This is a genomic window from Variimorphobacter sp. HTMS_6 (assembly GCF_059717775.1).
Map to the genome: position 1 here is coordinate 2,648,015 of NZ_AP046094.1, position 57,671 is coordinate 2,705,685.

53 protein-coding genes and 1 tRNA gene (1 of these 54 cut by a window edge) are annotated in these 57,671 nt (G+C 37.3%); 12 read left to right on the top strand and 42 right to left on the bottom strand.

Going from position 1 to position 57,671, the window contains the following annotated elements; all coding sequences use genetic code 11:
- Positions 1–5 precede the first annotated feature (5 nt).
- The 11 genes from AC6IWN_RS11995 to AC6IWN_RS12045 form a co-directional block, all read right to left on the bottom strand.
- Positions 6–191 carry a PspC domain-containing protein gene (locus AC6IWN_RS11995; RefSeq protein WP_497987649.1) on the bottom strand — a complete coding sequence of 62 codons (186 nt, stop codon included), beginning with the start codon at positions 189–191 and terminating at the stop codon, positions 6–8.
- Positions 192–218: 27 nt separating this feature from the next.
- On the bottom strand, positions 219–1,058 hold the full coding sequence (locus tag AC6IWN_RS12000; RefSeq protein WP_497987650.1) for a DUF4097 family beta strand repeat-containing protein: 840 nt from the start codon (positions 1,056–1,058) through the stop codon (positions 219–221).
- Complete coding sequence (locus tag AC6IWN_RS12005; RefSeq protein WP_497987651.1) at positions 1,055–1,816, bottom strand: DUF1700 domain-containing protein; 762 nt, start codon at positions 1,814–1,816, stop codon at positions 1,055–1,057. The genes AC6IWN_RS12000 and AC6IWN_RS12005 overlap by 4 nt, the downstream gene beginning before the upstream one ends.
- Entirely contained in the window at positions 1,817–2,134 is a 318-nt protein-coding gene (locus tag AC6IWN_RS12010) for a PadR family transcriptional regulator (RefSeq protein WP_497987652.1), read from the bottom strand.
- A 347-nt stretch (positions 2,135–2,481) separates the two neighbouring features.
- On the bottom strand, positions 2,482–4,350 hold the full coding sequence (locus AC6IWN_RS12015) for an APC family permease (protein ID WP_497987653.1): 1,869 nt from the start codon (positions 4,348–4,350) through the stop codon (positions 2,482–2,484).
- A 208-nt stretch (positions 4,351–4,558) separates the two neighbouring features.
- The gene (locus tag AC6IWN_RS12020) at positions 4,559–5,956 is read right to left on the bottom strand and encodes a sensor histidine kinase (RefSeq protein WP_497987654.1); all 1,398 of its coding nucleotides are present in this window, start codon (positions 5,954–5,956) and stop codon (positions 4,559–4,561) included.
- A 33-nt stretch (positions 5,957–5,989) separates the two neighbouring features.
- Complete coding sequence (locus tag AC6IWN_RS12025; protein WP_497987655.1) at positions 5,990–6,727, bottom strand: response regulator transcription factor; 738 nt, start codon at positions 6,725–6,727, stop codon at positions 5,990–5,992.
- A gap of 63 nt (positions 6,728–6,790) precedes the next feature.
- Positions 6,791–7,468 (bottom strand): hypothetical protein, encoded by a 678-nt coding sequence (locus tag AC6IWN_RS12030; RefSeq protein ID WP_497987656.1) that lies wholly within the window; start codon positions 7,466–7,468, stop codon positions 6,791–6,793.
- A 70-nt stretch (positions 7,469–7,538) separates the two neighbouring features.
- The gene (locus AC6IWN_RS12035) at positions 7,539–10,001 is read right to left on the bottom strand and encodes a heavy metal translocating P-type ATPase (protein ID WP_497987657.1); all 2,463 of its coding nucleotides are present in this window, start codon (positions 9,999–10,001) and stop codon (positions 7,539–7,541) included.
- Between the two features lie 125 nt (positions 10,002–10,126).
- The gene (locus AC6IWN_RS12040) at positions 10,127–10,630 is read right to left on the bottom strand and encodes a DUF2318 domain-containing protein (protein ID WP_497987658.1); all 504 of its coding nucleotides are present in this window, start codon (positions 10,628–10,630) and stop codon (positions 10,127–10,129) included.
- A 50-nt stretch (positions 10,631–10,680) separates the two neighbouring features.
- Positions 10,681–12,366: an urease accessory protein UreH domain-containing protein gene (locus tag AC6IWN_RS12045; RefSeq protein ID WP_497987659.1), complete on the bottom strand. Its 1,686-nt coding sequence runs from the start codon at positions 12,364–12,366 to the stop codon at positions 10,681–10,683.
- Between the two features lie 257 nt (positions 12,367–12,623).
- Here AC6IWN_RS12045 and AC6IWN_RS12050 point away from each other — a divergent pair, with 257 nt between their 5' ends.
- Positions 12,624–14,396, top strand: coding sequence for an Rqc2 family fibronectin-binding protein (locus AC6IWN_RS12050; RefSeq protein WP_497987660.1), 1,773 nt, complete (start codon positions 12,624–12,626; stop codon positions 14,394–14,396).
- Positions 14,397–14,503: 107 nt separating this feature from the next.
- Positions 14,504–15,325 carry a histidinol-phosphatase HisJ family protein gene (locus AC6IWN_RS12055; RefSeq protein WP_497987661.1) on the top strand — a complete coding sequence of 274 codons (822 nt, stop codon included), beginning with the start codon at positions 14,504–14,506 and terminating at the stop codon, positions 15,323–15,325.
- A 246-nt stretch (positions 15,326–15,571) separates the two neighbouring features.
- Here AC6IWN_RS12055 and mnmA read toward each other — a convergent pair whose 3' ends face one another.
- Genes mnmA through AC6IWN_RS12075 form a run of 4 tightly spaced genes read right to left on the bottom strand, consistent with a single transcriptional unit; the run spans position 15,572 to position 18,900 of the window.
- On the bottom strand, positions 15,572–16,699 hold the full coding sequence (mnmA, locus tag AC6IWN_RS12060; protein ID WP_497987662.1) for a tRNA 2-thiouridine(34) synthase MnmA: 1,128 nt from the start codon (positions 16,697–16,699) through the stop codon (positions 15,572–15,574).
- Positions 16,700–16,743: 44 nt separating this feature from the next.
- On the bottom strand, positions 16,744–17,181 hold the full coding sequence (nifU, locus tag AC6IWN_RS12065; RefSeq protein WP_497987663.1) for a Fe-S cluster assembly scaffold protein NifU: 438 nt from the start codon (positions 17,179–17,181) through the stop codon (positions 16,744–16,746).
- A 43-nt stretch (positions 17,182–17,224) separates the two neighbouring features.
- Positions 17,225–18,403: a cysteine desulfurase NifS gene (gene nifS / locus AC6IWN_RS12070; protein ID WP_497987664.1), complete on the bottom strand. Its 1,179-nt coding sequence runs from the start codon at positions 18,401–18,403 to the stop codon at positions 17,225–17,227.
- A gap of 26 nt (positions 18,404–18,429) precedes the next feature.
- Positions 18,430–18,900: an RrF2 family transcriptional regulator gene (locus AC6IWN_RS12075; protein WP_497987665.1), complete on the bottom strand. Its 471-nt coding sequence runs from the start codon at positions 18,898–18,900 to the stop codon at positions 18,430–18,432.
- A gap of 301 nt (positions 18,901–19,201) precedes the next feature.
- Here AC6IWN_RS12075 and AC6IWN_RS12080 point away from each other — a divergent pair, with 301 nt between their 5' ends.
- The gene (locus AC6IWN_RS12080) at positions 19,202–20,779 is read left to right on the top strand and encodes a putative polysaccharide biosynthesis protein (RefSeq protein ID WP_497987666.1); all 1,578 of its coding nucleotides are present in this window, start codon (positions 19,202–19,204) and stop codon (positions 20,777–20,779) included.
- On the opposite strand, the gene AC6IWN_RS12085 is transcribed toward AC6IWN_RS12080, so the two are convergent.
- The 5 genes from AC6IWN_RS12085 to AC6IWN_RS12105 all read right to left on the bottom strand — a co-directional run bounded on the left by AC6IWN_RS12085 (position 20,772) and on the right by AC6IWN_RS12105 (position 27,259).
- Entirely contained in the window at positions 20,772–22,178 is a 1,407-nt protein-coding gene (locus tag AC6IWN_RS12085) for a sensor domain-containing diguanylate cyclase (protein ID WP_497987667.1), read from the bottom strand. The genes AC6IWN_RS12080 and AC6IWN_RS12085 overlap by 8 nt on opposite strands.
- Positions 22,179–22,270: 92 nt before the next feature.
- A complete protein-coding gene (metA, locus tag AC6IWN_RS12090; RefSeq protein WP_497987668.1) occupies positions 22,271–23,176 on the bottom strand; it encodes a homoserine O-acetyltransferase MetA in 906 nt (301 codons plus the stop codon).
- Between the two features lie 198 nt (positions 23,177–23,374).
- On the bottom strand, positions 23,375–25,351 hold the full coding sequence (gene ligA, locus AC6IWN_RS12095; RefSeq protein WP_497987669.1) for an NAD-dependent DNA ligase LigA: 1,977 nt from the start codon (positions 25,349–25,351) through the stop codon (positions 23,375–23,377).
- 82 nt (positions 25,352–25,433) lie between these two features.
- Positions 25,434–26,192: a 23S rRNA pseudouridine(2604) synthase RluF gene (rluF, locus tag AC6IWN_RS12100; RefSeq protein WP_497987670.1), complete on the bottom strand. Its 759-nt coding sequence runs from the start codon at positions 26,190–26,192 to the stop codon at positions 25,434–25,436.
- Between the two features lie 269 nt (positions 26,193–26,461).
- Entirely contained in the window at positions 26,462–27,259 is a 798-nt protein-coding gene (locus AC6IWN_RS12105; protein WP_497987671.1) for a hypothetical protein, read from the bottom strand.
- A gap of 213 nt (positions 27,260–27,472) precedes the next feature.
- Here AC6IWN_RS12105 and AC6IWN_RS12110 point away from each other — a divergent pair.
- Together AC6IWN_RS12110 and AC6IWN_RS12115 are read left to right on the top strand one after the other, a co-directional pair.
- Positions 27,473–27,545 (top strand) — tRNA-Arg (locus AC6IWN_RS12110).
- Between the two features lie 320 nt (positions 27,546–27,865).
- On the top strand, positions 27,866–28,093 hold the full coding sequence (locus AC6IWN_RS12115; RefSeq protein ID WP_497987672.1) for a hypothetical protein: 228 nt from the start codon (positions 27,866–27,868) through the stop codon (positions 28,091–28,093).
- A 128-nt stretch (positions 28,094–28,221) separates the two neighbouring features.
- Here AC6IWN_RS12115 and nifJ read toward each other — a convergent pair whose 3' ends face one another.
- The 10 genes from nifJ to AC6IWN_RS12165 form a co-directional block, all read right to left on the bottom strand.
- Complete coding sequence (gene nifJ, locus AC6IWN_RS12120) at positions 28,222–31,752, bottom strand: pyruvate:ferredoxin (flavodoxin) oxidoreductase (RefSeq protein ID WP_497987673.1); 3,531 nt, start codon at positions 31,750–31,752, stop codon at positions 28,222–28,224.
- Between the two features lie 529 nt (positions 31,753–32,281).
- Positions 32,282–33,244, bottom strand: a complete 963-nt coding sequence (locus AC6IWN_RS12125) for a DUF5688 family protein (protein WP_497987674.1) — start codon at positions 33,242–33,244, stop codon at positions 32,282–32,284.
- Between the two features lie 400 nt (positions 33,245–33,644).
- The gene (locus AC6IWN_RS12130; protein ID WP_497987675.1) at positions 33,645–34,433 is read right to left on the bottom strand and encodes a hypothetical protein; all 789 of its coding nucleotides are present in this window, start codon (positions 34,431–34,433) and stop codon (positions 33,645–33,647) included.
- Positions 34,434–34,516: 83 nt separating this feature from the next.
- Positions 34,517–36,049, bottom strand: a complete 1,533-nt coding sequence (locus AC6IWN_RS12135) for a putative bifunctional diguanylate cyclase/phosphodiesterase (RefSeq protein WP_497987676.1) — start codon at positions 36,047–36,049, stop codon at positions 34,517–34,519.
- Between the two features lie 36 nt (positions 36,050–36,085).
- Complete coding sequence (gltA, locus tag AC6IWN_RS12140) at positions 36,086–37,471, bottom strand: NADPH-dependent glutamate synthase (RefSeq protein ID WP_497987677.1); 1,386 nt, start codon at positions 37,469–37,471, stop codon at positions 36,086–36,088.
- Positions 37,472–37,514: 43 nt separating this feature from the next.
- Positions 37,515–38,411 carry a sulfide/dihydroorotate dehydrogenase-like FAD/NAD-binding protein gene (locus AC6IWN_RS12145; RefSeq protein ID WP_497987678.1) on the bottom strand — a complete coding sequence of 299 codons (897 nt, stop codon included), beginning with the start codon at positions 38,409–38,411 and terminating at the stop codon, positions 37,515–37,517.
- A gap of 282 nt (positions 38,412–38,693) precedes the next feature.
- Entirely contained in the window at positions 38,694–39,326 is a 633-nt protein-coding gene (locus tag AC6IWN_RS12150; RefSeq protein WP_497987679.1) for an HDIG domain-containing metalloprotein, read from the bottom strand.
- Between the two features lie 2 nt (positions 39,327–39,328).
- On the bottom strand, positions 39,329–39,508 hold the full coding sequence (locus AC6IWN_RS12155) for a hypothetical protein (RefSeq protein WP_497987680.1): 180 nt from the start codon (positions 39,506–39,508) through the stop codon (positions 39,329–39,331).
- A gap of 14 nt (positions 39,509–39,522) precedes the next feature.
- Positions 39,523–39,657 (bottom strand): hypothetical protein, encoded by a 135-nt coding sequence (locus AC6IWN_RS12160; RefSeq protein ID WP_497987681.1) that lies wholly within the window; start codon positions 39,655–39,657, stop codon positions 39,523–39,525.
- An 87-nt stretch (positions 39,658–39,744) separates the two neighbouring features.
- Entirely contained in the window at positions 39,745–40,233 is a 489-nt protein-coding gene (locus tag AC6IWN_RS12165; protein WP_497987682.1) for a CYTH domain-containing protein, read from the bottom strand.
- Positions 40,234–40,412: 179 nt separating this feature from the next.
- Between AC6IWN_RS12165 and AC6IWN_RS12170 the strand changes: the two genes are divergently transcribed.
- The 3 genes from AC6IWN_RS12170 to AC6IWN_RS12180 all read left to right on the top strand — a co-directional run bounded on the left by AC6IWN_RS12170 (position 40,413) and on the right by AC6IWN_RS12180 (position 42,634).
- A complete protein-coding gene (locus AC6IWN_RS12170) occupies positions 40,413–40,811 on the top strand; it encodes a putative ABC transporter permease (RefSeq protein WP_497987683.1) in 399 nt (132 codons plus the stop codon).
- A 179-nt stretch (positions 40,812–40,990) separates the two neighbouring features.
- Positions 40,991–42,178, top strand: coding sequence for a GNAT family N-acetyltransferase (locus AC6IWN_RS12175; RefSeq protein ID WP_497987684.1), 1,188 nt, complete (start codon positions 40,991–40,993; stop codon positions 42,176–42,178).
- Positions 42,179–42,211: 33 nt separating this feature from the next.
- Entirely contained in the window at positions 42,212–42,634 is a 423-nt protein-coding gene (locus AC6IWN_RS12180; protein ID WP_497987685.1) for a Fur family transcriptional regulator, read from the top strand.
- 43 nt (positions 42,635–42,677) lie between these two features.
- Here AC6IWN_RS12180 and AC6IWN_RS12185 read toward each other — a convergent pair whose 3' ends face one another.
- The 9 genes from AC6IWN_RS12185 to AC6IWN_RS12225 all read right to left on the bottom strand — a co-directional run bounded on the left by AC6IWN_RS12185 (position 42,678) and on the right by AC6IWN_RS12225 (position 50,582).
- On the bottom strand, positions 42,678–42,992 hold the full coding sequence (locus AC6IWN_RS12185; protein WP_497987686.1) for a hypothetical protein: 315 nt from the start codon (positions 42,990–42,992) through the stop codon (positions 42,678–42,680).
- A 96-nt stretch (positions 42,993–43,088) separates the two neighbouring features.
- Positions 43,089–43,868: a TIGR03915 family putative DNA repair protein gene (locus tag AC6IWN_RS12190; protein ID WP_497987687.1), complete on the bottom strand. Its 780-nt coding sequence runs from the start codon at positions 43,866–43,868 to the stop codon at positions 43,089–43,091.
- A 19-nt stretch (positions 43,869–43,887) separates the two neighbouring features.
- Positions 43,888–45,333: a putative DNA modification/repair radical SAM protein gene (locus AC6IWN_RS12195; protein WP_497987688.1), complete on the bottom strand. Its 1,446-nt coding sequence runs from the start codon at positions 45,331–45,333 to the stop codon at positions 43,888–43,890.
- Positions 45,334–45,688: 355 nt separating this feature from the next.
- Positions 45,689–46,861, bottom strand: coding sequence for an ABC transporter permease (locus AC6IWN_RS12200; protein WP_497987689.1), 1,173 nt, complete (start codon positions 46,859–46,861; stop codon positions 45,689–45,691).
- The gene (locus tag AC6IWN_RS12205) at positions 46,848–47,975 is read right to left on the bottom strand and encodes an ABC transporter permease (RefSeq protein WP_497987690.1); all 1,128 of its coding nucleotides are present in this window, start codon (positions 47,973–47,975) and stop codon (positions 46,848–46,850) included. Before AC6IWN_RS12205 ends, AC6IWN_RS12200 begins: the two co-directional genes overlap by 14 nt.
- A 13-nt stretch (positions 47,976–47,988) precedes the next feature.
- Positions 47,989–48,921 (bottom strand): ABC transporter ATP-binding protein, encoded by a 933-nt coding sequence (locus tag AC6IWN_RS12210; RefSeq protein ID WP_497987691.1) that lies wholly within the window; start codon positions 48,919–48,921, stop codon positions 47,989–47,991.
- Between the two features lie 533 nt (positions 48,922–49,454).
- Entirely contained in the window at positions 49,455–50,000 is a 546-nt protein-coding gene (locus AC6IWN_RS12215) for a hydrolase (RefSeq protein ID WP_497987692.1), read from the bottom strand.
- A 48-nt stretch (positions 50,001–50,048) separates the two neighbouring features.
- Positions 50,049–50,294: a GNAT family N-acetyltransferase gene (locus tag AC6IWN_RS12220; protein WP_497987693.1), complete on the bottom strand. Its 246-nt coding sequence runs from the start codon at positions 50,292–50,294 to the stop codon at positions 50,049–50,051.
- A 21-nt stretch (positions 50,295–50,315) separates the two neighbouring features.
- The gene (locus AC6IWN_RS12225; protein WP_497987694.1) at positions 50,316–50,582 is read right to left on the bottom strand and encodes a GNAT family N-acetyltransferase; all 267 of its coding nucleotides are present in this window, start codon (positions 50,580–50,582) and stop codon (positions 50,316–50,318) included.
- Positions 50,583–50,925: 343 nt separating this feature from the next.
- Here AC6IWN_RS12225 and AC6IWN_RS12230 point away from each other — a divergent pair, with 343 nt between their 5' ends.
- The 4 genes from AC6IWN_RS12230 (at position 50,926) to AC6IWN_RS12245 (ending at position 54,359) form a co-directional block, all read left to right on the top strand.
- Entirely contained in the window at positions 50,926–52,068 is a 1,143-nt protein-coding gene (locus AC6IWN_RS12230; protein ID WP_497987695.1) for a sensor histidine kinase, read from the top strand.
- On the top strand, positions 52,065–52,697 hold the full coding sequence (locus tag AC6IWN_RS12235) for a response regulator (RefSeq protein ID WP_497987696.1): 633 nt from the start codon (positions 52,065–52,067) through the stop codon (positions 52,695–52,697). Before AC6IWN_RS12230 ends, AC6IWN_RS12235 begins: the two co-directional genes overlap by 4 nt.
- Before the next feature lie 77 nt (positions 52,698–52,774).
- On the top strand, positions 52,775–53,560 hold the full coding sequence (locus AC6IWN_RS12240; protein ID WP_497987697.1) for an ABC transporter ATP-binding protein: 786 nt from the start codon (positions 52,775–52,777) through the stop codon (positions 53,558–53,560).
- The gene (locus tag AC6IWN_RS12245; protein ID WP_497987698.1) at positions 53,535–54,359 is read left to right on the top strand and encodes an ABC transporter permease; all 825 of its coding nucleotides are present in this window, start codon (positions 53,535–53,537) and stop codon (positions 54,357–54,359) included. Before AC6IWN_RS12240 ends, AC6IWN_RS12245 begins: the two co-directional genes overlap by 26 nt.
- 356 nt (positions 54,360–54,715) lie before the next feature.
- Here the strand turns inward: AC6IWN_RS12245 and ilvD are convergent, their stop codons facing one another.
- The 3 genes from ilvD to AC6IWN_RS12260 all read right to left on the bottom strand — a co-directional run.
- Positions 54,716–56,371 carry a dihydroxy-acid dehydratase gene (gene ilvD / locus AC6IWN_RS12250; protein WP_497987699.1) on the bottom strand — a complete coding sequence of 552 codons (1,656 nt, stop codon included), beginning with the start codon at positions 56,369–56,371 and terminating at the stop codon, positions 54,716–54,718.
- A 319-nt stretch (positions 56,372–56,690) separates the two neighbouring features.
- Positions 56,691–57,374 (bottom strand): Ig-like domain-containing protein, encoded by a 684-nt coding sequence (locus AC6IWN_RS12255; protein WP_497987700.1) that lies wholly within the window; start codon positions 57,372–57,374, stop codon positions 56,691–56,693.
- 109 nt (positions 57,375–57,483) lie between these two features.
- Positions 57,484–57,671, bottom strand: partial view of a FadR/GntR family transcriptional regulator gene (locus AC6IWN_RS12260; RefSeq protein WP_497987701.1) — the 3' portion only. The gene runs 484 nt beyond the window's last position; the window shows 188 of its 672 coding nt (coding positions 485–672); its start codon lies beyond the right edge, outside the window — the gene reads right to left on this strand; the stop codon is at positions 57,484–57,486.

The following is a 57,671-nucleotide window of genomic DNA, read 5'->3' on the forward strand; positions in this document are numbered from 1 at the left end:
TATCTTTATACCTGATATGGCATAATAACGGCTGCTACAATATAAGCGAATACACCGAGTCCTGTAAAGCCGAATATTACCCACAACAAACGAATTATAGTTGGATCAACATTCAAATAATCAGCTACTCCTCCGCATACTCCGCATATCATTTTGTTCGTACTTGATTTATAAAGTCTTTTTGGTTCCATAGTTTTAATCTCCTTTCAGATATGTTATTAGTTAAATTTTACATTTATTTGCCCAACATCGCAATCTAATTTTATATTATTCTTTGCATCTTTTTGATTGATTATTTTATTGTTTATATTATGATAGCTTGAATCTCCTACCGTTACTTCTCCGACGTCACAGCTGACATCATAGGAATAATCTGATTCTTTTCCGTCTAATTTCAGACCCACATTACCTACATTGTTTTTGATTACATTTTCTCCCGTAATATCACCAGATACATTAATATTTCCAACCTCACAGGACATATCAATATTTTTCGCTTTTATCTGGTCGATTTTTATCTCACCGGCTCCAACATGATACCTAGAGGATTCTTTCACCGTCAGGTTCTTTACATAGAGTCTGCCGGATTGTACATCCAAGTCACAGGTACCCGCATTCAACTCCTCAGCATCCAATGCCCCTGCTTTAATGCTAATTTGGATGTTATCTGCCACGAATTCCTTTGGAATGGTAACCTTAATCTTATTTGAATTATCCCAGTCGAAGATGCGGTTTGCGGGAAACTTCCAGCCGAATATATTTACCTGATCTTTATTATTCTCTTTGATATACCAAGTGCCATCTTCTACATAGGATTCTATTTCACTCTTTGTAACATTATCTGCAGTGATCTCAAATTTATCACCTGTAACTACTTTTACAGCACGATAATCAATATCCATATCTATGCTTTTTACACCCTCAAAGCTTTGATGCAGCGATGAAGTAGGTTCTACTTTATGAAACCCGGACGTGGCAAACGCGATTATCACTAATACTATACCAAATCCAATCGCCATCAGAGCTATTCCCAGCCATACTTTCATAAATGATTTCATGCTATCACACTCCTATTCTGAAAAGGCATTTTACATATATATACCACGCCTTTGAACATTGCAGGAATTACTGTTTTGCATAGGAATGTAGTTACCATTAAGAACAATACTCCTAATCCGAATACAATCATCCCTGAACCACATAAGGCTAATCCAATAAATGGAACCGTAATTTCTGCTAAACCGGCGATAAATAATACAATTCCTGTTATGAAAAGTGCGACACCGGTTGCGCCAAATCCCACTATAACACCCAGGACTGCAGCTACAATTCCGATGAATACTCCAAATGCGGACATGATGAGCGGAAATCCAAAGATACATAACACTATAATTAGCACTACCTTCACTCCATTATTATCCGCCTGGTTCTGTGCTTTATAACCCTGCGATGTATTCTGGTTGTTCTCAGAATTATTACTACCTGTTTCGGCTTTTGCACCCTGATTTTGTCCATTGGCATTGGACTTTTTGCCACCCATTAATTCGAATTTTTCATCTGCATAGGTGGTATCTTGATAGCCCTTCTCTGTAAACAATCCACTTCTTTCACGATCTACTTCATTCAAATTCAAATCTGCCTTAATAATTCCTGCCACCTTAGCAGGCGAACCCAATTCTTTTAATATATCCTCTTCATGCTCTTCTCCGGCATCTTCTATATATCCGTTATAATAATTCAGAGCTTCTTCTCTTTCTTCTAAAGGGATATCGGACAATAAGCTTTCGAGTTCCTTCATGAATTCTAGCTTTGTCATCTATTTCACTCCTTCAAAAATATTATTAATCTTTTTATAATAGCTTTCCCACTCATCAACATAAAGTTTTAATTGAGCCAAGCCTGCGTCCGTTATCTTGTAATACCTACGGTTTCTTCCTCCAAATTCCAAATCATACACTTCCAAACATGCTTCCTTCTGGAGTCTTCTAAGAACCGGATATAGAGTAGATTCCGATATTTCGATCGCCAATCGAACATCCTGTGTTATCTTATATCCGTACGTACCTTCCGGTTCTTTGGAAACAACAGCAAGCACAATTGCATCAAGCAAAGCTGAACCGGTATTAAATACCATACCAACAACTCCTTCCATCACTTCATTATATCTAATTTAATATTATTGATTTAACAATACTATACATCATATAATATTATATGTCAATATTGTTATTTAAAATATTTACATTATTTGAATCCCTCTTAGCGACTATAACATCTATTGTTTATATTTCACACATCCTTCTTTTCATTTTCAAAAGTACTAATTCAAAGCTTTTACTTCAATATAAAAAACCATGTATGAAAAACCCTTAAATCAAAAAGAAAGGCTACACTAACCTCAATTACTTCCGGATATACAAGTATCCGATAGGAATTGATGGTTTAGCGTAGCCTTTCCTTATCTATTCAGTAAAGTCCAATCTATGAGTTTTTCTCACAATTGAATTTATCACTAAGCATATAGTGAAACGGTAGAACTACAGTGGAGACATTCTTATGTTTACTTAAATGCTGTGTGAAGAAATACGTGGTCTGATTATGTAAAATACTATCATACCAATGAGCTGTTACAAACTTAATTACTATAACAGAGATATTTTCTCCATGTTTAAGCTGTTTCTCTCTTTCCCACAAATAGTTGTCCATAGGTTTAATTATATCACGATAAGGGGTTTCGATAATTTCTAATTTGTAAGGAATCTTAAGTCTATCCCAATCTGCTCTCAGCTTCTCGGCATGTTCCGGATGACGGCACACATGAAGCGCTGTGATATCGTTTGAGATTGAATTCGCATAGTTAATTGCCTTTAGGAATGGTTTGTTAATATCATGCACCAGCAGAATACACTGTGTTGAGGCAACTCCCCCCTTATCATAATAAGGACAATATTCTTCTAGATACAACTCATTGCCAACTGCAGAGTAATGTTTTTTAATTACATACATCAACAGCATCAATGCAGGAATCGCGATACTTAATATCCACGCACCATCGGTGAATTTTGTACTAAATACAATAATCGATACGACCAAGGTTACGATTGCGCCGAAACCGTTGATCCAGCATTTGTACTGCCATCCCTTCTCCTTGATTGTTCTCCACTTTTTGAACATACCATACTGTGCTATCGTAAAGGAGACAAATACCCCCACAGAGTAAAGCGGAATTAATAAATGGGTGTCACTCTTAAATCCGATGATGAGCAAGGATGCAGCAATAAAGATAAAGATAATACCATTGGAAAAGCTTAATTTTGTTCCTCTTGAGGAAAACTGTCTTGGCACATATCCGTCATGCGCCAGGATATACAGTAACTGAGGCAGACCGTTATATGCGGTGTTAGCAGCCAAAATCAATATAAATGAAGTAAATAACTGAATCGTATAATACATAAATGTATGACCAAATACCGCGGAGGACATCTGGGATAATACGGTATGACCTTCCACATACTGAACCTGAAGATTACAAGCGAGAATGGAAGTACCACCCACGATAACTAAAATGATGGCACCAAGCATATATAGTACATGCTTTGCATTACGACGTGACGGGGTCGCAAAGCTTGGCACTGCATTACTTACTGCCTCAACACCGGACATTGCAGTACATCCTGATGAGAATGCCTTTAAAACAATCAGCATTCCGAGTCCATTAATCGTTTCTGTCGGTACAATGGGAGTCGAATAACTGATTGGATGTAATGTACCGGTAAACAACTTGAAGAACCCGGTTATAATCAATGCTACCATAGAAAAGATAAATATATAGGTAGGCAAACCAAATATTTTTGACGCTTCTTTAACACCACGTAGATTAATTAAGGTAATAATCGCAACACAAAGCAAAGAGATTTCTACCTTGTAGGTATGAAGTGCCGGAAATGCAGAAGACAAGGCTGCTGTTGATGATGAGATACTAACGGCAACCGTCAATATATAATCAATTGTTAATGCTGCCGCAGATAACATCGCTGCAGTATGACCTATGTTTTCCTGAGCGACAGCATAAGATCCACCACCATTTGGATAATGATCAATAATCTGCGAATATGATATGACCAGAATAATCAATAACAATAATATAGGCAGTACAATAAATGGCAGGGTATGAAATGCCAATAAGCCCATAGCAGGTATTAAAATAAGTAAAATTTCTTCGATTGCGTAAGCCACCGATGATACAGCATCACTCGCCATAATCGGAAGTCCCCACACTCTCGATAGTTTTTCGTGAGCAATTTCACTATTCTTAAGCGGCTTTCCCAAAAGAATATTTTTAATGTTCATTTACTTTCTCTCCTCTTATACACATAACTTTTCAAATTCTGATTTCCCAAATTCCGTTTCCTCGGCAAATCGGATGCTAATATCAGTATCTACTTATTATATAGATTCATGTGTTAAGATAGTGTAAATATTTTTTGATTCATCTAAAGATAATGTTATAAATTTAATAAAAATTTCATATTTCTTAAGAAAGTATCACAATATTTTATTACGCTTGATTCTTTGGTATTGTTATGATAAATTTACTTCCTTTATTAACTTCACTTTCCGCTAATACAGTTCCACCATGTGCCTCAATAATAGACTTTACGATAGTTAATCCAATTCCAGAACCACCTGTAGAACGATTCCGTGATTTATCGGCACGATAAAAGCGTTCAAAGATATACGGAAGTTCTTCTGTGGGGATTCCCATGCCTGAATCTATCACTCTCAATCCTGCCATATCCTTGGTTTCAAATATCTCAATCGATATCTTACTATTATCCCCTGAGTACTTGATGGCATTGGATATGAGATTGACTACTACCTGCCTGATTCTATCCTGATCCGCATATAGACCGACCCTTGTTCCTGATACCGTCAGTTTAATATCTCTGCTTTCCAGTTCTGATCCAAAGTTTAACACGGTTTTGTCAACAAGCTCATTCAAATAGATCTGCTGCTTGTTCAGCTTTAGGTTATCGCTTTCAATTCTCGCAAGCTTTTCCAGGTCACCTACTAGGATACCAATTCGCTGTGCTTCGTCATAACAACTCTCCAGCTTCTCCGGGGAAGCCTCCCACACGCCTTCCATCATAGCTTCCAGATGGGACTGAAGGATTGTGATTGGCGTACGTAACTCATGTGCAACATCTTCCGTAAGTTGTTTTCTTAGTTTTTCGAGTGTCTGTAAGGACTGTGCTAAATGATTGATGGATTCCATCAACAATGTGATTTCTGCTGTGTTACTTTCATCCTTCAATCTTACACCATAGTTTCCATCTGCTATCTGCTTCGTAACTTCTACCGTCTTTAAAATCGGCTGACTGATTCTTTTGGCAAGAAGATGTCCGACTACCGCTGAGAGCAGTAAAGAAAACAAACCAATTCCAACCAACACTCGGTTCAATGAGTGCAAGAACTTGAATTCATTTTCATTGAGAAAAAATGGTCCGAAATATCCGACACTCACTCTACCGATTACCTTATTGTCTAAGTACATCGAACTGCTCTCTGCTTTAAATTCACCATTCATCTGTGGATATTGAATCTTCATTCGATTCGATATGTCACTCATAATTTGATTACATAAATTCATATCATGGGACTGAGCATCCCATAATACTCGGTTTTTATCATCATAAACCTTTACAATATAGCCTTCATATAATGAATTCATGCCAATCGCATGGATAAAACTCACATCCCACTTTTTCGTTGAAGGTGTATATTGTTTACTGATACTCGATATGATAATCTGCTTTTTTAATTCTTGTTGGCGTGTGATATAATCCGTAAACTGTTTATTAATAAAATAATTTGAAAGCACACTAACTAAAGCGATTGTTGCCAAAACAATCGCTAATATCGTAAGTGATAGCTGGGTTCTTAAAGCTCTTTTCATCCCTATACCCTTTCTTTATCATATTATTCCATCTTATGTGAATTCACCGCCGAATTTATATCCCACACCATGTATTGTCCTAACGTAAATAGGTTTCTTCGGATCAGTTTCAATCTTCTGACGAAGATTTTTAATGTGACTGTCAATGGTTCTGTCATACCCTTCAAATTCATCTCCAAAAGCAGATGCAATCAGCTCATCTCGGGTAAATACTTTATTGGGATATTTGACTAGAGTAATCAGCAGTTTATATTCATTTGGTGTAAGTTTAACTTCCTTGGACTGCTTCATGACAGTTCGACTTACAAAATCAACCTCAAGATCCCCTTCATTATAAGCACTTTTATTTACTAGTGCCTCCAGGTCATTTGAAGCTCTACGCAGCACTGCCTCTATTCTCGCATATAATGCCTTTAAACTAAAGGGCTTTGTAATATAATCATCCGCACCGATACCCAGACCGACTAACATATCCTCTTCATCGGCTTTTGCAGTCAGCATAATAATTGGTACTCTAGACTTTTTGCGGATTATCCGACATACCTCTTCTCCTGAGATCTCCGGAAGCATGAGATCAAGCAATATCATCGTAATCGATTCCTTGTCAAATATCTCAATTGCTTTTTTACCATTATCCGCCCAAACTACAGCAAATCCTTTGCTTTCTAGAAATGAAATCACTACACTTGCAATCTTGTGTTCATCCTCCACCACTAAGATTTTCCTACCCTGACCAGTCATAAAAGTTACCTTACCTTTCAACAAAACCATTATATTTTAACTGCCGGCAAAAATGAAATAACCCATTATTTTGCCGGCATTACTTTTACATTATTATGGTTGTTTATCCAAATTAAATGGTTTTAGGAACTTATCCACTTGAATCTTTTTGCCTTTGGAGTCCATCGTATCAACCTTTGCAAATACCCATCCGTCCACTTTCTTCGGATCAACACCGGCATCAATAAGCACCTTGGGGTTGAGCACAAATACAATATCTTTGTCATTTGTTTTGGTATTCTTTGCCCATTCAAATACATTACCGTTTGCAAGATCAATTCCAAAATGGTCTAGATTGGAATGATACTTCAAATGGCTACGATAGGGGAATACAATGTTTTCATAAGCTTTAAGAGCACTGCTGTCCTTATCGGATCCAACTTTTTTATCGCCCAGATCTGTTCCAACAACAATTTTATCACCTTGAATCATACCATTCGGTAATTTTGCTGGATCCAAACCAGCCTTTAGGAACGGTTTCACATCTGTTTCAAGCTTAACATCAAGTGCTGTTTTACTCGTATCCTTACTCCATAGGAATTTCGCTGTTTCATCCGGAGCGGTAAGTGACCAATTTTCAGCTGTTTCATCCAATTGAATTTGGTCACCTGACAATGTAAGTATTTTGTCGTAGGAATCAACCGAGTGATCACGGATGACATCCAACTTACCACATGCACTTAGACCAACTGCGGAGACGAGGAATATTGTCATAATTAAAAACTTCTTCATATTTATTACCATACCTTTCATCAAAACCTACAGACTCAATCCGCAGGTTGAAATTTGAGTGTGTATATTTTTAATGATAGGGTTTAAATCTTTTTAAACGCAAAGCATTGGACACAACGGAAACTGAGCTGAAGGCCATTGCAGCTGCTGCAAAAATCGGGTTTAATAACGGTCCTCCGAACAGATGCAAGATTCCTGCTGCGATCGGGATTCCCGCTACATTATAACCAAATGCCCAGAAAAGGTTCTGCTTAATATTACGTATCGTGCTTTTACTTAAGTGTATCGCTGTCGGCACATCCATTAAATCACTCTTCATTAAAACGATATCTGCTGATTCCATCGCAACATCCGTACCGGATCCTATCGCAATACCTACATCAGCCTGAACAAGTGCTGGCGCATCGTTGATACCATCGCCCACCATACATACCTTTAATCCTTCTGCCTGAAGTTTTTTCACTTCATTGGATTTATCCTGAGGAAGAACTTCAGCTAGTACTCGGTCAATACCAACCTGTTTTGCGATTGCCTGAGCAGTCTTAAGATTATCACCGGTGATCATCGCTACTTCAATTCCCATTGACTGGAGCTTTTTAATTGCCTTTGCACTATTTTCCTTAACCACATCGGCTACTGCTATGATACCTCCAAATTTTAGATCTGTCGCAATGTACATTGGGGTCTTGCCTTCACCAGCAAGTTTATCGGATTGAATGATAAAATCTTTTAGATCAATTCCTCTGTCATCCATTAGTTTTTTGTTGCCGATTAATATATTAATTCCATCAATTACAACTTCAATACCATGTCCGGGAATTGCATTAAATTGATCCACTGGAATTATATCAATCGATTCTTTTTGTGCTCCTCTTACTATTGCCTCTCCAAGTGGATGCTCGGAACCCTTCTCTGCGGAAGCTGCGAGCTGTAATAATCGTTCACTGGAGATTTCTGAAGTTGTAATAATATCCGTCACCTCAGGTTTTCCTTCCGTAATAGTTCCGGTTTTATCAAATACAATTGTATTAATCTTATGAGTAGTTTCCAGTGCTTCTCCACCTTTGATTAATATGCCATTCTCTGCACCCTTACCGGTACCAACCATAATCGCGGTAGGAGTAGCAAGTCCTAATGCACATGGGCAAGCAATAACTAATACCGAGATAAAGATTGTAATTGCAAAGGAGAATGGTTCTCCAGTTAAAAACCATGCCAAAAACGCTAATAATGCTAAGCTACAAACAATCGGAACAAAATATCCGGATACGATATCCGCCATCTGAGCGATTGGCGCTTTTGAGCTTTGTGCATCCTCTACCAATTTAATAATCTGTGCTAAGGCAGTATCACTGCCTACTTTTGTAACTTTAAACTTAATCATACCATTTTTATTAATGCTTGCCGCGTAGACCTTGTCACCAATCTTCTTATCAACCGGCATGCTCTCGCCGGTTAGCATCGCTTCATCAATGGAAGTACTTCCTTCAATTACAATACCATCTACCGGTATCTTCTCTCCTGGCTTTACTAAGATGATTTGATCAATCTCAACTTCATCAATAAGAACTTCGATTTCTTTTCCATCCTCGATCACCGTAGCCGTCTTCGGCGCAAGCCCCATCAACTTCTTAATTGCTTCGGAAGTCTTGCCCTTAGATACAGCCTCAAGGGATTTACCAAGTAAAATCAATGCAATAATAACACCAGCCGTCTCAAAGTAAAGGCTGTCTACCGCATGAAAATTACCATTAATAATCTCAAATGTATTATAGATGCTGAATAAAACCGCAGCAGTGGTACCAATTGCAACCAGCGAATCCATATTCGGGCTCCTCTGTATCAGCGCTTTAAAGCCGACCGTATAAAACTTATATCCCGCAATTATAATCGGTATAACAAGCGTGATCTGAAGCAATGCATAACGAAGCGGATAATTCATCGGTTGGATCGCATCCGGTATCGGTAAAAACAACCAAGAAATCATAGGTACCATTGCAAAATATAATAGCGGAAGACCAAATACCGCTGCTACGGTAAACTTAGTCCAAAGAGTTCTTATCTCCTTCTCCTTACGAAGTCTGTCTTCATCCACAGTAGTTTTATCCATCTCAAGAACCTGATAACCGATATTTTCAACGCAGGCCTTTATCGCTGATAGCTTAATCTGATGAGGGTCATATTCCACTGTAGCCTTTTCCGTTGCCAGATTAACAGATACCTTACTTACTCCTTCTAGCTTGCTAATTGCCTTTTCCACTCTCTGAGAGCATGCCGCACAGGTCATACCACCAATCGGGAGAATCACCTGATTACTGGTACTCTCTTCAATCACTCCGTAGCCTGCCTTTATTACTGCATCCTTTATCACATCAATTGATATGTCCTGGTTATCATATTCTACAGATAACTTTTCAGTTGCTAAATTAACATTCGCATCGTTGACACCTTCTAATTTGACAACTGCTTTCTGTACTCTCTGTGCACATGCAGCACAGGTCATACCACTTATTTTAACCGTTTCTTTATTCATATTAACCTCCAAGCCGCCAACACCCGCGAATTTGAGCATAGGCACAAATTTCCACACTAACCTTAGCATACCAAAACTTCGTAGTGTGAATTATGTTTTTCAATAATTCACACTACCTCCGTTTCTTACTTCCAAGTTTGAAACAACACAGTTGCCTGCTTTAATACATCCTTAGAAATAGTAATTGTATCATTACTAACACTCTTATATTCATCCGTTATCGGTACAGGATTACATCCACCCTTTGTCACCTCAACGTCATCCATTCCAAAACGATTGCCACAGTTTTGGCATACCAGCTGATTTCCTTCTTCTTTATAATAGCCCTTACCGGAATTATTGCAGACCTGACAGGTATTGAAAGCGGTTCGTATGGTACCATCAGAAGCTTTTACAGCGATCACTTCCATATCGGTTCCGCCAATCTTAACAGGGTAAAACCCAGCTTTTTCTGTTACATTTTTTGTTTGGATTACCAAATCATTATCAACCACTGCCTTAGTGGATGAATTCTTACCTGCTTTTGAACCGAAATTCTGTCCTACTAATAATCCACCACCGACTACTAATAATGCTATCGCAATTAACACTACAATTGCAAGCTTTTTTCCTCTAAACTTCATCATCATATATTTCTTAACCTTTCTTTTTTTAATATTAATCACTAATTTAGAAATAATTAATTACAACATCCTCCACCCAAATCTGATAAATCATCCTGAGTATTATAATTATCTGCTGGATTTTGCTGATTTTCTTGTGAATCACTATTATCAAATACTGATTGAGGATCGTTATTCTGCACGTTACCGCTCTCGTCAGACGATGGTTGCAGATTAAGATCACTTTGATTAGTATCTGGTTCACCTTCTACTGAGTTACCGGAATCCTGAACATCATTACCCGTGGTTGCACAGCAACCTCCTGAGCTTTGAATGCTATTGTCTTCCGGAAGAGAATTAGTATTAATATTCTTAATATCATCCACAACAGTGATACTGCTACGTATCATACCCATCCAACAGCTATATCGAATAACTCCGTCCGAATCAGGTGTAAATTCAATTACATTATCCCCTAACTTCAGTTTTTTTGTAATACCAAACTTCGAGATTACAATCGCATTATTACAACCATTGATATCTCCTTGTTCTGCCTGAATTGTCCACCTTACCGGAATTCCCTTTTGAACTACAATTGGCTCATATCTTCCCGAGGAAAGTCCTGTTGTAACTGTCTGGATGCCGTCTTCCACTTTAGCAATATTTTCTTTTTTTATTGTAGCAGTTGAATTTGATACACCAGGTAATGTGATTCCTGACAAGTTTGTTCCGTAGCTGAACATGAATAGACCTAAGATAATAACAAGTACCGCGCTAACCGTCATCATTTTATTCGTAAATTTCTTACTTAAAAAGGAACTGATTGCGCCAAAAGCAAATAACAGTGGTACAGTACCAACACTAAAGATCAGCATTGATAATGCTCCTTTGATAGGGCTTGCGGTTGATAAAGCATATAGCTGCATTGCCTGCAATGGTCCGCAGGGCATTAATCCATTTAATAACCCAATGTAGAGAGGGCTTCTACTCTGCTTCTGCTCATAGATTTTTCTTGCAAATATCTTTGGCATCCTCGGATTGAATTTACGTAATGAAGGGAATATTCCAAGCATATTAATTCCCATAATTACCATAAATACACCGGCTAAAATCTGAACAATTCCTTTCATAGTTCCTGAGAAGCTGATGACGGAACCAAGTGCTCCAACGATACCACCAATTACGGTGTAGGATACCACTCTTCCTAAATTATATAAAAGACTTGGTCGTAAAGATTTCCATTTGTTCATGGGTTTATTAGTGCTATCCGTCGATACACATTGGGATAAACAAATTCCACCACACATGGCAACACAGTGGATTGAAGTGAGCAAGCCAATCAGAAATAGCATGCCATACCCCATACCTTCCTTTGCTACCGGAAACTGATAGATGATATTAAACAATCCAAAATGCTTCGCAAGTATATATAACGCGAAGATGATCACACCGATTGCAATAATATCAGAGTAATCACGGCTTTGTTTCATTTCCGTTTTACTTGGTGATTTTACTGTAGAAGCATTCCCAGTTTGCTTTTTTTCACTTTCCACATGATATCCGGTATCTTCAATCACTTCAATTATCTTTGAGATCAAAATCACATTCTCATCGTATACTATGTCAACTTTACCGGAGGAATATTTTGCATTCACACTGAGGATTCCCTCATATTTTGATAATTCGTTCTCAATTGCACTTTCACAATGGGCACAAGTCATATTGGTGACCTTCAATGTGCTATTTCTAATAGTTGTAGACATGCTAATCTCCCTTCAATATCTACTCTGATTTGTTATCATCAATGATACAACTTTCTTTTTCATGCTCTTATCATATCAACAATATGTGGAGATAATATGGAGAAGCGAATCATAAATCACGGGTATCCATTTGGGAAAGATTATGCTATAATTCTTGAATAATTAAATGTACAAAGCACCTTCTATTTTTAAGTGCTTTTTTATTGACATAACATTGATACAATTGAAGTTTATATAGATAAGGAGATTAATGAACTATGGCATTTGATGGTGTCGTTATTGCTAATGTAATTGATGAACTGCGTAAAACCTTATTAGGTGGCAGAATTAATAAAATCGCTCAACCGGAAAAAGATGAGCTTATCCTAACAATTAAAGGTCAGGGCAGAGAACAATACAAACTTCTCTTGTCAGCAGGGGCCGGGCTCCCTCTGATCTATCTCACTCAAAATTCAAAGCCCAGTCCGCTTACTGCGCCAAATTTTTGTATGCTGCTTCGTAAGCATTTAAACAGCGCTAAGATTTTAGATATCAGCCAGCCGGGTCTTGAACGAATCATTCATTTTAAAGTTGAGCATCTGGATGAAATGGGTGATGAGAAGGTTAAATATCTTATTTTCGAACTAATGGGTAAGCACAGCAATATCATATTTTGCGATGAAGATATGACGATAATTGATAGCATTAAAAGAATCAATCAATTTGTAAGTTCTGTTCGAGAGGTATTACCCGGACGTCCTTATTTTGTGCCCGTTACCATAGAAAAATATAATCCGTTATCCATCACCTATAAGGAATTTGGGGATTATATTCTATCCAAACCTCACCCCATCGCCAAAGCCATCTATACCGGCTTAACTGGTATCAGCCCTCTACTTGCCAATGAGATCTGCTACCGCGCTTCTATAGACGGGGAAGAGCCAACCCAGGCCTTAACTGAAGATGTTGGATTGCATCTTTATAATGTTTTATCCAGATTAATGGAGGAGGTAAAGATTGCGTCTTTTTCTCCAAATATCGTATACTCCGACGGAGCTCCGATTGAATTTTCCAGCGTACCACTGAATTCTTACACCAACCATGAGGTAAAAAGCTTTGCTTCTATCTCTGATTTATTAGAAACCTTTTACTCGGCGAAAAACGCCCTTACAAGAATCCGTCAAAAATCTGTTGATCTTCGTAAAATCGTAACAACTGCAATTGAACGTACCGGCAAAAAATATGATCTGCAGATAAAACAGCTCAAGGATACTGAAAAACGAGATAAATACAAAGTATACGGAGAGCTAATCACCGCATATGGTTACGGTCTTGAACCAGGAGCAAAGGTTTTATCCACAATCAATTATTATGACGATAAAGAAATCAACATACCACTCGATCCGACACTGTCAGCAATAGATAACGCAAAGCATTATTTTGAAAAATATAATAAATTAAAACGTACCTATGACGCCTTATCCACTCAGATCAAGGAAACCTCTGATGAGATGGAGCATCTGGAATCCATCAAGTCCTCTTTAGAGATTGCTACAGAGGAAAATGATCTTGCTGCAATCAAGCGTGAGCTATCCGATTTCGGTTATATCCGACGTAAATTTGTGAACGGTTCAAACAGACAGAGCAAGAAGGGCTATGTACAAAAAGTTAACAGTAAGAGCAAACCCTTTCACTATCTATCCTCTGACGGGTATCACATCTATGTCGGCAAGAATAATTACCAGAATGATGAGCTTACCTTCCAGTTCGCAGAAGGTGGTGATTGGTGGTTTCATGCAAAGAAAATAGGTGGTTCCCACGTCATCGTTAAGGCAGATAATAAAGAACTGCCCGATCGTACTTACGAGGAAGCAGCACGTCTTGCCGCACATTATTCAAGTGGAAGAGATTCCGATAAGGTAGAGATTGATTACACCTTAAAGAAAAATGTAAAAAAACCTTCCGGTTCTAAGCCTGGGTTTGTGGTGTATTATACGAATTATTCCATGGTTTCACCAACCGATATCTCCGGAATCCAACAGATTCCTTAGTATTTTTATGGAGCAAGATTATGATGAAAGATGGAGAATGGATGTTACAATGCAATTCGTGCCGACATACTATCCAACCTCTTTCAAGATATTAGGAGGATATTCTTATGATTATAGCTGACAGCCATGTTCACTCAGAATTCTCAAGTGATTCCCAATCTCCTATGGAGCAAATGATTGACCGAGCTATTGAACTTGGTCTTAAAAAGCTCTACTTCACCGATCATATGGATTATGATTATCCACCCGTCAGTGATTTGGACTTTGTTTTTAATGAACATGATTATTTTAAAAAGCTAGAGCACTTAAAAGAAAAGTATGCTACACAAATCAAGCTTTTGTTTGGAATAGAATTGGGGCTGCAGCCACATCTATCCGACCGCTTAACCTCCCTCGTTAAAAGCCATCCCTTTGATTTTATTATCGGCTCCACCCATGTTGTTGATCACGAGGATCCTTACTTCCCACAATACTGGGAGGGAAAATCAAAGCAAGAAGGAATCCACCGTTATTTTGAAACGATCATCGAAAACTGTAAATCCTTCCAGGGCTTTCATATCTATGGGCATATCGATTACATCATCCGTTATGTACCGGGACAGTCAAAAGCACTTGTAAAGGAAGATTATCAATACTCTGATTATGCAGATATTCTGGATGAAGTGTTAAAGACCATCATATCCTATGGCAAAGGTATTGAGATTAATACCGCAGGCTATAAATATGGTCTTGGATATCCTCACCCAAAGCTTGAAATCATCAAGCGTTACCGGGAACTGGGAGGTGAACTGATCACGATCGGTTCCGACGCTCATAAGCCGGAACATCTATGTTATGATTTCCACCGTGTACCCGATCTTTTGAAAAGCGCGGGCTTTCGCTATTATGCGACCTTTGAAGGCGGGGAAGCTATTTATGAAAAATTATAGGTAGTGTAATCAAGAAATGTGATACATAGTTCAATCGCAACACGCTCCCGCTTGGATGAAGTTCGTAGTGGTGCATAAGGCCATAAAACACATGGCCCAAGCACCAACGACTTCATACAGTTGCTTTTTGAATCTATGTATCACATTTCTTTCGATACACGTATAGTATATATATTTTTCACAGATCACTTGCAACATGTTCCGCTTGGATAAAGTTGTTGCTTTTTGATGACTATCAATTCTATATTACTTCATGATTGTGCCGCCGCCAACCACATAATCTCCCTGGTAGAATACTACAGCTTGTCCGGGTGTGATGGCACGCTGAGACTCGTCAAAGATACATAGTACCTCATCTTCTCCGGTCTTTCTGATTACGCATTTCGCACCCTTATGAGAGTAACGGATTTTTGCATCCACTTCCATTTCTCCATCAAGATCTTCAATTGCCATAAAGTTTAAGCGGTTTGCACGTAATCGATCTGAGAATACTTCATCTCCGTTACCAATCACAACTTCATTGCTTTCCGGCCTCAACTCTAGTACAAATACCGGGCGACCCATAGCTAGATTTAACCCTTTACGTTGCCCTACGGTATAATGGATAAGTCCTTTATGCTTGCCGATAACCTCACCTGCCGTATTTACAAAGTTACCCGGTGTCAAACCTTTATATTCCTTAGCGATAGAATTATTATTGGAGTTTTCGTTTGATGCTTTCTCCTCTTCCAAATAATTCTGTATAAATCCGGCGTAATCATTATCCGATACAAAGCATATCTCCTGACTGTCCGGCTTATTCGCTACAGGAAGATTCAACTCCTGAGCCATGGTTCTAATCTCATCCTTTGCAAAATCTCCAACCGGCATCAGTGTATGTGCTAATTGGTGCTGCGTTAAATTATATAAAGCGTAAGTCTGATCTTTTGCTGGGGTAACAGATTTTTTTATCGTATATCTTCCATTAGGAAGCTTTGTGATACTAGCATAATGTCCCGTTGCAATATAGGTAGCCCCGATATCCAACGAACGTTTTAATAAGGATTCCCATTTTACATATCGATTACAAGCAATACAGGGATTCGGTGTTCTGGCCTGCAGATACTCCTCAACAAAATAATCAATGACATTTTCTTTGAATTCTTTTTTAAAATTCATAACGTAATACGGAATGTCCAGTGCGGATGCCACTCTTCTTGCATCTTCTACAGCACTCAAACCACAGCAACCGCCATTCTCTTCCATGGAACAGACGTCTTCATCCTGCCATATCTGCATCGTAACGCCGATTACCTCGTAGCCCTGCTTCTTTAGCAGATGTGCTGCGACAGAGGAATCCACACCGCCAGACATTCCAACTACTACCTTTTCCATTCATACCTCCATGCCGGTTTCTGTTATGAACATACCGGATCTAATTAGTATACTACTTCTTCTTCGTCTTCATGGATATCTGATTTCGGTTTTTCGAGTCCTTCGATCTTAATGCCTTTCTTTTCTGCGTAATCCCAAAGTGCAGCATGAATCGCTTCTTCTGCAAGTAAGGAACAATGTACTTTAACCGGAGGCAATCCGTCAAGTGCTTCCATAACAGCCTTATTGGTTACTTCAAGTGCATCTTGAACAGTCTTGCCTTTCACAAGTTCAGTTGCCATGCTGCTGGTAGCTACCGCTGCACCACATCCGAAGGTTTTAAACTTTACATCATTAATGATGCCGCTTTCATCAATATCAAGATAAATTCTCATGATATCTCCACATTTCGCATTTCCTACAGTACCTACACCGCTTGCATTCTCTATCTCCCCAACATTTCTTGGGTTTGTAAAATGATCCATAACTTTTTCTGTATACATACTATTTCCTCCTATAATGAAAGTAATTTGTTAGTTAAGTGTGTTATTTTTTCTTCATGAAATCCTCATATAGAGGAGACATTTTGCGTAATTTATCTACGATTTCTACGATTTGATCCACGGTATAGTTAATCTCGGCGTCTGTATTCTCATGACTGACAGTTAGTCTTAAGGAACCATGTGCAATTTCATGTGGAAGACCGATAGCGAGAAGTACATGGGATGGATCTAATGAACCTGATGTACAGGCTGAACCACTGGATGCACAGATATTCTTCATATCTAACATAATCAATAAAGATTCACCTTCAATGAACTGGAAGCTGAAATTCGCGTTATTCGGAAGTCGTCTTGATTTATCACCATTTACTCTTACAAATGGAACCTCTTCGAGGACTCTCTTCATAAGAAGATTTCTAAGCTTTGTTTCCTTATCGCATCTTTCCTTCATTGTATCCATTGCGATTTGAACTGCTTTACCAAATCCAACGATACCGGGTACATTTTCGGTTCCGGCTCTTCTTTGTCTCTCCTGCGCACCACCATGAACATAAGAACGTAATTTCAATCCCTTTTTGATATATAAGAAGCCAATTCCTTTTGGACCATTGATCTTATGTCCGCTCGCACTTAACATATCAATATTTAAGTCGTTTACATCAATCGGAACATGGCCAAATGCTTGTACTGCGTCGGTATGAAAGATTACATTGTGCTTTCTTGCTATTTCACCGATTTCTTTGATAGGCTGCATGGTACCAATTTCGTTATTTGCAAACATAACAGAAATTAATATTGTTGTCGGTTTGATTGCTTTCTCCAGCTCATCTAACTTAATAACACCATTCTCATCTACGTCTACATAAGTAACTTCCACGCCATGTTTTTCAAGATATTCGCAGGTATGAAGAATCGCATGATGCTCAATCTTTGAAGTAATAATATGATTGCCTTTATCTGCATAAGCATCTACCGCCGCTTTTATAGCCCAGTTATCGGACTCCGTTCCACCGGCTGTAAAGTAGATTTCAGCATTCTCTCCACCAAGGGCTTTTGCAATGGTACCTCTCGCTTCATCAACTGCCTTCTTATTCTGAGCAGCAAATTCATATACACTGGAAGGGTTGCCATATAATTCAGTAAAGTAAGGAAGCATTGCTTCTACAACTTCCTGTCTAGTTTTTGTTGTTGCTGCATTATCAAGATATATTTTCTTATCCATACGCCATCTCCTAATCCACATCTAAATTAACCACATGTTTGTTTTGCTTTTGTATCCGTATGTGCCGAATTAGTTTGTATTCTCTTACTCTCATCTACTAACTCAGATAATTTTATCGAATCAACTGCCTCATTAATACTATCACTAATTCTCTTCCATACATATTTTGTTACACAAGAATCCGAGCTAGTACAGATACTGTCTCCTTGGACGACCTCAGAGCAATCAACCGGACTGAGATCTCCTTCCAAAGCTCTAAGGATTGCTCCTACCGATATATCCTTTGCGGGTACAGCTAGCATATATCCACCTTGTGCCCCTCTAATTCCTTTTACTATACCGGCCTTTTTAAGCTTTGCTATCAACTGTTCCAGATAGCTAATTGATATTCCTTGCCTCTCAGCAATTTGACTTAATGCTACCGTATCTTCATCTGCATGTACAGCCAAATCGAGAACTGCTCTTAATCCATATCTACCCTTCGTAGATAGCAACATAATCTCACCTCTTTTATCTATATTAATATCGAATTACTCTTGCTTTAATTTATGCAGAAATACAATACCAGTTCCATTAATTCCTACTAATTTATTTCCTAGTATTTTATTTCCTATTAATTTACTCGGTTATAATATAGCACCCTTCCAACTTTCTGTCAATATTATTTCATAGTATTTGCTAAAATATTTATTTAATTTCTTTCTTAGCCATCTAAACATAAGTTTTTAAACTTGGAAATATATTTACTATGAATAGATGAGCATGGATCAAATGCTAGCGTTGTATTGGAGATGTTCTATGGACAAAAAAGCTCTCTCAGCACAAGAGATTAGTAAAATGAAACGAAGTAATATTGTAAAGGGAACTTTGGTTCTTACTTTAGCCGGATTTGTAACAAGATTTATCGGATTCTTTTATCGTATATTCTTATCAAATACAATGGGAGCAGAGCTGTTAGGTATCTATCAGCTTATCTTTCCGGTATTTGGAATATGTTATACAATTTTTGCTGCAGGTATTCAGACATCAATATCAAGACTCGTTGCAGGAGAAATCGGCAAACGCAACCCCAAAAATGTGAGTAAAATTCTTCGAATCAGTATTTTTCTCTCGATATTCTTAGCAATCGGTTTATCATTTTTAATTTATAATTACGCTGATCTTATCGCTTGGCGTTTTCTTATGGAACGACGAAGCGCTGATTCTTTAAGAATCCTTGCGTTAGCATTCCCATTCTGTGGTATCACTGCCTGTATTAACGGTTACTATTATGGACTCAAGAAAGCTGGCGTGCCAGCAATCACACAATTAATAGAACAGTTTGCTCGAGTTATAATCGTGTACATAGTAGCTTTTTATCTCGGGAACGGTGACGGTAAAGTGACCTGTGAGCTTGCAGTCATCGGTGTGGTAATTGGTGAAATCGCATCCTGTTTTTACAATGTCATGTCCCTATACGTTACGAAATCCCCAACTAAAATTATCGTATCGGGACCGGATCCTAACGCAGTGGAAAGTAGAAGAAGGGTTATATTAAAAGACCTGTTACAATTAAGCGTTCCACTATCCGCGAACCGCCTGCTCCTAAGCATTTTACATAGTATTGAAGCCATCCTGATACCAGCAATGCTGCGTCGTTATGGACTATCCACTCAGGAGGCATTGATCATATACGGTGTTTTAAATGGAATGTCCCTTCCATTTATCCTATTTCCAACCGCAGTGATTAACGCCTTGGCTGTATTAGTATTACCTACCGTATCAGAGGCTCAGGCGGTTAATAACGATCGACTGATTGGAAAAACTACTGAAATATCTATTAAGTACAGCTTAATTATCGGAATCATTAGTACCGGGCTGTTTATTATATACGGCAACGATTTAGGAACTACCGTATTTCACAACGCATCCTCCGGTGCCTACCTTGTTATACTAGCCTGGCTTTGTCCTTTTATCTATTTAACAACAACACTGGGTAGTATAATAAATGGTCTTGGCAAGACTCACGTTACCTTCATTAACTCCGTAATTGGAACCGTGTTTAAAATCATACTAATTGTAATTTTAATACCATCAAAAGGAATTAATGGCTACTTGATCGCGCTCCTAGTCGGTCAGTTGATAATCACTGGGCTGGATGCGATTGCAGTGATCCGATATGTCCATTTTACTCTGGATAGTATGAACTCTATTGTTAAGCCTACACTTGTTACAGTTTTTTGCAGTTTCTTATTCAATACGGGTTATGAATACGTAAAAAAAATGACACATACCAATGAAGTGGCCTTATTATTGACCTTTTGCTTCCTGTTATGCGTCATCTGCATGATCTTATTAACAATCGTTGGTTCTGTATCAAAAAAAGATTTTAGGTAACGGCGGAGTAGAGTAAATAATTATTCTTCCCCTGTTCCTTGACACGATAAAGAGCTTGATCCGCCCTATCGATTAATTGCTCATAGCACAAACCGTCTTCCGGGTACATCGCCATGCCGATACTTGCTGAAATCGGAATGGAATCACCACCGCAGACCAATGTGGTATCAAGCTCTTTTTTCAATTTGGAAGCCTTATATAAGCCCTCTTCCACATCATTAATATTTCCTGAAAATACTACAAATTCATCTCCACCGATACGTCCGATAATTTCACCTTCCGTGAAGATTTCTTTAATGCGATTAATCACAAAGATTAAAACCTTATCACCCTGTAAATGACCGAAATTATCATTAATGCTCTTAAAGTCATCAAAATCAATGAACATTAACATATGTTGTCCCACTTTGTGACCTGTTATATATTTATCAATCTTCTTGATCGTAACTTCTTTATTATATACACCCGTTAATGGATCTCGAGTTGCTTTATATTCTAATGCTTCCAGCTCTCTCTTTTGCATATCAATGTTTACGATTTTACCGATAATACGAATTGGTTTCTTATTATCATCATAAATCGTCTTACCCATGATCTGGCACCAGATATATTCGCCAAGGCGATCCTTGATACGGTACTCGGACTCAATAATGCTTTTTCCTTCAATCAAGTGCTGACAAAATTCTAGATAAACACCCCAATCATCAGGATGAATCGAATCTCTTCGTTGATCACATGTCATAATAAATGACTGTACCTTTGGTTGCTTATCAAATAATTCTGTGTATTTATTTGTGTATACCATATAATCAGTAGGAACATCATATTCGAAAATGACATCCTGCGAGAGCTCCGTAGCAATACGATAGCGTTCGCTCTCAATCAGTATCTTCTCTTGCATTTTCTTTTGCTCTGTCATATCGACAAATACCACAGAACAGGTATGCTTCCCATCCTTACCAATTGAACTGTTTCCGGTCATTAACATATTAACTAAGGCTCCGTCTCGATTGACCAACCTTACATCACAATGAATCGTCTCCTCACTAATCTGTTTCCAGATTTCTGAAACAAACGATTTATCTTCCGGATCTATAAAGTCCAACAAGGAAGTTTTATTAACATCCTTTACTTCCGTCTTGTCATAACCTAAAATATTGTAAAACCCCATACTCGTGTAAAGTATCCTTAAATCATCCTCTAACAAGAAATGAACTAATCCTGCATGAAAACTATTCGTAATATTTCTAAGTTCAACAGCTGCTTTCGTAATTCTTTTCTCATTTTCCAAACGATAAAGTAATATAATTGCTACCACGATGATACATATGCTTATGATTAACAATATAAGTGTAAACAATATAGCTGGATCTTGAAATGCACTCATTAATCTTTCCATAATATCCTCCAATGCCGAAAGGCATTTCCCCCAAGTAAAAAACCAAATGATTAACAAATCATATGGAGTTACTCTGTTCCTTATCAGAGCTCCTATAAATCATAAGGAGTAACCTGATAAACGTAGTAGTTTAACCAATTTGTGTACATTGCATTAGCATGTGCTCTCCAAACTAAGTTTGGACGTTGTTCCGGTTGGTTCTCCGGATAATAATTCTTAGGTAATGCGATCTCTAATCCTTTTAATACATCTCTTTTATATTCTTTGTCCAGAGATATGCGGTCATATTCCGGATGTCCCATTACAAATATCTGTTTTCCATCTTTCGCTATTACGATAAATACCCCGGCCTCTTCCGACTCAGCAAGAATCTCCAATTCGCTGTTGGCAAGAATCGCATCCCTGGATACCGTGGTGTATCTTGAGTGAGGTGCATAAAATACATCATCAAAGCCTCTGACAAACGGAACTTTTCTTCTTAAAACTTTATGTTTAAAGATACCAAACACCTTATCATTCAGTGTCTCCTTATTAATACCGTAATGATAATATAACCCCGCTTGAGCTCCCCAACAGATATGTAATGTTGAAGTTACATTCGTTTTAGACCATTCCATGATTTTCACCAACTCATCCCAGTACGTTACATCTTCAAACTCCATCAGTTCAACCGGCGCACCGGTAATAATCAATCCATCAAATCTCTTATCCTTAATATCGTCGATCGTAAGATAGAATTGATCCAAATGACTGGTTGGAGTATGGGATCCCGTATAGGAACTTGTTGTCAAAAAAGTAACATCTACTTGAAGCGGTGTATTCGAAAGACTTCGAAGTAATTGTACCTCTGTATCTTCTTTTATTGGCATTAAATTTAGGATTGCGATCTTCAAAGGTCTGATATCCTGATGAGTCGCTCTACTCTCATCCATAATGAAAATATTTTCATCTTCTAATATTTTTTTTGCAGGTAAATCACTTTGAATTCTTATAGGCATAGGCAATCCCCATTTTCTTGTAATTTTATTCAGAATTAATCTAATAATAGCATGCTTTTTTTCATAAATCAACCAATATTCGTCAATTCCAATCATATGTGATAGATTGATGAATATTGTATTCGTTTTATAAAAGAAACTCCCCAAAAGATACCATGATAAAATAGTTTCTTCGGAAAGTTTCAAAGGTACTTAAATTTATATTCCTATGATAGATCTAAATTCTTCCTCTGTTAAAATGGTGATACCCAAAGATTTTGCCTTCTCCAATTTCGATCCAGCATCCTCTCCTACAATTAGATAATCTAGTTTCTTCGATACTCCGGCTATTCGGCCTCCATTTTTTTCAATTATCGCTTCCGCATCTTTTCTGCCCATGGTAGAAAGTGTACCTGTAACACAAAAGCTCTTGTCGTTTAACTTATCTGTTGCATTTGAATCGTTCTTCACTTCCATATTCACGCCGCTTGCCGTTAAATCCTCAATTATCTCTTTGTTGGTAGGATTATCAAAGAATTCCACGATGCTTTTTGCAGTAATCTCCCCGATATCCTGAACTCCTCTGAGTTCTTCTATCGTAGCTTTTGTAAGAGCAGGTATTCCCGAATAGTTTCTCATTATCTCCTTAGCAGTAGATTTGCCAACATTATTAATCCCTAGCCCAATTAATAATTTCACTGGATCATTATTCTTAGAATCTTCAATCGCCTGTAAGATTTTATCCGTATTCTTCTCTTTCCCGATCAATCCCTTATGCACTAATTCATCACGATGCTCTTTCAGATGATAAATATCTGCATAACTATGAAGATATCCTTCATCCACTAAGGTTTGAACATAGGTTTCTCCGAATGCCTTAATATCCATCGCGTCTCTGCATGTAAAAAACGAGATTGAACGAACCAAAGTGGCCGGACAAGATGGATTAACACATTTGATATCTGACATACCAAGTTCTCTTACTACTTGCTGTCCACATACAGGGCACTCTTGTGGAATTTTATAAATCTCTTCTGGTTGTTTCACCATTTGTTTTAACGCCGGAATGATTTCCCCTGATTTATAGATTAGGTAAGTTCCTCCGATTCCTACTTGCTTCTCATTAATGAAATCCTGATTATGGAGTGTTACTCTTTGTACCGTTGTTCCACACAGTCTTACCGGTTTTAATACTCCGGTTACCGTAATCTTGCCGGTTCGACCGACCGCCAAATCAACTCCAATCAACTTTGTTTCCTTTTCTTCCGGGGGGTATTTGTACGCTATATGACCAGCTGAATACTTACTTCCCGAGGTGAATTCCTTGCGGTATGTGATTTGTTCCAGCTTAATAACTGCACCATCGATATCATAATCATAATTCCCTCTGGAATCCCCGATCTTATCAATCTCTTGCAAAATCTCCTCTTCTGTAGTACATAACTTATGTGGTACGACCTTTATCCCCAACTTATCAAGTAAATCTAAGCCCTTCGTATGATTTGCCATTAATGCTTCAGAACCATCTTGGATATTGAATATAAACATACGTAAACCACGTTCTTTCGTTATCTCCGGATCCAATTGTCTTAACGTACCAGCTGCAAGATTTCTTGGATTCGCAGCTAATGGTTTACCAAGCTCTTCTTGTCTTTCATTATAGCGATCAAAATCCTCATGGCTCATATACACTTCGCCTCTGACTTCTAGATACTCCGGAAGTTCAATTTCTTTCACTACATCTTGTACCGTAAGAATATTCAATGTCACATCTTCGCCAACAAAACCATCACCACGCGTCTCCGCAATTGTCAGTTTTCCATTCTCATAACGCAGTGTTACTGATAACCCATCTATCTTGTGCTCAACAGAAAAAAGTGCATCCGGATGAATTCTTTTTACATCCCTAACCCAATCCATCACTTCTTGATGACTGAATACATCTTCTATGGAAAGCATAGGTACTCTATGAGTAACAGTAACGCCAAATTCACGTTTTACTTTACCTCCGACCTTTTTCGTCGGAGTGTTCGTAATCAACCATTCAGGGTGTTCTGCCTCAATCTCTTTTAATTCCTTGTTGAGCATATCAAATTCATAATCAGAAATCTCCGAACCATTCTCTTCATGATATTGCTTATTATATTTTGTCACAAGAGACACTAATTCTTTATATCTTTCTATTGTTCTTTCCATGATATACTTCTCCAGTTTCATTTTTCTTTATCTTATCATTCTTATAGCCCAAATGATGTCTTAATTATAACCTTCCGAATAATTATTTACGGCTTTTGCTTTGATTGATCTGTTTGTTAAGAGTTTCAATTTCCTTCTCTGTAACATTACGATAGTCACCGGGCTTTAATCTTCCTAATTGAATACTCATAATACGAACTCGTCTTAAATTTGTCACTTTATATCCACAATGTTCACACATTCGTCTTATCTGACGGTTCAATCCTTGAGTCAATATGATTGTAAAGGTAAATCGATCAATTTGATTAACTTTACAGGGATTTGTTACTGTATCAAGAATCGGAATTCCTCCTGACATCTTTTTCATAAAATCAGCGGTTATCTCTTTATTGACCGTAACAATATATTCCTTTTCATGATGATTTTCCGCTCTAAGAATCTTATTCACTATATTTCCGTCGTTGGTAAGTAAAATCAGTCCTTCCGATTCCTTATCTAATCGTCCGATTGGGAATATTCTCATTCCGTAACTGATATAATCTATGATATTATCCGGTTCACTCGAATCCGTAGTACAAACAATCCCTACCGGTTTATTGAAGGCAATTAAAACTAACTTCTCTTCTTTTTTAACAGGTTTCCCGCAAAAGGTAACCACACTGTCCTGACCAACCTTGGAACCCATCTGTGCCAGCACCCCATCGATTTTGACTTTGCCTTCTTCAATATAACGGTCCGCTTCTCTTCTGGAGCATACACCCGCTTCACTTAAGAATTTATTAATTCTTATTACATCCTGTTCCACCTCTTGTGAAGTTAATCGTTTTGTCCTTTTTGGCATAGCATCCTCCATCGTTTTTGTAATAACTAATTATACTTGATTCATTATCTTTCGTCCACTATTTTTCCCTTCTCAGGTTCTGCCAATTCATGTATCGCTTAATGAATTATATAGTAATTACAGTTGAATCGCTGTACAGTAATCCTGTACAATACACAAAAGAGCTATACAGAAATAATAATTCTTACACATAACATAAGGGAATTATTATTTTTATATAGCTCTTATCTCATTTATACAATTTTGCTATTTGTGGTGCTAGCAGTATATTAATTATTGTTTGCCGGTGCTTTTGTAGGCGCCTTTGTTGGTGCTTTGGTAGGGCTCTTTGTCGGTACTTCTGAATTACCGGATGCTTTGTTCGCAAGCTTATCAATATTTTTCCAGAAGTTTTGAAGATCCTTGTCCTTCTTTACTGCCTTATCACTCTTCTCATTCGTCATATCAATAATTGCTTTTACATCATCATCATTATTACGCTGATCAAAATAAGTCTGAGTAGCTTCATCCATCTTATCAGAGAAAATCTTTAACTTATTATCCTTACCGGTAACAACATAGAATTTTGATAATCCAGGAGCTGCTGTATTAATACCGTTAAATTTAATCTCGTGATATACAAATACGATATATGTTCCTTCGATATAACCCTTCTTGGTATACGTCGTAATCTTATTATAGCTTTCAATAAACTGTGTCTTCTTCTGAAGATCAGCCTTAGACTCTACCTTTGTAGAATCACTTAATAACTTCTTGATTTCATCTACATTACGGCTATTCTTTGCTTTGTAGAATTCTTGGAATAAAGTTTTTATCTCAGGATAAGCATCTTTTTGAAGATTATTCACTGGTAACGCGGTTGGAGCCGACGTTACGGTAGTACTTGGTGATTTCGTATCATTCCCCGATTTATCGTCATCTTTTTCAGATTGTACTTCTACAGTAGTATCATTCTTCATACTTTCTTTTGCTTGTGGCTGAGTTCGTCCAATTGATAAAGTCAATATTCCGATCCCGATTGTACTTAAAATAGTGAAGAATATTATTTTTTTATATTTAAGATTCATGATTTTCTCCTTGACTGGTTATGACTTACTTAATTTCCTAATAACATTCTAACAGATATGTAAAAAAAAATCAACCACTTTATTTCATTATTCTGTAACATTATTTAACACTTTTGTAATAATTACAATTCATCAAATGTCACTTTACTTTATAATATAGATATTATATAATAACATAGTCCATAAATGAAGACACAAATTTTAGTATTTTTTGCACCTGTAGCTCAGTGGATAGAGCGTTCGCCTCCGGAGCGAAAGGCCGCTGGTTCGAATCCAGTTAGGTGCACTACGAAAATCGTTATAACATATGAAGCTATTGCAAAACAATAATTCTATTTAGGAACAATGTTATACTACCTGACACACAGGTTGTAAGACAACGTTCATTCCTAATAATTATTATTTCGCAACAGCTTCTTTTTATCTACTCAACCTGTAAACCAAACAAGTCTATTATCATATATATATGAATAAGATATTAGTTATGGGTTTTATATCATTACGTTTGTACGTGTTTCATGCTTACATTTCATTCAGTATGAAGCGCTTTACCGTAAATAATCAACCAACTATATGATTGTTCAAAACATATTAGTGGAGGTATCTATGGATTCTTGCGAACTTGTATCGTTATCAACTTTTATAGCATGCACAATAGCAAAAAATGCCACAAAAGATGAGATAGCAATGACCGCCGCTCTGTTAAATCAAGTAGCCAGCACACTTGGCTTGATCGCAATTAATGACGCTCAACTAGGCACAAATTTACCTCAAATTCCCGAAGTAATAACGGCTCCTGAAATCATCACCGTAAATCCTTTTCCATTAAGATAACTATATCAAACTTAACGATTTTGGCATTTACATAGGAGTGCTCTATACGCGAGAATTCAAATCAATTTTAGCCATAAAAAAGGCGGGATACGAATATCCCACCTTTTTTATATTTTATGACCTATTAATTATTCAGCATCTTTTGCAAGTTCAACTAAACGAGCATATTTCTCCAGAGCATTCTTCTCCGCATTAGCGAATAATTCTGCTGCTCTTTCAGGATTCTGACGGCTTAATAAGTTGTAACGAACTTCATTCTTGATGAATTCCTGATAGTTTCCTGTAGGAGCCTTGCTATCTAACTGGAATGCATTCTTTCCTTCTTCTTTAAGACGAGGATCAAAGCGGAAGTTATTCCAGTAACCGGAAAGAACTGCGTTCTTAGCCTCAGTCTGGGATGTACCCATACCACCCTTGATACCATGGCTGATACAAGGAGCATATGCAATGATGATAGAAGGTCCGTTGTAGCTTTCAGCCTCAACAAATGCCTTCATTGTCTGGTTGTAATCAGCACCCATAGAAATCTGAGCAACATATACATAACCATAGCTCATAGCGATAGCTGCTAAGTCTTTCTTCTTCACTTCTTTACCAGCTGCTGCGAACTGAGCGATTGCACCGGTAGGTGTAGATTTAGAAGACTGACCGCCTGTATTGGAGTAGATCTCAGTATCGAATACTAAGATGTTAACATCCTGACCGCTAGCGATTACATGATCTAAACCGCCGAAGCCGATATCGTAAGCCCAACCGTCACCACCAAGGATCCATTGAGATTTCTTGGATAAGAAGTTCTTATCTTTTAAGATAACTTTTGCTGCATCACAGTCACAAGCTGCTAAAGCATCGATTAATGTAGCGGTAGCAATAGCGTTATCACGGCCGTTATCATAAGTCTCAACGTATTTTGCAGCTGCTGCTTTGATATCTTCTTTATCAGTAGACTCAGCTAATGCAACTACTTTATCTTTTAAGCTGTTTCTTAATGCCTGCTGTGCAAGAGACATACCTAAACCAAACTCAGCGTTATCCTCGAATAAGGAGTTAGCCCATGCAGGACCCTGTCCCTTTTTGTTTACTGTGTAAGGTGTAGAAGGCATGGAACCACCCCAGATTGAAGAACAACCTGTAGCGTTAGCGATGTACATTCTGTCACCGAATAACTGTGTCATTAATTTAGCATAAGGTGTTTCACCACAACCAGCACATGCACCTGAGTACTCAAGTAATGGCTGTTTGAACTGGCTACCCTTAACTGTTGTATCTTTAAACTTCTCAGCAACTTCCGGTTTCTCATTTAAGCTAAAGCCGTATTCGAAATTCTTCTCCTCATGTAACTGAGAATCAAGAGACTGCATAACAAGAGCTTTGTTGCCCTTCTTACCAGGACATACATTTGCACAAGAACCACAACCTGTACAGTCAAGTACGGATACAGTCATAGCAAATTCAAATCCAGGAAGACCTGTCATAGCAGTTTTCTTCATACCTTCAGGTGCATTAGCAGCTTCATCAGCTGTCATAGCAACAGGACGAATTACAGCGTGAGGACAAACATAAGAACAGAAGTTACACTGGATACAGTTTTCCGGAACCCATGTAGGAACGTCAACTGCGATACCACGTTTTTCATATGCTGCAGAACCCTGAGGAAGAGTACCATCAACGCTATCCATAAATGCGGATACAGGAAGGTTATTACCCTGCTGAGCATTGATAGGAGTTAAGATATTGTTAACAAAGTCAACAACTTCTTTTCTACCATTGGATACTTTTAATAAGATTTCTTCATCTTCTGCGTTCTTCCAGCTCTCAGGAACAACGATTTCATTGATACCTGTTAAACCACGATCAATAGCGTCATGGTTCATCTTAACAACAGCTTCACCCTTCTTACCATAGGAGTAAGTTGCTGCATCTTTCATATATTTAACAGCTTCATCTACAGGGATAATATTAGCAAGTTTGAAGAATGCTGCCTGAAGGATTGTATTGATACGTCCGCCTAAGCCGATTTCTTTACCGATGCTGATACCGTCGATTGTGTAGAATTTGATGTTATGTTCAGCGATGTAACGCTTAACCTGTCCAGGTAAGTGATGCTCGATCTCTTCCATAGTCCAACCACAGTTAAGTAAGAATGTACCACCATCTTTTAATTCCTGAACCATGTTGTATTTTCTTACATAGGAAGGATTGTGACAAGCTACAAAGTTAGCTTCTGTAATTAAGTATGTAGATTTAATCGGTTTCTTACCAAATCTTAAGTGAGACATGGTAACACCACCGGATTTTTTGGAGTCATAATCAAAGTAAGCCTGAGCATACATGTTTGTATGATCACCAATGATCTTGATGGAGTTCTTGTTTGCACCAACAGTACCGTCAGCACCAAGACCCCAGAACTTACAGCTAATTGTGCCTTCTGGTGTAGTGTTAGGATTCACACCAACTTCAAGAGATAAGTTAGTTACATCATCCTTAATACCGATTGTGAATGTCTTCTTCTCAGTATTGTTGTAAACAGCAATGATCTGAGCAGGTGTTGTGTTCTTAGAACCTAAACCGTAACGTCCGTTAAATACAGGAACATCTTTGAATTTAGAATCCTTAAGAGCAGTAACGATATCTAAGTATAAAGGCTCACCGATGGAACCTGGCTCTTTTGTTCTGTCTAATACACTGATTTTCTTAACGGATGCAGGGATTGTATCAATTAAGTGCTTTGTGCTGAAAGGACGATATAAACGAACTTTGATGAGACCTACATTACCACCATTAGCATTTAAGTAATCAATTGTCTCTTCGATTGTATCATTTACAGAACCCATAGCTACGATTACGTGATCAGCGTTAGCTGCACCATAGTAGTTGAAGAGTTTGTAATCTGTACCGATCTTAGCATTTACTTTATCCATGTATTCTTCTACGATAGCTGGTAATGCTTCATAGTATTTATTACATGCTTCTCTTGCCTGGAAGAATACATCAGGGTTCTGAGCGGAACCTCTAAGTACTGGATGCTCAGGATTTAATGCATTATGACGGTATGCGTCGATTGCATCAAAGTCTGCCATATCCTTAAGATCCTCGTAATCCCAAGTTTCAATTTTCTGGATTTCGTGGGAAGTTCTGAAACCATCAAAGAAATGTAAGAAAGGAACTTTGCCTTTAATAGCTGATAAATGAGCTACTGCGCCTAAGTCCATAACTTCCTGAGGGTTAGTGCTTGCAAGTAATGCAAAACCGGTTTGACGGCATGCATAGATATCAGAGTGATCACCGAAGATTGATAAAGCGTGGCTAGCTAGAGCACGAGCGGATACATTGATAACACCCGGAAGAAGCTCACCTGCGATTTTGTACATATTCGGAATCATAAGTAATAAACCTTGGGATGCTGTAAAAGTTGTTGTTAACGCACCTGCTGCTAAAGAACCATGAACAGTACCAGCTGCTCCTGCTTCAGACTGCATCTCAACTACCCTAACTTCTTGTCCAAAAATGTTCTTTTTGCCTTCAGTTGACCATTTGTCAGTAACTTCAGCCATTACGGAACTTGGAGTAATCGGATAGATTGCTGCAACATCGGTAAATGCATAGGAGACATGAGCCGCTGCATTATTACCATCCATTGTTTTCATTTTCCTTGCCATTGAATTGTCCTCCTTAAATTATTAACCTGTTTTTTAAGTGATAAAGTATCACACGAACAAAATGAACACAGTTTGTTAAAAATAAAACAATTAGAAATCCATATGTATGTATTCATTTTGTTCGTGGGGTACTTATACCACTCTTTTGAATAAACATTAAACAAACGCTAATTACACTTGTTTATCAAAGTTTAATTCATCAATTCATAATTATAACACATTGTCAAAAAATATGAAACATAAAAAATGTATAACATTACAAAAACTAATAAAAAAATGTTAGTTATTCTGCATGTACCATAATTTTTCATATATTTTGTAAATATTTTCCGAAATTCTTTCTTGAATTATCAAAATTTTTAATGAAAGAACGATAAATAATGCACCATATCATAACCGTTTTGATGAATATCGATCCTAATGCCGCTTGTTACTTAATAAAATATTATAACATCTTAATTTACAGGTTTATTGGAAATTCCAATACTAAGGAAATGATTAATTAATATATACGAATAATGAAATGTTTTTAACACATTGAGATCATATCCACATCCCTGGAATAGAAGTAAATTCTATCAGATAGCACTTCCTCTCTGGCGACCTGTGTTTGGTTTATATCAACAACCATCTCTTTTAATGCTTTTATGGATATTGTTTTATGATATGGAACTAGAATAACCTCATGAATACTGCTGGGTAGAATATAAAAATCAGAATGAATTTCTTCCGAGAATTCCTTAAGAACGCCGTCATATAACAAACATGTGGCACCGTTAATGCCTTTATAATTGCTTAGAATATACATCTTATGGGGATTATCACTCGCTCCATAATCGAAGCACGAATCAAACATGTTTTTTTGTATATCCTCTGTTTCTTGGTTTTTCTCCTGCTTTAGCATACTCCAAATCACCTCCTCCATGCTCTTAATTGTGTATGGGAATAAATTCTTCGTATTACGCACTGCAAGTTCCATTAATTCCTCCTGTGTGACCCCCCACATTTGTGTATGTTCATTTGTGATTCGTATCGTACCGATTCCATCACTATCATCACGCACCAGACAATGAAAGGTAATCGCCAGATCCAAGTATTTAATGAATGGAATATTCGCCAGAAGCTTCTTATTCTTATGGAAGCTAACCAACCGATATGTAACGAACGCCTTTACATCATTATAAGTGTACGAGAACTTCTCATTCACAATCGGAACCGTATAATTCTTATACACTTTTACAATCCGTTCTGATAATTCAAAAACACTGACTCCCTGCATATAGGCTTCATAATACGGAAGCAGATATATATTCGGCGAATAATTTTCACCCTTCTTCAAAATCACTAGACTTTCCAACTCCAATGAGTTGTTTTTTGTCACCTTGTAAATCTTAATATCAAACTCCTCTCCCATTAGTTCTTTAACCATCTCCGTTATATCCTCGACAAACGAATAATACCCAATGGTTTTTTCCTTCACCATAGACTGCATGACATCAATCCTCCTTATTATATTGTAATAAACTCTATATAAATGAAAAACAGCATCAGAATAAACAAGTAACACTCCACACTGTTTGTACATTTCATTCATAAAAATTGTTTAGATACCTACAATCAATTCAGCTTAAAAAAAGGGTATCCTTAAGCTCCTCTTGTTGTTTAATATTGTCTATAAATTTTCTCTTGTTTTAAAAATTAGTTTTGTGGTGATTCATTTGAACTTTTAAGATTGACTGACCATAAAGATAAATATATGAGATAATTCTGTTTTTAGATAAGAATATTGTAACAAAAATACATTTTACTCGCAAGCAATCAGTGTTTTATTTTTATATGAAGATTTTTGATTTTTTTGTCTATTATGACAATACACTCTGAAATCGCAGTATCTACCTGCTCATCCTTGCGCTACTAAGAGAAATCAACACCTGTGCCGGTGCGTAGAAAGTCCACATTAATACAGAAGATGCAGTATAAAGAACATGATAAATAGAATCCGGAAGAATGATAAAGGAGGACAAATTAAAAATTCCTACATTAATATCACACAAAAGGAAAAAGACCATTCCTATAGCGAATAGAATATCACCCTTTGCTTTAGCGGGATTTTTGACAAATAAATTTGCAGAAATCGTATTATTAAGAATGGAAATAAAGTAAAATACGCTCACACATAATAATGGATCCGGAGTAACCCTGGCTATACCAAACACTGCGATCACAAGTGCTGCGATCAATGTCTGAGAACCCAACCGAATAAGATACATTTTAAGAAATACTTCTGATTTTTCCCCCTTATCTTTTAAATCTATCTTTTCCTTATTCGTAACAGAATACTCCATAGCACCCATTTTAACCAAAATTAACCGTACTCCATAGAGCTGTTGCACGATTATAAATGTAATTACTCCATATAAATAAATATCCTTTATTAGCAAAAAGTAATCCGAAACGATTGTAAATAGCAATGCTGATTTCATACAAAAAAGAATGCCTTTGTCAGCGCCCTTAGCAAATAGAAGCGCATAACAAAAGCATAAAATTATAATTGTGAATTTTATGAACTTTGAAAATTCCAGGCCAATTCCTAACATATCTAAAATCAGAAAAGAGATATATAATACTGCCTGAAGGGAGATAAACACGTATAATATAGTTTTTCTACTTCTACCCTCCACACAAATGTCTCCTTTACCGAATATGTATTCAATCCATAAATACTGTTAAGTAAATCCTTCGCTGTAAAGATATAGTTTGTAATTTACTTCTTTAAAAACATAAATGCTTTCTCTTTCGGTACTGGCTTACTATATAAATATCCCTGAGCTTTATTACAATTTGCTTCTCTAAGAAAAATCTCCTGTTCAAAGCTCTCGACACCCTCTGCAACGACAAACAGGTCAAGATTTCTTGCAAGTGTAATAATCGCTTGAATGATTTTTTGATCACTCTTATCTTCCATTACAGTATTTAAAAAGCTTCGGTCAATCTTTAAATTGCTTACCGGCAGTCTCTTCAGATAATTCATGGAGGAATATCCGGTTCCGAAATCATCTAGTGAGAAATTGACTCCGACTTTCTTCAGCTCTTGAATCGTTGCTATGGTATATTCTAAATCGTCCAGTGCGATTGATTCTGTAATTTCCAGCTCTAATTTATTCGGATTAATTCCAGTTTCGTCAATAACATCATAGATTAATTTCACCAAATCCTTGTCCCTGAACTGTCTGGCCGAGAGATTAACAGCCATCGTAAGCTCCGGATATTCGTCCGACCAACTCTTAAGCTGTCGGCATGCCGTGTATAAAACCCATTTGCCAATAGGCACAATCAAGCCGGTCTCCTCAGCTATATAGATAAATTCATCTGGATAGATCAATCCCTTCGTCGGGTGTTCCCAACGAATTAAGGCTTCAAAACCAACCACCTTCTTTGAATCCAGATCCATTTGAGCTTGATAAAAGAGTACAAATTCATCGCGTTCTAACGCTTTTCTAAGCTCCGACTGCATCTCTATCTTCTCGGTTAGCTTCTGATTAAAAGAATATTCAAAATAAACATGAGTACTCTTACCGTTCGCTTTTGCAACATACATTGCAGAATCTACATTCTTTATTAAGGTTTGAGAAGTCTTACCATCAAGTGGTGCAAATGCTACGCCGATACTTACCGTCACAAAATATTCTTTTGTAGACAATACGAAAGGGTAACTGAATACATTTTTAATCTTCTTTATCTTCTCTTCATATGAAACGGTATCCTGTAAGTTCTGTGAAAGTATGACAAACTCATCCCCACCGATTCTGGCAAGGTAATCATTTTCATCCATCGCCTGTTTTAATCGATATGTTACATCAATTAAAAGTTCATCTCCATAAGAATGTCCCAGCGTATCATTGATATTCTTGAAATTATCCAAATCAATATCCATAATACCGACAATTTCTTCACTACGAAGAGTTAGCATGATATTATCTAACATCTCTGTAAATGCCGCCCTATTGGGCAATTCGGTCAAATAATCGGTATAGGCTAACTTTTTCATATTCTCTTTATTCTTATTCAGTTCTTCAAACTTGGCCGAGAGTTCGCTGAAGGAGGTAATCGATTCATTATATGTTTCCTCAAGATCTTGATAGCTTGCTTTAAGCATCAAATTCTCCTCTTGAGTAAGTCTTTTTAGATATTTCATTTGTCTAAAACGGGCAATATAAATCACAAGCAGTAAAAACAGAAGGATTATCGCTGCTATACTTCCAATACCTATTAGCTTGTCAATCTTAAAATATCCCATAAGTCCTCCAACACGTCTCCCAACGTATTTCTTTCGTTATTTTGTTTTTAAGTAATTGTCGATTCCAACCGCAGCTGCTTTACCGGCTCCCATCGCAAGAATAACAGTTGCTGCTCCAGTTACTGCGTCTCCTCCGGCAAATACACCTTCTCTTGATGTAACTCCGGTCTCTTCATCAGCGATAATACATTTATATCTATTTACATCCAAACCATGGGTAGTAGATGAAATCAGAGGATTCGGACTGGTACCAAGTGACATGATTACCGTATCCAATTCTAATACAAATTCAGAATCTTTCTTCTCAATCGGCGCTCTTCTTCCGGAGGCATCCGGTTCACCAAGTTCCATCTCAACACATCGCATTCCTGAAACCCATCCATGTTCATTTACCAGGATTTCTTTCGGATTGGTTAATAGCTTAAAGATGATACCCTCTTCCTTCGCGTGATGAACCTCCTCCACTCTTGCAGGCAGTTCTTCTTCTCCACGTCGATATACGATATATACTTCAGCACCAAGTCTTAACGCTGTTCTTGCTGCATCCATTGCTACATTACCACCACCCACTACAGCAACCTTCTTACCTGCAATAATTGGTGTATCATAATTACTATCAAATGCTTTCATAAGGTTGTTACGAGTGAGGTATTCATTTGCTGAAAACACACCATTCGCATTCTCTCCGGGAATTCCCATGAATTTGGGTAAACCTGCACCTGAGCCAATAAAGACAGCTTCAAAGCCCTCTTCATCTATCAATTCATCTATCGTTAGTGATTTTCCAATTACTACATTGGTTTCTATCTTAACACCAAGTGATTTTACATTCTCGATTTCTGCCTTAACTACTGCTTCTTTTGGAAGTCTAAATTCAGGAATGCCGTAAACTAATACCCCGCCCGGTTCATGTAAGGCCTCAAATATTGTTACATCATATCCCATCTTCGCGAGGTCTCCGGCACAGGTAAGTCCTGCCGGTCCGGCACCGATTACTGCAACCTTTTTACCGTTCAGATTATTCGGTTTTTCCGGTACAATCTGATGCTCCCTTGCCCAATCGGCCACGAAGCGTTCCAGCTTTCCGATAGAGACCGGATCACCTTTGATGCCGCGTATACATCTTTGCTCACATTGTGATTCCTGAGGACACACTCTTCCGCATACAGCCGGAAGGGCTGAATATTTGCTAATGACTTGAAAGGCTTCTTCTACATCACTGTTTACAACCTCTTTTATGAATCCGGGAATATCTATGCTTACCGGGCAACCGGCTACACACTTCGGATTTTTACATTGTATACAACGAGAAGCTTCTTCCTTCGCCTCATCTAAATCATAACCATAACATACTTCTTCAAAATTAGTCGCTCTGACCTTGGGATCCTGTTCTCTGACCGGAACCTTCTTTAATACGTCCATTCTATCTCTATCCTCCATGACAAGGGATTAAGCTAACTATAGCTTAATGACATTCACAGTCCGGATGGTGGCTGGTTACCCCTTCCTTATCGCGAAGTACCTTTTTTCCCTCTTCTGTCTTATACATCTGTACACGTTTCATCGCTTCGTCAAAATTCACCAGATGACCATCAAACTCCGGTCCATCCACGCAAGCAAATTTAACTTTATCGCCGACGGATAATCTACAAGCCCCACACATGCCTGTTCCGTCTACCATAACAGGATTCATGCTGACAATAGTCTTTATTCCTAACTCCTTCGTAAGAAGGGATACAAACTTCATCATTATCATTGGACCGATTGCAACCACTAAATCATAATGCTTTCCTTGATTGTGAATCAAATCCTTGATACAGTCATTTACATTACCATGAAAGCCATAAGAACCATCATCGGTAGTTATGTATAAATCCTTTGTAATTTTCTTCATTCTATCTTCCAGAATAACTAATTCTTTATTTCTTGCACCAATAATAACGTCAACATCGTGGCCGTTCTCCTTCATCCATTTAACTTGAGGATAAACAGGTGCTGCTCCAACACCGCCGGCAATAAATAAAATATTTAATTTTGATAATTCAGTCGAATCCATATCTATCAGTTCTGATTTATGACCTAATGGTCCTGTAAAATCTTGAAATTCATCGCCTACTTCATATTGCGCCATCATAGTAGTTGATGTGCCGATCGCTTGAAAAACAATGGTCACTGTCTCGGCTTCTCTATCATAATCGCATATTGTTAAAGGAATTCGTTCTCCTCTTTCATCCATCTTTACAATTACAAATTGTCCCGGGTAACAATTCTTTGATACGCGAGGAGCCTTCACATCCATCAAATATATTGAATTGGAAAGGCTTTCCTTTTTTGTAATCGTATAACCATTCGTTCCCGTCATATCGGTAAAACCTCTTTCTTTCTCAGGTTATATATATACAAGTTATAATTTTCATTATACGTTACGCATTATAAAAAATCCAGTGAATTTTTCAAATTGACTATTAACGAAATCGTTTTCGTCATAATTAATATAATTTTTATACGCACTTTGTAAATTAAGTAAATATACATTCCATATTATGGACTTTATTCAAAAATCTTAGTAATATTTCATAAATAAAAAGCTTTCCTAAGGGCAGATTGCGTAATATTAGTCTTTGTTGAATAAAGTCCATATTTGTCATGTAATCTTGCTTTTTTTGCGTTCCAGTCTGGATAAAAATTCCTGATAATTTTCTTCTTCCGTTTGTAGTACCGCACCGGTTCTTCCTAAACGATCACATTTGCATAATAATGCTATTTCATGAATATCCACACATTTTATCAAATTCTTTAAATCTGAAAATGGTAGTGCCTTTAGCACATAGAGCATGTGCATATGATACCTTACAAGAGAGGAGGTTCTATTAATAAACTCTTCGTCTTCCGTCATTACATTCAAAAACTGTTTTGCCAGTTTCTCTCCTTCTTTATCATGATCGTATGAGGTTATTTTACCGTTTCTTACCCTGGTCGTAGTAGATTTTCCAATATCATGCAACAATGCCGCCCACATAAAACACATTCTATCTTTACTTTGCTCCCTTACCTTTGCTGCTTCATCAAGAACAAGCATTGTATGATTCCATACGCTCCCCTCAGGATGATGGGTTTTCGATTGCTCAATGTCCTTAAGCTTCCATAGCATTGTATAGGGGAAACACGAATAATCCTTCTCCTTAGAAATCATAGTTATATACTGCGACGGTTTAATATCTTCCATCAGATGCTTCATAATATCATCAAATTGTTCTTTCCTATTCTTATCTATCATGATCAGCCCTTCGGTTCATGATTCGGTTTTTCATAATGATTTGCTCTTTCATGTCCGCTTTTTGCCTTGCCCTGAATCTCCGGCACCGGTGGCGCATCATTCTTTTGTATATGCAATCTCTTGTTACTCTCCGTTCCGTGTGGCTCGGAAGGATCCGGTCTTTTCATTCCTGCTTTTGCCATACTGTACCTCCTGACTATACATCATTATGCTTTGATGATTGTTTCTTCGCATTCTTCGTATTGTTTTGATTCTCTCGGGTTAACGGTGTCTGATTATTGGCCTTCTCCATTCTGGCTCGCTTGTTATCAACCTGACTGTCTTTTGGCATAATTACCTCCTAAATTATAGCGCTTAAAAAACGTGAATTAGCGACTTACATAACTTTAGTATGTACAGTCTGACTTTACATATCCATTTATATCACCAACTCATCGATTCCTGTTAGCTGCGATAAATAATAATTGGAAAATCTTCTATCTCCGGATAAATCCTTACCAAACCACTCTGGTGGTACAAATTCATATGATGCTTTCTCATGCTGAAATTCCACTTCTACAAACACAAGTCCCAGCAGCTGATCTTCAAAGACATCAAGCTCTGCAGTCAGATTGTTATCTAGAGGAATTAAATAACGAGTCTTTTTAACCAAGTTCGTATCAATTTTAGTAAGCAGATGTTCATAAGCTTCCTTCGTTAGCGGAAGTTCCACTTCTTCATTCACTATTGCACTATCTTCTTCTTTTCGTTTCATTTTCGATTTATAAGTTAATATATAATCTTCATTGCTTTTTCGTATACGTATTGTCGGTTTGTTACAAAGATATCCTTGCTCAATCTTCTTAAAGTTATACCTGGATAAATCATTCGGTAAATGATTTATTGCATATTTGCGTTCAATTTCCATAATCTCATTGTTCCTTTCTTATATACGTTTTATTTGAATGAAATATAATAAATCCTTTACCTTATTATTATCAAATTACACATATTTTGATGTAAAATTTAAGATAAATAACTTTGGGACTTTGGAACCCCTGTTCATGTTTTTGGTATAGGAAAAAATTTTCTGCTTATACTATTGCCATGAATAAATATTTTATAAAAAACTTTATCATCTGTGGTCTCTGCGGATGGTGCATGGAATGCTTCTGGACCGGCCTGTCTTCTTTAAAAAAACATACAGATCGTAAGCTTTCCTGCAAAACTTCTATATGGATGTTTCCGATCTATGGAATGGCTGCATGTCTGACTCCACTTTGCCAAAAGCTACAACACAAGAACGCACTAATACGAGGAGGTGTCTACGCTGTATTTATCTATGCCGCAGAATACATCAGTGGTATATTATTAAAAAAATATGGTGCATGTCCTTGGGATTATAGTAAGGCAAAACTTAATTACAAAGGCGTAGTCAGATTTGATTATGCTCCGGCGTGGTTTGCTGCCGGACTTATTTTTGAAAAAATATTGAAGAAGAAATAGCGGTTTGCAACTATTGCATCCGCTATTTTTGCAATTACGCCAATTCTGTCTTTATGATACATGATTCCCTCCCCCCTAGCAATAAATTTTTACCAACTTGAAAGCCAAAATAAAAAGATGTATACTATATATGAAAATCTTGGAGTAATACTTAACTATCGATAACCGGAGGATATAAATTGCTAAAAGCCGTAATTTTCGATATGGATGGCGTAATAATAGACAGTGAACCGATGCATGCTAGAGCCGCCGTATTGGTATTAAACAAACTGAATATCGATGTAACAAAGGAATATCTAGAAACCCTGATTGGGAGTACAATGCATACAATCTGCTCCAAAATGATTCAGGATTTCAATATTAAAAACTGTTCTGTTGAAGAACTAATACAGGCTAATAACGACATGAAGAAAATATTATTAGACAAAGAAGGGCACACCGCTGTATCATATGTCACTGATTTAATCAAAAATCTATATGATAACGGTATAAAGCTTATCATCGCATCCTCCTCATCCGGCGAGGAGATTGAGAATGTTATGGATTCTCTTAAGATTAAGCATTATTTTAAGGGATACGTATCCGGAAGTACTGTTCCAAATCCAAAACCCGCTCCCGATATATTTCTTGAAGCCGCTAAACGTCTAGACGTGGATACGAGTGAATGCATCGTAATTGAGGATTCTTTTCACGGCGTAACTGCAGCAAAAGCAGCGAATATGACCTGCATCGGTTATTATAATCCCAACTCAGGGAAACAGGATTTAAGAATGGCTGATATACTAGTGGAGGGCTTTGATGAAATCGATTACTCTTTTCTTCATCAATTTTATCAACAATGCAATGGCTCAGGGATATTATTATCCACCAAAAGAACGATAATTCGTGAGCTCACTCTGGATGATATCCCGAATATGATTCGAATGTATCAACAACCGGAAATCCAAAAATATATAGATTATAGCTGTTCTTCTCTGGATTTAGAAATCGAAAAACATAAAGCTTATATTCAGAATGTATATCGATTTTATGGATATGGTCTATGGGGAGTATTTCATATATCAGACAACACTTTAATCGGGCGGTGCGGAATAGAATTAAAATCGGTTGACGGGGAAAAAGTTTTTGAACTTGGCTATCTTCTTGATCCCGCTTATCAGCAAAAAGGATATGCCACGGAATTCGTAAACGAAGTAATTAATTATTGTTTTCACATACTTAATGTTGATTGTATTACTGCATTTATTGATAAGAACAATCAAGCATCCATCAACCTAGCCTATCGTGTCGGGATGAAGCGGATTGGTGAACACAAGACAAAGTATCGTGATTGCTATAGATTTGAAGCATCGAATAACAACATATAAGATATTGATTTTCAAAAAGGAGTTAAGTGATTCATGGCAAATGGAAGAAATACAAAACAAAAGATTTTAATATTGTCCATCTTAAAAGAAGCTGCAAGACCTATGTCAATAAATGAAATTTATGCACAGGTGGTCTTAAGCTTGCCCAAGATTGCAAAATCTACCATTTACCGAAATATAGATCAACTTTTAGATCAAAATCTAATCGATAAGTATCATCTTAATGATAACGAAATCTTTTATCGTATTAAAGCAAGCACCCACGAGCACAAGCATTTTATTATTTGCGATGATTGCAAAAAGGTCTTTGACCTACCTACTTGCCCGATCCGAGATTTAGAAAACTCAATGGCGGAAAAGGGTTTTATTATTCGAGATCACCATATACAAATTAATGGTATCTGTCAAACATGTGCGAAGAATAAGATGTCTGGAACGTCAATAAATAATAAATAAAAATAGGATGTTGCACGAAACCTAATATGCAACATCCTATTTTTTATCTTGCGGTACCTGTTATGGTTGGAGTAGTATTTGTTCTCATTCCATTTGTTCCCGTGCCATTAGTTCCTGTGGTTCCAGTTCCTGTGGTTCCAGTTCCTGTGGTTCCGGTTCCTGTGCCATTACCATTAGTGTTAGGCATCATTGTAGGTGCTGTTGTGTTATAAGCAGGTGAAGTTGTTATTGTTGTCGTTGTTCTACCTGTATTTGTATTCGGTGTAGTACCGGTGTTATTCCTTGTCGTAGTACAACCTGCAAATGCCATTGTCATAGCAAAACAAATACATATCAATAATGCTAATTTTCTCTTCATGATACTCCTCCTATAAAATAATATTTACGAAGATAGTATCTCTCACTTTATTTCATTTATTCAAAAACATTTTGATACAAAATAATATTGTATTTATTAGTTTTTGAATTCTGTCATATCCGCACGGAATCGTAATGGCAGATTATTACGCTGTAATTTCGGATTTACTCTCTCCTGTATGGCTATATGATCATAGAATGTCTTCCATAAATCCCGATAATCGTCCTCTTTAAAAGATATCTGATTAATATCATCCTTATCCAATTCCGGAACTTCCACCAATATCCAAGATCTTCCCGGAACATGCATCGTTGCTACTTTGCGATTTTCATCAAATATCAAAAACTTCTCATTAGGTAAACGATCAGCAAAATGAGGTGTAATTATAGTGAGAACATGATTCTTTGGATGGATAACTGAAGTTAACAACCCATTCTCCTGTTCTGAAAATCTGACAAAGCCTAAAAAATGATGTGCTTCATTACTGACATTTTTATCAATTTTAAACATCAAATTCACAACTTCATTACTAAGTTGCTCCACGATTCTACTTCCAATGGCAAACCCAAGTATCAGAAAACGATAAATCAAATCTGCTTTATTCGGATTATCGGATAACGCAACTCTACATACCATCTCATATGCTTCTACTGATATTTTTTTTCTAATTGATTCAGCAACTTTTAATGATAAATTGTAATCTGTTTCAACAGGAATATAATCTGCAAACAATTCAATATTAGTATATTTGCTACCATAGCACTTTTCTTCAATCTTATTATTAGAATGTCCGTATCTTGAACTCCAAGCCTGGTAAATTGCTGTAAATATTCCATCAATACTATCATCACAAAGGTAAATATGCTTCGTTGTCATATGCTCAACTCCAAAAACTTTATAATAGCGCCACTTTATTCCTACTTTGAAATTCTTCGCTAAAATTTACATCATCAAATAAGGATAACTGTTTATAAGTAATGTCTTTATCTATTCCCAGTAACGGTTGATCTTTTAGTGCAATTAATTGTCTTGTTATAAAATTCTCTTCTATATTAATGGAATACATCATTCTGCCGCTACAGGTAATAAAATATACAGCGCGTTTTAAAACAATGCCCATTCTCTTTAAATCACTGAACCCTAGAACTGCACTCTTTCTAGCCATGATAATTCTTCTGGCTGAATTAACCCCAATTCCGGGAACTCGAAGCAACGTATAATAATCCGCTTTGTTTATCTCCACCGGAAACTGTTCCAGATGACGAAGCGCCCAATCACACTTAGGATCTAACAGCACATTAAAATTAGGATTTCTCTCATCTAACAATTCCATCGTCTGAAAACCGTAAAATCGTAAAAGCCAATCCGCCTGATATAATCTGTGTTCCCTAAGTAGTGGAGGTCCTGATTCTGTTGTAGGTAAGGCCACGTCCTGATTCACATTCATAAATGCAGAGTAGAACACTCTCTTCAAATCAAAATTCTGATAAAGTGTCTCTGCTACCGACATAATCTGATAATCGCTCTCCTGTGTAGCGCCGATAATCATCTGGGTGCTTTGACCGGCGGGTACGTATTTACGATTGATTAAGGGCTTCTTCTGAAATGGCACAATTCTGGTATCGTTACTAATAATATCTGTAATCTCTGGATCGCTATGACTCGTAGTTGTTATGACCTTCTTGGGTTGCAGACTATGATCCTTTAATCCAAGATAATCCATATTATTCTGTCTGCGAAGTTGAATCTGACGAATCGGCTTTAGTATATTCTGACGACTCTTATGAGGTGCAAGCTCTCTTAGGCTCTTTGCTGTTGGGAGCTCCAGATTCACACTCATACGATCGGTATACCATCCAAGCATCTCAATCAGCGCCGGATCTGCACCCGGAATGGCTTTACAATGTATATATCCATTAAAATGATGTACCTCCCGCAAAAGTCGTAAAGCCTCCAATATTAGCTCCATCGTATGGTTCGGACTCACCAGAATTCCGGAGCTTAAAAACAAGCCTTCAATATAATTCCTGCGATAAAACTCCATCGTAAGTTCAGCGATTTCCTGTGGCGTAAAAGAAGCACGTGCCACATCGTTAGAGGAACGGTTCGCACAGTATTTGCAATCAAAGATACATTCATTTGTATATAAAACTTTTAGTAGGGAGATGCATCTGCCATCTGCCGAAAAACTATGACAAATTCCGCATGCCAAGCTATTCCCTATGCCGGTGCCATTGCCACCACGATCCACTCCGCTGGAGGTACAAGCCACATCATACTTTGCCGCATCGGACAATACCTCTAGTTTGCGCTGTACAGACATATTCTCCTGTATGACCATTGCTTTTCCCCCTCACCATAACAAACATTTGTTCTTCTTTCATAATATCAAACCTCAATAAATTCGTCAAGATAATTTCAAACATTTGTTCTGTTTTCATAATCTATTATTAACGTAAGATTCGTAAAATAAACTGTCAATACTTCTCTTAATTCATCAACGCAAACATTTAGAATCAGCGATTTTACCTCTATAACTTTTAAATAAAAAACCACCTACTTTGATATCTTGTTACGGTGCCAATGATAAGTTGTATAACTTACATCGATACCGAAATAAAGATAACAAATCAAGTGGTTTATAAATGTGTGTTACTCAGGTAGTATATTTTAATGTCAAAATTTTCTTTTGTGTATTAAAATGCTTGTTGTCTTTTGCGTTTCGCAATAACCAATGAGATACAGATGATTGCTACGGCGAAACCAATCTCAATCGCCATATAACGGAAGGCTTCTGTCAAATCTTTGCTTTGAATGCTGGTTATACTCACTAGAGCATGATTCGCTTTAACATACCAATAAGAAGGAGTAAAGGAAGCAACTCGAAGCACTGAATCACCCAAGTATTGTTGCGGAACAAAGATACCACTGATAAATGCTAAGCTTAACGAGAGAGCTGTTGAAAGTGCACCGATCGACTTACGATTGTTCACAGTAATACCAATCAAATAACTGATACTTAGGGCGGTGATTGCAAATACAATTCCGTTAAGCCACATAAACAAGGTGCTTAAATTAATCATTTTGGCTTTATTCATGTTATACCCTGCTATAATAAACATCCCTAAGTATGCAAGAACAAAGACTAAGTTAGCTAACAAAAGGGTCAAGTTCAACTTTCTACTACTAATCGGAGCAGCGGTATGCCTTCTTCGAATATCAATACCATTAAAGGAAAACATGATCATACTCACGCTTGTGATAAATGCTGCGATCATAATATAAGCAAGACAATTAAAGTAAAATTCGTTGAATTCATTATTAAAAGTCACATCATCCTTCACCTTCACATTAAGTTCTACATTTGTTTCTTGCTTGAGATTTTTTGCAATATAAGTGTTCAACTGTTCTACATTTATATTCTTCATATGTTTAAGGTAAATCTTGCCCATATTAAAGTAGTTATTAATAACGTTGTCAATTGACATCGATTCTGTAGAGTCAGGGACAGTATTTTTTGATAATTGAATCATTCCGTCCTTTAGGTAATTTTCGGAAAAGCCCTTAGGTATGGTAAGGATATAACTAACCTTACCATAGAAGAGTGCATCTTTTCTTGCATCCTCACTCTCCTTTGGCTCTACAAAGTTTGCGTAACCGGACATATATTTCATAAAACCATCAATCAAAGAATTCTTACCATCTTCGTTTATCACCATGACACTAACCTTCGCAGTTTCAAATTGTTTATTATTTATCTTTGCATTTGCTGTCATAGCAACCGTTAGCATGAGGAAGATCCCTGCATATATCATAATTGCCACAAAACGCTTCTTTAAAATTTTAAAATAAATATTAAATGCTTGCATAGCTCTTCCTCCTGATTCCGATATAGGATGCAACTCCAAGGACAATTGTTATGAGAACGAGTATTGCTGTGTCCTGATAAAAACGATTATAGGTGTCGTAATAATATAAACTGTACATCGCATCTGCAACTAGATTCACCGGATTAATATAGGATAATAAAGGGAACTTTTCTGCAATTGTATACTTCATATCTGCCATCATCATACCGGACAAAAATGCTCCGCCTAATACTAAAACAGTTAGGATTGCTTCCTTTACTTCCGCCTTCTTCTTAACCCACACACCGACGGTTCCACCAAGTGCAAGACCGGTTAATGATCCAATGAAGCAGATTAATAAAAGATATAATAAGTTATTACCAAAATCCACTTTAATCACAAAATACATATATAGAAATAGTAAACTGAGGCTACCAATGTGTGCTGTAAATGCTGCCGAAAGATTACACAGGAACAACTTCATCTTATTAATCGGGGAGACATTCATTCTGGCACCACGTCCTGATAAATTAGCTTGAATATTGATCACCTCATCAAGTCCCCAATTTGCCGCATAGATACAGGTAAATGCTAATAATGCATAGAAATAAACTAACAAATTCTGAGGTTTCTTACCCTGATCAGCTGATTTGATAAATTCCTCATAATGCATAATATCATTCATCAAACCTTCCTTAATTGCATTCGGATTTTCCTTCATGATCGCTGCTACAGCATCCGATCTTTGACGGTAATTATCTAAAAATGATTTTATGATAGTCTGATTTAGTCCATTTTCCTTAATATGAAGCACCGGATCTTTGCTTCCAACAATGTAGGCCTGAATATCACCATTCTCCAGAAGCTTCTTTGCTTTGGCTTCATCACAATTTTTTACATCAAACATGTTCACGTCATTCATTTTCGCTGAGGTTAATGCTTGATTAAAGTTGTCATCCTTTGCACCCTCATTTACAAATGCAATATTAACTGTTTTAAAATCTTCAACCTTCCATAAATTATTAAAGGCAAAGAAGAAACAGGTTGCAAGTAGGATCGGGAACAAATAGCACCAAAACATACTCTCTCTATTGCGAAACAAACATTTCAGCCTGGTTACATATAATTGAATCATATCGTTCCCTCCATTAATCTCTCAATTCTTTACCGGTTATCTCTAAAAATACATCATTCAAAGTGGGCATCTCAGTGATAACCCTGCCGATCGAAATATTCTGTTCTGAAAAATGCTGCAGGATATGAACTAGATTATTCTTACCCTTACCCGACTTAATCTCAAGAAGATTATCACGATAATCAATCGAATAAATCCCAGGTATTCTTTTGATTTCATTGATCTGATGTTCTTCCATGTGATAGGTTTCAACTGTTATCTTCTCACCGATTGAAATCATTCCTTTTAATTCTTCCTTTGTTCCCTGCGCAATCACTCTTCCCTTATCGATAATTGCTATATTAGAACAAAGCTGTTCAACTTCTTCCATATAATGTGAGGTATAAATAATGGTTGCACCATTCTCATTCAGTTTCTTGATTCCCTCTAGAATCTTATTTCTACTTTGTGGATCTACTGCAACAGTCGGCTCATCTAAAATAATTAATTTTGGTTTATGAACGATACCGCATGCAATATTCAATCTTCTAAGTAAACCTCCGCTCAACTTCTTCGGATAGAACTTCACAAAATCTTCTAATGATACAAACTCAATTGCCTCCTGTGTCAGACGTTTGATTTCATTCTTATCTTTAATATAAAGGCTGCAAAAATAATAAATATTTTCATATACCGTCAACTCATCAAATACTGCAATATTCTGCATAATAATTCCGATATCTTTCTTAATGTCATATGCATTCGGATTCATTGGTTTATCAAAAATCTCAATACTTCCTTTATCGTATTTTAATAATGATAAGATACAATTGATTGCTGTTGTCTTTCCAGAACCGTTCGGTCCAAGCAAACCAAAGATCTCGCCTTCCTTCACCTGCAAATCCAAATAATCAAGTGCCACTAACTTATCATAACGTTTTACTAATCCATCTACTTTTACTACCATGAGTAATCCTCCATCCAATATTCAATTTGTTTTCCTATCTGTTGATACTACTATATAAAATCCACACATCAATTACCAGTGAACAGTGTCACGATATAAAATGACATTTGTCATGCGTTCATTATTCTTACAAGGGACGGAGAATAGGGTGGAGAAATCTATATGACTTTCCGTTATAACTTTCAGGTAATACTAAGCTTTTCTCCTGAAGCTTGATTCATTCTGTCGGAGCGAAGCGACCTCCTGTCGCACGCTCCTGAATCGTCCCTCCATGGACGATTCACAGAATTGACCTCTTCAATCGAAAAGCAAGTATTACCAGGAAAATTATAAAGTCAGTCTAATAGATTCCCCCACCCTATTCCCCTGTTCTAGTATAAAAATAAAATCAAAACATGTCCCTCGTTAAATGTACTTCATCCGCTTTTTGTGTGGGTGGAAGCGTGTCTCTGAACGATTATAATTCACGTACTTTATTTCATAGTCTGAATGTGATAAAACTCTCTCACTTACCCAAGCGCCCTCGCTCCAAATCATCGAATGAGCTTTGAAATCACCTTGAATACATCGGTTTTTGCGACCCGAGTGAGTTCAAAGAGAATGGATTCATAAGTAGTGGGAATAGCCCCTTCATAGATGGCTCTCTTAATACCGACCTGGCGGTCACTTTCCTTTCTTGATCCAACACAATCCTCTACAAGAATCACATTGTATCCCCTGTCGATCAAATCGATTACCGTCTGAAGTACACAGATATGCGCCTCAATACCGAACACTATGATGTTCTTCTTTCCTGTTGCTTCGATTTTTGCGATGATTTCCTCATTCTCTGCACAGCTAAAGGTGATTTTATCTAGGTAGGTAAAGCTTTCACCAAAAAGAACAGATAGTTCAGGCACTGTCATTCCAATTCCCTGTGTATATTGCTGTGTAACCACCATTGGAATCTTAAGCGTTTGAAGTCCTTTTATAAAAATCTCTGTATTATGTATCAGAATATCCTTGTTATCTATAACCGGAACTAATCTCTCCTGAAAATCAATTACTAATGCCATCGTATCCTCTGCTAGTATCCTCATATCTGTGCTCCTTTTCTTATTCTAGTTATCAATGGATAAAAGTATAGTCTATAGAAATTTGACCATAGTATATTCATCAACGAAAGTACCATCATTATAACGCAATGAATTAGGGATAATGCCAACAATTTCAAACCCAAAATTTTGATACACTTTTAAGGCTCTTTCATTATCTTTAACCACCTCTAATTCAACCTGTGTTACTTTATTGTCATTACACCATTTTAGACATTCTTCCATCATTTTACCACCAATGCCCAGATTACAGTATTCTTTCAACAATACAAAAGCCACTCCAGCTCTATGCCTATAACGTTAATATCCATTTACAAGCCCTACTGAGCATTGCCCTATTACTTTACCTTCAAACTCCACAACAAACCACATTCTATTTGAACTATTTAAAACATCTGTAATAATGCTTTTCTCCTGTTCAAGTGTAGTATTGAATTCACCTGGATTTCTTGCTAAAAATAAGGTTTCTTTATCAGCCGTTGATATAACTGAAATTATTTCTTCGGCATCATCAACTACAGGTTTTCTTATTATTACTGATTTACCATTTTTTAAAATGTACTTCATAAAAACCTCCATACTTTCTATACTCCGTAAAAATATGTTATACTACAAAACCGTTTTTGCTTTATTGATTTAATATTATACATTAGATAAATAGAAAATATAAGACCTTTTATTTCTCAATGAGAAAGTCTAAAGAACGATAGCTTAAACTGTGCTACCCCTTTAAAATATAGTTTCCCAGCATCCCTCTCTAAATGGATAATATAAATTATATACAACGTACATTGACATACAATCCCAGTCTATGTAATACTATTGATGAGTTAATGATTGGCACAATTACTACATACAAGTGATAGCCGGTTTATTATATATCCGATTAGTGAAAGGTACGGGAATATTTATGTATGAGATAATCGATCGCTTAATATTGTTTTTATGCTGTACTACATTGTATTTATTTAATGCTTACCATGATTTTGCCATCGTACCGATTATAATCAGTATCGTCCTCACCAGCCTTTTCTTATATTATGAGAATATTCACTATAAACTTCTGGGAAGCTTGACTTATACTTTTCTATGCTTCTTTTTCCCAGCCTATATCATCTTCTGCCCTCTTATATTCTACGATGTATTTATAAGCAAATATCAGTATGTGGTGGCTTTAGTAGCTTTTCTATTTGTCTATAAGATAAATCTTTATAGCCCGGTTACACTCTCCTTTACCATCGCATTTATGGTGTTATCATATTATTTAAAATATAGATCGGATCGATATGGAAATTTAACGAAGGAATATAATGACCTTAGGGACAACTCCGTTCAGATGTCACTCTTACTAGAGCAAAAAAATCAGAATTTACTACAAAATCAGGACTATGAAATCAACCTCGCCACACTAAATGAACGAAACCGTATTTCTAAAGAAATCCACGACAATGTAGGACATCTCCTCTCTAGAGCATTGTTACAGGTGGGGGCCATGATAGTAGTGTCCAAGGATGAATTAATAAAAGATGGCCTGACCGATTTAAAGGATTCCTTATCGGTTGGTATGGATCAAATTCGCAGCAGTATTCATAACATGTACGATGAGTCCATTGATTTATATATGCAGATCGAGCATCTGGTGAAGGACTTCACCCTCTGCTCGGTTAATTATGATTATGATATTAAAACTCCTCCTTCTTTAAAACTAAAGCAAAGCTTTATTGCAATCACCAAGGAAATGCTTACAAATATCATGCGTCATTCAAATGCAACTAAGGTAAATATCATTCTCCGAGAACACCCGGCGATGTATCAGCTAATCATACAGGACAACGGTACAATTGACAGTAAGAAGAAAAAAACGATATCCAATGCATTTGATCATCAGGAGTACGGGGACGGAATCGGTCTTCGTAATATTTTTGACCGAATTAAAAGCTTTGACGGTAATATCAATGTTACTGTAGAAAATGGTTTTCGATTATTCATATCCGTTCCAAAGAATACGGAATTAACAAACGTAGCAGATCACAACATTAGGAGGTTGTCATGAATATATTGCTCATCGATGATGATAAATTAGTTTGTTCTTCTTTAAAGATAATCCTTTCTTCCGACCCTGATATTACTGTAGTTGGAAGCGGTTTCAGTGGGATAGACGGTGTGGAATTCTATCGATCCTTAAGACCGGATGTACTTCTGATGGATATCCGTATGGAGAAAATGAGTGGACTGGAAGCCGGAGAAATTATTCTATCTGAGTTTAAAGATGCAAGAATTTTATATCTAACCACCTTTTTGGATGATGATTATATTATTAAGGCTCTACGAATCGGCGCAAAGGGATACATGATGAAACAAAATTATGAAAGCATCCTTCCTGCTCTGAAAGCAGTACATATGGGGCAAAATGTATACGATAACGAAATCATCAACAAACTCCCACACCTAATTGGTAAAACCCCAGAGTCTGAAGTGGCGCTCTTAAGTAAGTCCGGAATTACTGAGAAAGAATACGAGATAATCACCAAGATTGCTGACGGTCTCTCCAATAAAGAAATCTCTGAGCTACTGTATCTAAGTGAAGGAACCATCCGTAACAATATCAGTACGATACTTGAAAAGCTAAACTTACGTGACCGAACCCAAATTGCAATTTATTATTACAAAAATCTAAGATAATTAACTTAATGCGTGAATATGTAACCTCTCATTTTCCCTTTCATATAATACAGTATAAGAAATGATGGAGGAGTACTATGGGCGAATTACTTAAAATCGATCACCTCAGCTATACCTATCATACTCTTGATGGAGAAACACCGGCTTTATTCGATGTTTCTTTTCATGTAAATGAAGGCGAATTTGTAGCAATCGTCGGCCCAAGCGGCTGCGGCAAATCTACTCTTCTCTCCTTGATAGCCGGTTTACTCTCACCCAGCAGTGGTTCGATATATATCAATGGCAGCGACTTAAAATCTTCCGGTAAAAACATCGGTTATATGCTACAAAAAGATCAATTACTTGATTGGCGTGACACCTTAAAGAATGTCACACTAGGTCTGGAAATACAGCATAAGCTGTCTGACAATAGCTACGTTCAAATCAATAAATTCTTGAATACTTATGGATTAATCACATTTAAAAATTCCTTTCCTTCCGGTTTGTCGGGTGGTATGAGACAAAGGGCAGCACTCATTCGTACCTTACTCCTTGAGCCGGATATCTTATTGCTGGATGAACCATTTTCGGCGCTCGATTTTCAAACACGTCTGGAAGTTTCCGATGATATCTGGGGAATTATCCGAAAAGAAAAGAAAACAGCAATTCTAATAACGCATGACATCTCCGAAGCGATCAGTATGGCGGATCGCGTTATCATATTATCCGCTCGTCCCGGAACTGTAAAACAGATTAAAGATATTAATCTTTCCATCGAGAACCGTACTCCCTTTGCAGCACGAAGCGCACCCGAGTTTAACGAGTATTTCAATGAAATATGGAAGGAGTTAACGAATCATGACCAGAAAGAGCAAACAGGTTGAAGCGAATGAACTTCGGGTCTCTGCTGCCCAGCAGGCTTATGTGTATAAGCTTAGAAAGCAACGCATGTGGATACGTTTCTACCAGTTTATTATTCTGATCGGCTTTCTACTGACCTGGGAAATCACAGCAAGGCTTGGAATTATCAATTCCTTTGTATTCTCCAGCCCCTCCAGAGTGTGCATCGCAATCTATGAAATGGCTCTCACAGGCAAACTATTTTATCATGTAGGAATCACATTACTGGAGACCTTCATAAGCTTTACCCTGGTAAATGTCTTCGGAATATTATTGGCTGTAATTCTATGGTGGAACCATAGCGTATCCCAAGTACTGGAACCCTACTTAATCGTATTGAATTCACTTCCAAAATCAGCACTAGCTCCTATATTCATCGTATGGCTAGGGAATAATATGAAAACCATCATCGTTGCGGCAATTTCGGTTGCAGTATTCGGTACCATCATAAATCTATACTCTGATTTTAAACACGTGGAGGAAGATAAGATTAAGTTGATTTATACCCTTGGGGGTAAGAAAAAGGATGTGTTAACCAAGGTTGTTCTCCCCTCCAATCTACCCTCCATCATCAGCCAGATGAAGGTAAACATCGGCCTATCCCTTGTCGGCGTTATTATCGGAGAATTCCTTGCTGCAAAGGCAGGCTTAGGTTACCTGATAATCTACGGCAGCCAAGTTTTTAAACTGGATTGGGTCGTCATGTCGATCGTTATTCTGTGTATTGTTGCTACCGGCTTATATAAACTACTTACTTATTTTGAAAAGAGGTTTTCAAAATAGTTCAAAGTGATACACAAATCAAGGTATTCGTAGTTCATCTATGCATGAAGTTACTTCGTATGCATGAAATCATTCCAGAACCGGCCTCATTAACTTTTCACTTTATATCAAGTGTTTTTTACATGAATGATATTTTCAGATTCCTATGGGAAAAGATCGTGTATCCTTCACTGCTCGATTTTTTATCTTTAGGATACTCTGGATTTATCACTTTACAATAATTTTCTTATTGTTAAAAAGCGTGTGATTATTATATCTGGGATTCATTCTCTCAGGCAAATAATAATCATACGCTCTTTCGTGCATCTCTAAATGTTATACTAAAAGTATTTAATATTGAAAAATTGAACTTTATTTTATTCGAGTATAGCTCCGGTACTACCCGAGGTTACAAGTTTGGCATAACGCTTCAGATATCCCTTTGCCGTAATCTCTCTTGGCTGCCACTTACTTCTACGTTCCCTGAGTTCTTCCTCTGAAACTAGTACATTGATGGAATGACCGTGTATATCAATTTCAATGTTATCTCCTTCTTCAATCAAAGCGATATTTCCGCCTACTGCTGCCTCAGGTGATACATGACCGATCGCAGCTCCTCTGGTCGCTCCCGAAAAACGTCCATCAGTAATCAGTGCTACACTATCGCCTAATCCACTGCCCATAATAGCGGAGGTGGGATTTAACATTTCACGCATTCCGGGACCACCCTTTGGTCCCTCATAACGGATAATGATTACATCTCCCTTATTAATCTCTCCTCCATAGATTGCAGTAATGGCCTGTTCTTCACTATCGTAAACTCTGGCAGGTCCAGTGTGCTTCATCATCTTTTCATCAACTGCGGAGCGTTTTACCACGCAGCCATCCGGAGCCAAATTTCCTTTTAATACGGCGATACCACCATATTTGCTATATGGATCTTCTATAGTACGAATAATCTCCGTATTCAACACCTCATGATCCTCTATGTTTTCTCCGACAGTTTTTCCTGTACACGTAATCAGATTTGTATGTAATAATCCTAATTTATTGATTTCATTCATGACAGCCGAGATACCTCCAGCTTCATTCAGGTCCTCAATATAATGATTTCCTGCCGGGGCTAGATGGCATAGATTCGGGGTCTTATCTGAGATGTCATTTGCCATATCGAGATTAATTGCGATTTCACATTCATGAGCAATGGCAGGAAGATGTAACATACTGTTCGTGCTGCAACCCAATGCCATATCGATTGTAAGTGCATTATGAAAAGCTTCTTCTGTCATAATATCTCTCGGCTTAATATCCTTTTCCACCAGATCCATAATCTGCATTCCAACTTCCTTGGCAAGACGCAATCTCGCGGAATATACAGCCGGTATCGTACCGTTACCGGGCAACCCCATACCCAAAACTTCGGTTAAGCAGTTCATACTATTTGCCGTAAACATACCGGAGCAGGACCCACAGGTCGGGCACGCCTTGTTCTCGAATTCACATAACTGCTGCTCGCTTAACTTTCCTGTTTTAAATTCACTAACAGCCTCTGATACATTCGAATAACTGATTTTGCTATGATTCCATCTACCTGCAAGCATTGGACCTCCACTAACAAATATTGAAGGGACATTCAGCCTCGCCGCCGCCATAAGGAGCCCCGGTACATTCTTATCACAATTTGGTACCATAACAAGGCCATCAAAAGGATGTGCTGTAGCCATCGCTTCGGTGGAATCGGCAATCAATTCTCTGGTCACTAAGGAATACTTCATTCCCTGATGCCCCATTGCGATACCGTCACATACTGCTATCGCCGGAAATACAATTGGAACGCCACCTGCCATGGACACGCCCTGCTTCACTGCTTCGACTATTTTATCAAGGTTCATATGCCCGGGAACAATTTCATTCTGTGAGCTGACGATTCCGATTAATGGCTTTGACAACTCTTTATCAGTTAATCCAAGTGCATGTAATAAGGATCTTTGGGGTGCTGCATTTACACCTTTGGTTATAATATCACTTCTCATATTCTATACTCCTTTCTGGCGAACAACGTTGTATTATTACTTCTGCGTTGTATTACAATATACACCTTTCGTTGTATGATGTCAATATAGTTGTATTACATACAATCCAATATTTTAGTAATACTATGACAATACAAAATGCGGAATGTGCTTTATCGTATTATTTTACCAATCGCGTTCTGCCATAGAGCGATAAATACTATTATCATGGAAGTATTTGATGACATATGTGCACCCTTCATAGAGTAATTTTTAATCGATAGCATAAGAAAGAGTGTGTAAATCAGTAATCTACACACTCGAAATATTCCCTATTTTTTTATTGTCCCATAAACCCAAAACGCAAATCAACCCCAAGTTTATTATTCTTTGAATTCATAATATCCTTCGTTATCGTTATGTCTAAACCGTTCCCTGAACCAATATCGCAATCCGGATCTTTGAAGGTTATATTTAGCACTCGTGTTTTACTATTATAGTTGTAATTATAGAGATTTGAAATATAACTGGAATGTTTACCTTCCATGATCTGAATGGTTTTCTCATTCAATGACTTTGGATTCATGTCCTGTGCAAATACTACCTTTATGTTTGTAGATGGTGATACATTTTCACTGCCGTATCTTGGATAAGTTGACTTAACCCAATTTTTATATGCATATTTTGAATTTAAAGGATCGATTTTAGTAGTATTATTGATGTCCGGTGGTGCTTCTTCTGTAACTGCAGGAGGAGTAACTGTTATCGGTGAAGTTGGATGACCATCATTATCCAGCTGCGTCGAGATATTGCAACAACTTTCATTAACATCCATTTTGGAAGTATTTACATCGCATAGGGGATTTTCTGTGGGAGTTGCTTTTGTCTGGCTATCAATTATTAGTTGAACAGTTTTCGTTTTGTCCGTCGCTGTTGTCTTATTTTCTTCATTTACCTTCTGCCCACAGGATATTAAGCTAGATGCAAGTAATAAAAACATAACTACTGTTATTCTCTTTTTCATACATCCCCCTCTCACTTCTCTTGATATTACCTATTTCCCTAAACTATAATTAGTTCTTAAAGCAATAATAGTACATGCAAAAGCAGCCTCTCCTATCACCAATATATCTCTATAAATCCAACTCCTTAATTGCATGTAATATATGAATCTTCATCGCATGCTTGGCGCCTTCGGCATTTCTCGCTTCCATAAATTCCATAATCATCTTATGATCTTGTATGGTCGCCTCCACCGCCTTTTCTTTTCTCTTTGACAGGATTACTCCCTGATCAATTGCCTTATATATGACCGGCATCA

Bases quoted from the DNA above. Each gene is read 5' to 3' on its own strand.
- AC6IWN_RS11995 (WP_497987649.1), bottom strand. From the start codon at position 191: ATGGAACCAAAAAGACTTTATAAATCAAGTACGAACAAAATGATATGC.
- AC6IWN_RS12000 (WP_497987650.1), bottom strand. From the start codon at position 1,058: ATGAAATCATTTATGAAAGTATGGCTGGGAATAGCTCTGATGGCGATT.
- AC6IWN_RS12005 (WP_497987651.1), bottom strand. From the start codon at position 1,816: ATGACAAAGCTAGAATTCATGAAGGAACTCGAAAGCTTATTGTCCGAT.
- AC6IWN_RS12010 (WP_497987652.1), bottom strand. From the start codon at position 2,134: ATGGTATTTAATACCGGTTCAGCTTTGCTTGATGCAATTGTGCTTGCT.
- AC6IWN_RS12015 (WP_497987653.1), bottom strand. From the start codon at position 4,350: ATGAACATTAAAAATATTCTTTTGGGAAAGCCGCTTAAGAATAGTGAA.
- AC6IWN_RS12020 (WP_497987654.1), bottom strand. From the start codon at position 5,956: ATGAAAAGAGCTTTAAGAACCCAGCTATCACTTACGATATTAGCGATT.
- AC6IWN_RS12025 (WP_497987655.1), bottom strand. From the start codon at position 6,727: ATGGTTTTGTTGAAAGGTAAGGTAACTTTTATGACTGGTCAGGGTAGG.
- AC6IWN_RS12030 (WP_497987656.1), bottom strand. From the start codon at position 7,468: ATGAAGAAGTTTTTAATTATGACAATATTCCTCGTCTCCGCAGTTGGT.
- AC6IWN_RS12035 (WP_497987657.1), bottom strand. From the start codon at position 10,001: ATGAATAAAGAAACGGTTAAAATAAGTGGTATGACCTGTGCTGCATGT.
- AC6IWN_RS12040 (WP_497987658.1), bottom strand. From the start codon at position 10,630: ATGATGATGAAGTTTAGAGGAAAAAAGCTTGCAATTGTAGTGTTAATT.
- AC6IWN_RS12045 (WP_497987659.1), bottom strand. From the start codon at position 12,366: ATGTCTACAACTATTAGAAATAGCACATTGAAGGTCACCAATATGACT.
- AC6IWN_RS12050 (WP_497987660.1), top strand. From the start codon at position 12,624: ATGGCATTTGATGGTGTCGTTATTGCTAATGTAATTGATGAACTGCGT.
- AC6IWN_RS12055 (WP_497987661.1), top strand. From the start codon at position 14,504: ATGATTATAGCTGACAGCCATGTTCACTCAGAATTCTCAAGTGATTCC.
- mnmA (WP_497987662.1), bottom strand. From the start codon at position 16,699: ATGGAAAAGGTAGTAGTTGGAATGTCTGGCGGTGTGGATTCCTCTGTC.
- nifU (WP_497987663.1), bottom strand. From the start codon at position 17,181: ATGTATACAGAAAAAGTTATGGATCATTTTACAAACCCAAGAAATGTT.
- nifS (WP_497987664.1), bottom strand. From the start codon at position 18,403: ATGGATAAGAAAATATATCTTGATAATGCAGCAACAACAAAAACTAGA.
- AC6IWN_RS12075 (WP_497987665.1), bottom strand. From the start codon at position 18,900: ATGTTGCTATCTACGAAGGGTAGATATGGATTAAGAGCAGTTCTCGAT.
- AC6IWN_RS12080 (WP_497987666.1), top strand. From the start codon at position 19,202: ATGGACAAAAAAGCTCTCTCAGCACAAGAGATTAGTAAAATGAAACGA.
- AC6IWN_RS12085 (WP_497987667.1), bottom strand. From the start codon at position 22,178: ATGGAAAGATTAATGAGTGCATTTCAAGATCCAGCTATATTGTTTACA.
- metA (WP_497987668.1), bottom strand. From the start codon at position 23,176: ATGCCTATAAGAATTCAAAGTGATTTACCTGCAAAAAAAATATTAGAA.
- ligA (WP_497987669.1), bottom strand. From the start codon at position 25,351: ATGGAAAGAACAATAGAAAGATATAAAGAATTAGTGTCTCTTGTGACA.
- rluF (WP_497987670.1), bottom strand. From the start codon at position 26,192: ATGCCAAAAAGGACAAAACGATTAACTTCACAAGAGGTGGAACAGGAT.
- AC6IWN_RS12105 (WP_497987671.1), bottom strand. From the start codon at position 27,259: ATGAATCTTAAATATAAAAAAATAATATTCTTCACTATTTTAAGTACA.
- AC6IWN_RS12115 (WP_497987672.1), top strand. From the start codon at position 27,866: ATGGATTCTTGCGAACTTGTATCGTTATCAACTTTTATAGCATGCACA.
- nifJ (WP_497987673.1), bottom strand. From the start codon at position 31,752: ATGGCAAGGAAAATGAAAACAATGGATGGTAATAATGCAGCGGCTCAT.
- AC6IWN_RS12125 (WP_497987674.1), bottom strand. From the start codon at position 33,244: ATGCAGTCTATGGTGAAGGAAAAAACCATTGGGTATTATTCGTTTGTC.
- AC6IWN_RS12135 (WP_497987676.1), bottom strand. From the start codon at position 36,049: ATGGGATATTTTAAGATTGACAAGCTAATAGGTATTGGAAGTATAGCA.
- gltA (WP_497987677.1), bottom strand. From the start codon at position 37,471: ATGGACGTATTAAAGAAGGTTCCGGTCAGAGAACAGGATCCCAAGGTC.
- AC6IWN_RS12145 (WP_497987678.1), bottom strand. From the start codon at position 38,411: ATGACGGGAACGAATGGTTATACGATTACAAAAAAGGAAAGCCTTTCC.
- AC6IWN_RS12150 (WP_497987679.1), bottom strand. From the start codon at position 39,326: ATGATAGATAAGAATAGGAAAGAACAATTTGATGATATTATGAAGCAT.
- AC6IWN_RS12155 (WP_497987680.1), bottom strand. From the start codon at position 39,508: ATGGCAAAAGCAGGAATGAAAAGACCGGATCCTTCCGAGCCACACGGA.
- AC6IWN_RS12160 (WP_497987681.1), bottom strand. From the start codon at position 39,657: ATGCCAAAAGACAGTCAGGTTGATAACAAGCGAGCCAGAATGGAGAAG.
- AC6IWN_RS12165 (WP_497987682.1), bottom strand. From the start codon at position 40,233: ATGGAAATTGAACGCAAATATGCAATAAATCATTTACCGAATGATTTA.
- AC6IWN_RS12170 (WP_497987683.1), top strand. From the start codon at position 40,413: ATGAATAAATATTTTATAAAAAACTTTATCATCTGTGGTCTCTGCGGA.
- AC6IWN_RS12180 (WP_497987685.1), top strand. From the start codon at position 42,212: ATGGCAAATGGAAGAAATACAAAACAAAAGATTTTAATATTGTCCATC.
- AC6IWN_RS12185 (WP_497987686.1), bottom strand. From the start codon at position 42,992: ATGAAGAGAAAATTAGCATTATTGATATGTATTTGTTTTGCTATGACA.
- AC6IWN_RS12190 (WP_497987687.1), bottom strand. From the start codon at position 43,868: ATGACAACGAAGCATATTTACCTTTGTGATGATAGTATTGATGGAATA.
- AC6IWN_RS12195 (WP_497987688.1), bottom strand. From the start codon at position 45,333: ATGGTCATACAGGAGAATATGTCTGTACAGCGCAAACTAGAGGTATTG.
- AC6IWN_RS12200 (WP_497987689.1), bottom strand. From the start codon at position 46,861: ATGCAAGCATTTAATATTTATTTTAAAATTTTAAAGAAGCGTTTTGTG.
- AC6IWN_RS12205 (WP_497987690.1), bottom strand. From the start codon at position 47,975: ATGATTCAATTATATGTAACCAGGCTGAAATGTTTGTTTCGCAATAGA.
- AC6IWN_RS12210 (WP_497987691.1), bottom strand. From the start codon at position 48,921: ATGGTAGTAAAAGTAGATGGATTAGTAAAACGTTATGATAAGTTAGTG.
- AC6IWN_RS12215 (WP_497987692.1), bottom strand. From the start codon at position 50,000: ATGAGGATACTAGCAGAGGATACGATGGCATTAGTAATTGATTTTCAG.
- AC6IWN_RS12225 (WP_497987694.1), bottom strand. From the start codon at position 50,582: ATGAAGTACATTTTAAAAAATGGTAAATCAGTAATAATAAGAAAACCT.
- AC6IWN_RS12230 (WP_497987695.1), top strand. From the start codon at position 50,926: ATGTATGAGATAATCGATCGCTTAATATTGTTTTTATGCTGTACTACA.
- AC6IWN_RS12235 (WP_497987696.1), top strand. From the start codon at position 52,065: ATGAATATATTGCTCATCGATGATGATAAATTAGTTTGTTCTTCTTTA.
- AC6IWN_RS12240 (WP_497987697.1), top strand. From the start codon at position 52,775: ATGGGCGAATTACTTAAAATCGATCACCTCAGCTATACCTATCATACT.
- AC6IWN_RS12245 (WP_497987698.1), top strand. From the start codon at position 53,535: ATGACCAGAAAGAGCAAACAGGTTGAAGCGAATGAACTTCGGGTCTCT.
- ilvD (WP_497987699.1), bottom strand. From the start codon at position 56,371: ATGAGAAGTGATATTATAACCAAAGGTGTAAATGCAGCACCCCAAAGA.
- AC6IWN_RS12255 (WP_497987700.1), bottom strand. From the start codon at position 57,374: ATGAAAAAGAGAATAACAGTAGTTATGTTTTTATTACTTGCATCTAGC.